At 35.6% G+C, this 57,671-nt stretch carries 45 protein-coding genes and 1 pseudogene (1 of these 46 running past the window's edge); 21 read left to right on the plus strand and 25 right to left on the minus strand.

The window, feature by feature from the left end:
- On the plus strand, positions 1 to 881 hold an 881-nt coding region (locus HNS40_RS08410), incomplete at its 5' end, for a DDE-type integrase/transposase/recombinase (protein WP_216664161.1).
- 308 nt (positions 882 to 1,189) lie between these two features.
- Positions 1,190 to 1,477, plus strand: a complete 288-nt coding sequence (locus HNS40_RS08415; RefSeq protein ID WP_256367530.1) for an AraC family transcriptional regulator — start codon at positions 1,190 to 1,192, stop codon at positions 1,475 to 1,477.
- A gap of 44 nt (positions 1,478 to 1,521) precedes the next feature.
- On the opposite strand, the gene HNS40_RS08420 is transcribed toward HNS40_RS08415, so the two are convergent.
- Both HNS40_RS08420 and HNS40_RS08425 read right to left on the minus strand, forming a co-directional pair.
- On the minus strand, positions 1,522 to 3,198 hold the full coding sequence (locus HNS40_RS08420; protein ID WP_172279661.1) for a pseudouridine synthase: 1,677 nt from the start codon (positions 3,196 to 3,198) through the stop codon (positions 1,522 to 1,524).
- Between the two features lie 52 nt (positions 3,199 to 3,250).
- Positions 3,251 to 3,889, minus strand: coding sequence for a class I SAM-dependent methyltransferase (locus tag HNS40_RS08425; RefSeq protein ID WP_172279663.1), 639 nt, complete (start codon positions 3,887 to 3,889; stop codon positions 3,251 to 3,253).
- 272 nt (positions 3,890 to 4,161) lie between these two features.
- On the opposite strand from HNS40_RS08425, the gene HNS40_RS08430 reads away from it, so the two are divergent.
- Positions 4,162 to 4,710 carry a hypothetical protein gene (locus HNS40_RS08430; RefSeq protein ID WP_172279664.1) on the plus strand — a complete coding sequence of 183 codons (549 nt, stop codon included), beginning with the start codon at positions 4,162 to 4,164 and terminating at the stop codon, positions 4,708 to 4,710.
- Positions 4,711 to 5,001: 291 nt separating this feature from the next.
- On the plus strand, positions 5,002 to 7,392 hold the full coding sequence (locus HNS40_RS08435; protein ID WP_172279665.1) for a TonB-dependent receptor domain-containing protein: 2,391 nt from the start codon (positions 5,002 to 5,004) through the stop codon (positions 7,390 to 7,392).
- A gap of 697 nt (positions 7,393 to 8,089) precedes the next feature.
- Here HNS40_RS08435 and HNS40_RS08440 read toward each other — a convergent pair.
- Positions 8,090 to 9,925 (minus strand): radical SAM protein, encoded by a 1,836-nt coding sequence (locus HNS40_RS08440; RefSeq protein ID WP_172279666.1) that lies wholly within the window; start codon positions 9,923 to 9,925, stop codon positions 8,090 to 8,092.
- Between the two features lie 378 nt (positions 9,926 to 10,303).
- Here HNS40_RS08440 and HNS40_RS08445 point away from each other — a divergent pair, with 378 nt between their 5' ends.
- A complete protein-coding gene (locus tag HNS40_RS08445) occupies positions 10,304 to 11,182 on the plus strand; it encodes a DMT family transporter (protein ID WP_172279667.1) in 879 nt (292 codons plus the stop codon).
- 622 nt (positions 11,183 to 11,804) lie between these two features.
- Positions 11,805 to 12,755 carry a metallophosphoesterase gene (locus HNS40_RS08450; RefSeq protein WP_172279668.1) on the plus strand — a complete coding sequence of 317 codons (951 nt, stop codon included), beginning with the start codon at positions 11,805 to 11,807 and terminating at the stop codon, positions 12,753 to 12,755.
- 645 nt (positions 12,756 to 13,400) lie between these two features.
- On the opposite strand, the gene lpxD is transcribed toward HNS40_RS08450, so the two are convergent.
- From lpxD to HNS40_RS22905, 9 genes are all read right to left on the minus strand, one after another.
- Entirely contained in the window at positions 13,401 to 14,393 is a 993-nt protein-coding gene (lpxD, locus tag HNS40_RS08455) for a UDP-3-O-(3-hydroxymyristoyl)glucosamine N-acyltransferase (protein WP_172279669.1), read from the minus strand.
- A 207-nt stretch (positions 14,394 to 14,600) separates the two neighbouring features.
- The gene (locus HNS40_RS08460; protein ID WP_172279670.1) at positions 14,601 to 15,533 is read right to left on the minus strand and encodes a T9SS type A sorting domain-containing protein; all 933 of its coding nucleotides are present in this window, start codon (positions 15,531 to 15,533) and stop codon (positions 14,601 to 14,603) included.
- Between the two features lie 35 nt (positions 15,534 to 15,568).
- Positions 15,569 to 16,579, minus strand: coding sequence for a T9SS type A sorting domain-containing protein (locus HNS40_RS08465; RefSeq protein WP_172279671.1), 1,011 nt, complete (start codon positions 16,577 to 16,579; stop codon positions 15,569 to 15,571).
- A 258-nt stretch (positions 16,580 to 16,837) separates the two neighbouring features.
- The gene (locus HNS40_RS08470) at positions 16,838 to 18,472 is read right to left on the minus strand and encodes a dipeptidase (RefSeq protein WP_172279672.1); all 1,635 of its coding nucleotides are present in this window, start codon (positions 18,470 to 18,472) and stop codon (positions 16,838 to 16,840) included.
- Positions 18,473 to 18,606: 134 nt separating this feature from the next.
- A complete protein-coding gene (alr, locus tag HNS40_RS08475; RefSeq protein WP_172279673.1) occupies positions 18,607 to 19,800 on the minus strand; it encodes an alanine racemase in 1,194 nt (397 codons plus the stop codon).
- Positions 19,801 to 19,870: 70 nt separating this feature from the next.
- A complete protein-coding gene (locus tag HNS40_RS08480) occupies positions 19,871 to 20,971 on the minus strand; it encodes an alanine racemase (protein WP_172279674.1) in 1,101 nt (366 codons plus the stop codon).
- Positions 20,972 to 20,975: 4 nt separating this feature from the next.
- Positions 20,976 to 21,422 (minus strand): GNAT family N-acetyltransferase, encoded by a 447-nt coding sequence (locus HNS40_RS08485; protein ID WP_172279676.1) that lies wholly within the window; start codon positions 21,420 to 21,422, stop codon positions 20,976 to 20,978.
- Positions 21,409 to 22,032 carry a hypothetical protein gene (locus HNS40_RS22900; RefSeq protein ID WP_216664162.1) on the minus strand — a complete coding sequence of 208 codons (624 nt, stop codon included), beginning with the start codon at positions 22,030 to 22,032 and terminating at the stop codon, positions 21,409 to 21,411. The genes HNS40_RS08485 and HNS40_RS22900 overlap by 14 nt, the downstream gene beginning before the upstream one ends.
- Positions 22,032 to 22,856, minus strand: a complete 825-nt coding sequence (locus HNS40_RS22905) for a sodium:solute symporter (RefSeq protein ID WP_216664163.1) — start codon at positions 22,854 to 22,856, stop codon at positions 22,032 to 22,034. The genes HNS40_RS22900 and HNS40_RS22905 overlap by 1 nt, the downstream gene beginning before the upstream one ends.
- Before the next feature lie 396 nt (positions 22,857 to 23,252).
- On the opposite strand from HNS40_RS22905, the pseudogene HNS40_RS08495 reads away from it, so the two are divergent.
- The 9 genes and pseudogenes from HNS40_RS08495 (at position 23,253) to HNS40_RS08535 (ending at position 35,298) form a co-directional block, all read left to right on the plus strand.
- A pseudogene (locus HNS40_RS08495) lies at positions 23,253 to 24,369 on the plus strand (ISAs1 family transposase).
- A 639-nt stretch (positions 24,370 to 25,008) separates the two neighbouring features.
- Entirely contained in the window at positions 25,009 to 25,299 is a 291-nt protein-coding gene (citD, locus tag HNS40_RS08500; RefSeq protein WP_172279678.1) for a citrate lyase acyl carrier protein, read from the plus strand.
- Between the two features lie 19 nt (positions 25,300 to 25,318).
- Positions 25,319 to 26,197, plus strand: a complete 879-nt coding sequence (locus tag HNS40_RS08505; RefSeq protein ID WP_172279680.1) for a CoA ester lyase — start codon at positions 25,319 to 25,321, stop codon at positions 26,195 to 26,197.
- 10 nt (positions 26,198 to 26,207) lie between these two features.
- On the plus strand, positions 26,208 to 27,767 hold the full coding sequence (gene citF, locus HNS40_RS08510) for a citrate lyase subunit alpha (protein WP_172279682.1): 1,560 nt from the start codon (positions 26,208 to 26,210) through the stop codon (positions 27,765 to 27,767).
- A 14-nt stretch (positions 27,768 to 27,781) separates the two neighbouring features.
- Positions 27,782 to 29,143 carry a triphosphoribosyl-dephospho-CoA synthase gene (locus HNS40_RS08515; protein ID WP_172279684.1) on the plus strand — a complete coding sequence of 454 codons (1,362 nt, stop codon included), beginning with the start codon at positions 27,782 to 27,784 and terminating at the stop codon, positions 29,141 to 29,143.
- Between the two features lie 3 nt (positions 29,144 to 29,146).
- Entirely contained in the window at positions 29,147 to 30,226 is a 1,080-nt protein-coding gene (gene citC / locus HNS40_RS08520; protein ID WP_172279686.1) for a [citrate (pro-3S)-lyase] ligase, read from the plus strand.
- Positions 30,227 to 30,802: 576 nt separating this feature from the next.
- Positions 30,803 to 31,522 (plus strand): T9SS type A sorting domain-containing protein, encoded by a 720-nt coding sequence (locus tag HNS40_RS08525; protein WP_172279688.1) that lies wholly within the window; start codon positions 30,803 to 30,805, stop codon positions 31,520 to 31,522.
- 237 nt (positions 31,523 to 31,759) lie between these two features.
- On the plus strand, positions 31,760 to 33,403 hold the full coding sequence (locus tag HNS40_RS08530) for an AMP-binding protein (protein WP_172279690.1): 1,644 nt from the start codon (positions 31,760 to 31,762) through the stop codon (positions 33,401 to 33,403).
- A gap of 902 nt (positions 33,404 to 34,305) precedes the next feature.
- On the plus strand, positions 34,306 to 35,298 hold the full coding sequence (locus HNS40_RS08535) for a hypothetical protein (RefSeq protein WP_172279692.1): 993 nt from the start codon (positions 34,306 to 34,308) through the stop codon (positions 35,296 to 35,298).
- Positions 35,299 to 35,446: 148 nt separating this feature from the next.
- Here the strand turns inward: HNS40_RS08535 and hutH are convergent, their stop codons facing one another.
- The gene (gene hutH / locus HNS40_RS08540) at positions 35,447 to 36,943 is read right to left on the minus strand and encodes a histidine ammonia-lyase (RefSeq protein WP_172279694.1); all 1,497 of its coding nucleotides are present in this window, start codon (positions 36,941 to 36,943) and stop codon (positions 35,447 to 35,449) included.
- A 613-nt stretch (positions 36,944 to 37,556) separates the two neighbouring features.
- On the opposite strand from hutH, the gene HNS40_RS08545 reads away from it, so the two are divergent.
- Positions 37,557 to 38,420 carry a lysophospholipid acyltransferase family protein gene (locus HNS40_RS08545; RefSeq protein ID WP_256367529.1) on the plus strand — a complete coding sequence of 288 codons (864 nt, stop codon included), beginning with the start codon at positions 37,557 to 37,559 and terminating at the stop codon, positions 38,418 to 38,420.
- A 44-nt stretch (positions 38,421 to 38,464) separates the two neighbouring features.
- On the opposite strand, the gene HNS40_RS08550 is transcribed toward HNS40_RS08545, so the two are convergent.
- The gene (locus tag HNS40_RS08550; RefSeq protein ID WP_305847158.1) at positions 38,465 to 38,665 is read right to left on the minus strand and encodes a twin-arginine translocase TatA/TatE family subunit; all 201 of its coding nucleotides are present in this window, start codon (positions 38,663 to 38,665) and stop codon (positions 38,465 to 38,467) included.
- Between the two features lie 120 nt (positions 38,666 to 38,785).
- Between HNS40_RS08550 and HNS40_RS08555 the strand changes: the two genes are divergently transcribed.
- On the plus strand, positions 38,786 to 40,306 hold the full coding sequence (locus HNS40_RS08555; RefSeq protein WP_172279698.1) for a glycine--tRNA ligase: 1,521 nt from the start codon (positions 38,786 to 38,788) through the stop codon (positions 40,304 to 40,306).
- 77 nt (positions 40,307 to 40,383) lie between these two features.
- Here the strand turns inward: HNS40_RS08555 and HNS40_RS08560 are convergent, their stop codons facing one another.
- The 6 genes from HNS40_RS08560 to HNS40_RS08585 form a co-directional block, all read right to left on the minus strand.
- A complete protein-coding gene (locus tag HNS40_RS08560) occupies positions 40,384 to 40,998 on the minus strand; it encodes a cytochrome b/b6 domain-containing protein (protein WP_172279700.1) in 615 nt (204 codons plus the stop codon).
- Positions 40,988 to 41,968, minus strand: a complete 981-nt coding sequence (locus HNS40_RS08565) for a cytochrome c3 family protein (RefSeq protein WP_172279703.1) — start codon at positions 41,966 to 41,968, stop codon at positions 40,988 to 40,990. The genes HNS40_RS08560 and HNS40_RS08565 overlap by 11 nt, the downstream gene beginning before the upstream one ends.
- 3 nt (positions 41,969 to 41,971) lie before the next feature.
- A complete protein-coding gene (locus HNS40_RS08570) occupies positions 41,972 to 42,397 on the minus strand; it encodes a c-type cytochrome (RefSeq protein WP_172279706.1) in 426 nt (141 codons plus the stop codon).
- A 28-nt stretch (positions 42,398 to 42,425) separates the two neighbouring features.
- Positions 42,426 to 43,322 (minus strand): DUF5777 family beta-barrel protein, encoded by an 897-nt coding sequence (locus tag HNS40_RS08575; protein WP_172279708.1) that lies wholly within the window; start codon positions 43,320 to 43,322, stop codon positions 42,426 to 42,428.
- 23 nt (positions 43,323 to 43,345) lie between these two features.
- On the minus strand, positions 43,346 to 43,732 hold the full coding sequence (locus HNS40_RS08580; protein ID WP_172279711.1) for a hypothetical protein: 387 nt from the start codon (positions 43,730 to 43,732) through the stop codon (positions 43,346 to 43,348).
- A gap of 175 nt (positions 43,733 to 43,907) precedes the next feature.
- On the minus strand, positions 43,908 to 44,942 hold the full coding sequence (locus HNS40_RS08585) for a hypothetical protein (protein ID WP_172279714.1): 1,035 nt from the start codon (positions 44,940 to 44,942) through the stop codon (positions 43,908 to 43,910).
- Between the two features lie 223 nt (positions 44,943 to 45,165).
- Here HNS40_RS08585 and HNS40_RS08590 point away from each other — a divergent pair, with 223 nt between their 5' ends.
- Positions 45,166 to 45,855, plus strand: a complete 690-nt coding sequence (locus tag HNS40_RS08590) for a Crp/Fnr family transcriptional regulator (RefSeq protein WP_172279716.1) — start codon at positions 45,166 to 45,168, stop codon at positions 45,853 to 45,855.
- A 228-nt stretch (positions 45,856 to 46,083) separates the two neighbouring features.
- Here HNS40_RS08590 and aspS read toward each other — a convergent pair whose 3' ends face one another.
- From aspS to HNS40_RS08610, 4 genes are all read right to left on the minus strand, one after another.
- Positions 46,084 to 47,841, minus strand: a complete 1,758-nt coding sequence (gene aspS / locus HNS40_RS08595) for an aspartate--tRNA ligase (RefSeq protein ID WP_172279719.1) — start codon at positions 47,839 to 47,841, stop codon at positions 46,084 to 46,086.
- Positions 47,842 to 47,967: 126 nt separating this feature from the next.
- Positions 47,968 to 49,416, minus strand: coding sequence for a SusD/RagB family nutrient-binding outer membrane lipoprotein (locus HNS40_RS08600; RefSeq protein ID WP_172279722.1), 1,449 nt, complete (start codon positions 49,414 to 49,416; stop codon positions 47,968 to 47,970).
- 11 nt (positions 49,417 to 49,427) lie between these two features.
- On the minus strand, positions 49,428 to 52,739 hold the full coding sequence (locus HNS40_RS08605; RefSeq protein WP_172279724.1) for a SusC/RagA family TonB-linked outer membrane protein: 3,312 nt from the start codon (positions 52,737 to 52,739) through the stop codon (positions 49,428 to 49,430).
- 899 nt (positions 52,740 to 53,638) lie between these two features.
- On the minus strand, positions 53,639 to 54,091 hold the full coding sequence (locus HNS40_RS08610) for a hypothetical protein (protein ID WP_172279726.1): 453 nt from the start codon (positions 54,089 to 54,091) through the stop codon (positions 53,639 to 53,641).
- 64 nt (positions 54,092 to 54,155) lie between these two features.
- On the opposite strand from HNS40_RS08610, the gene HNS40_RS08615 reads away from it, so the two are divergent.
- Complete coding sequence (locus HNS40_RS08615; RefSeq protein ID WP_172279728.1) at positions 54,156 to 54,488, plus strand: thioredoxin family protein; 333 nt, start codon at positions 54,156 to 54,158, stop codon at positions 54,486 to 54,488.
- Between the two features lie 425 nt (positions 54,489 to 54,913).
- Here the strand turns inward: HNS40_RS08615 and HNS40_RS08620 are convergent, their stop codons facing one another.
- On the minus strand, positions 54,914 to 56,146 hold the full coding sequence (locus tag HNS40_RS08620) for a 6-phosphofructokinase (RefSeq protein WP_172279730.1): 1,233 nt from the start codon (positions 56,144 to 56,146) through the stop codon (positions 54,914 to 54,916).
- Positions 56,147 to 56,306: 160 nt separating this feature from the next.
- On the opposite strand from HNS40_RS08620, the gene hflX reads away from it, so the two are divergent.
- Together hflX and folB are read left to right on the plus strand one after the other, a co-directional pair.
- Positions 56,307 to 57,500 (plus strand): GTPase HflX, encoded by a 1,194-nt coding sequence (hflX, locus tag HNS40_RS08625; protein ID WP_172279732.1) that lies wholly within the window; start codon positions 56,307 to 56,309, stop codon positions 57,498 to 57,500.
- Positions 57,501 to 57,506: 6 nt separating this feature from the next.
- Positions 57,507 to 57,671: the 5' end (the start) of a dihydroneopterin aldolase gene (folB, locus tag HNS40_RS08630; RefSeq protein WP_172279734.1), read on the plus strand. The gene runs 192 nt beyond the window's last position; the window shows 165 of its 357 coding nt (coding positions 1-165); it begins with the start codon at positions 57,507 to 57,509; its stop codon lies beyond the right edge, outside the window.

Consider the following 57,671-nt stretch of genomic DNA (forward strand, 5'->3'; position numbering starts at 1 on the left):
AATACGGCTATAGGAAGATGTATTTTGCTTTAATGATGCTAGGATATTATATCAACCACAAAAAAGTTTACCGTTTAATGGAAGAGAATGATTTATTACGAGCAGCAAAAAAAAGGAATGAAAGAACCTATGCTAAATATAGAATAGTTACACCAAAAGGGCCACTGGAGTTATTAGAAATGGACATTAAATATGTTTGGGTAACGCAAGCTAGACGTCATGCCTATATTCTCACTATTATCGATACCTTCACAAGGTATGTGCTTCATTGGCAAGTGGGCTTTACTATGAAAACACATCAAGTCCAACAAGCCTGGGAAGAAATTATTATTGATTATTTACAGCCTGCAGATAAGATGAGGGAAGACATTCATATAGAAGTAAGAAATGATAATGGACCTCAATTTTCATCAAAAAAAATACAATCGTTCTTTGAAGAAAATTATTTACACCAAGTATTCACACACCCATATACTCCACAGGAAAACGGACATATAGAAAGTTTTCATTCCATTTTATCATCATCAATAGACAAGGAAGTTTTTTGGAACCTGACTGAATTGGAAAATAGACTACATCAGTTTTACATAAAATACAATGATGTTAGATTACATGGTTCGATTGCAAACTTGAGTCCAGTAATGTTTTGGAAGTTATGGGAAATGAAAAAAATAACAAGAATAGAATTGGATAATAAAAAACAGAAATTCAAACTCAATATCCCATATCAACAAATACCGGATAATGAGAGCCTGAAGGAAGTTTCTTGCTTAAATCATTTGGCTCTCGATGAGCCAAATGATTTTCTAAAAGAAGCATACGGGCCCGAAATACTTCAACAACCACCGGCAGAAAGGTCACCTTCAGTCGTTTCTTGCTAAAGCAATATTATGAAAATAAGTAATGAAAAACACATATATTTGAACCTAAATTAAAATAGTCCGATTAATAGGGGGCTAGACCAAAATCGCCAGAGATATACAAACTTGATGTAAACCAAATCAATCTAGGCTCAAATAGTAATCCTCACAAACCTGTCAAAGGTAAAGGGAAGCCATTTGTAAATGATGTTATTTCTGAAATAAAAAATAAAAATGTAGTTGAAGAGCTCGAAGATCCTATCATTGAAGAGATAAATACAAACCTCCTTAGTTATTTTGAAAAAGAAAAACCCTATTTAAACCCAGAACTGAGCCTTCAGGAACTTGCTGATGATCTAGATGTAAAACGATATCAATTGTCAAATATTATTAATCAAAAACACCAAAAAAACTTTTATGAGTTTGTAAATCAATTTAGGGTTGAAGAAGTTAAAAAGATGATGATCGACCCTCAAAATAAGCATCTAAAATTGATCAGTTTAGCCTATGATGCAGGATTCAATTCTAAGGCCAGCTTTAACAGAATTTTTAAGCAGACAACCAGCATGACCCCCTCGCAATTTATTATCGACCACCAAACAAACTCTTTAGTATAAATCATTTAAGGATTTCAATAATTTATATAAACTAGTGTAGCTATTTAAAAACCCGCTTCTTTATGAAACATCATTTTTTGTTTAGTGAGGGGATGCGAAAATTCTAATGTATCTGCGTGTAAATACAAACGATTAGATTTTTTTCCATATAAATCATCACCTATAATCGGAATATTCAATCCTAAAACATGAGAAGCATGAACTCGTAATTGATGTGTTCGTCCAGAAATAGGATAGAAATGAATTTTCGTTTTCCCATTTTTCCGTTCTATAACTTCCCACTTTGTTTCTGCTGGTTTTCCATGCTCAAAACAAACCAGTTGCCTGGGTCTATCATCTAAATCACCTCGAAGTGGTAAGCTTATTACTCCGGCATCATCATTTACAATCCCATCTAGTAGCGCAGTATACCTTTTTTCTACGGTTTTACTAATAAATTGACTTTGTAAATCTTTATGTGCTTTTTTGTTCTTTGCCAAAACCAATAATCCAGAAGTAGACATATCTAATCGATGAACGATAATAGGGCCAGAAACATCTTTTACTTGCTGCTTAATTCGGGTATATACCGAATCTTGAATGTGAATTCCAGGAACCGACAAAAACTCCTCAGGCTTGTATACCACTATCAAATGTTCATCTTCAAAAATGGTCTCGAGCTCTTTGCCAATAGCAGGGTTTACTAACATGGGATTGGTATCCATTTCGATTCCATCCAACATATGCTTTAAAATCGGCTTACACTTTCCTTGACAAGCTGGATAAAATTGCTGATGTTTTCGTATTTCTTTACTTGGCGATTTTCCCCACCAAAATTCAGCCATGGCAATAGGTTTTAATTCATTCAAAAAAGCATATTGCAATAATTTTGGAGCAGCACATTCTCCAGAACCCGCAGGAATATTTTGCTCAGCAGTTTCAACAAATAATTCCGATAGGTTCTTGATTTCTTTTTTTGAATTCAAAAACTGATATTGTTCAAATAAGTAATCCTGCAGTGCCGCTGATTTTGCTTTGCGTTGATCTTTTAAAATAGTTATTTGATTGCTGAAAACCGATAGTTTTTCTTGGAGCGCCTTCAAGGTGTGTTCCCAATAACGATTTACATTATTGAAAAAATATTTGGCTTCTAAGCTTTCTTTATTCAAAGCCTCTTCAAAAGTTGCGTATGCTTCTTCTGATAATTCTAATTGTGCTTTTACTCTTCGTAAGTTCCGCTCTTTTTTTTCAAATTTCAGGGCTTCCTTTTTTTCTTGAATATCAATGGCCGCTTTCTTCTTTTCCGCTTTTACCTGAGCTAGCAATTTTTGATATTCAGAGCCCTTCTCCAGATTTTCTAATTCTATATTGATCCTATTTAAAATACCCTCCTCTTGTAGAAAATAGGAATCCTTAGTCAGCATATCATATACTGGTGGAACAAATTTTTTATGCTGATTTTTCTCCGCCAACTTTCCTGAAACAGCGGTTATATATCCAAGTTCATTTTTCTGGTTTTTGACCACTAGGACTCCAAACATTTTTCCAATAACCATTCCTTTTTTAGAAGAATCCATACCAAAATTATGCTCAAAATCACTTTGTGTTTCCAAATAATATTGCACTTCGTTTGCAGCTAGTTTACACAAAGGATGTGGTTCATAATAAAAGGGAAATGTAAACTTGTTGGGAAGTTTAAACTCGTCTACTGGAGTGGAGAAATATTGAAAATGTGTTTGCACAATGCTTAATTAAAATTCTGGGCAAATATACTGTTTTTGATTGCCAATATATTTATGAAAATTTGGTGCCGTCAATCTTTCTCAAAGCAATAAATCGGTCAGTTATCACTTCTATTTCAAGTTTGTACTCATCTGCAATATATTCTATCGTTTCCTTTCTGTAGATGAACACATGAGTGGGGTCCTTTCTATAACTCCAATTTCTAAAGCTAATCTGCTCATGATATAAAATGGTCATAATCAGTAAGCTTCCATTTTCATTTAGTAATGATACCAGCCGGTCTATTTCTTTTTTTGGTTGATAAAAATGCTCAAACACCTCGCAACTGGCAATATAATCGTAGCTATGACTTAACAGGTTTTCTTTAGGAGCAAAGAAGGGATCGTATTGAACAATGTCATAGCCTTTCTTCATAAGTTCGCTCGAGATAACAGGGCCGGTGCCACTTCCAAAATCTAATCCTTTATGTGCTGCTAAGAAATTCTCAAGGATAAAATGAGTAATAGGAGAGGTAAAGTCTTGATATCGAATATCAGTTACATCATTGATGTGAGCTTCGTAGATTGCTTTCTCCTCATCAGCATTTAAATAGTGTGTTTCGTCTAATAGTATTGCTTTACAAATATCACAATCATAATAGTTCGTATCTATTTTATGTATAAGTGTGGAACCGCAGAGTGTACAAATCATTTCTTGAATGGGCTTTGTTTTTTAATGTCTAATCTGCTAAATTAAAATACATTTTTAACATGCGATAATTTTTTATTCTGACATTAGAAAACATGTCGTTAGTACCATTTGTTTCGTTTGTGTATTAGCCTGCAACCTAAACAGCCATTCATTCAAATGTAGGTAAATGAATCCTGAAATACTCTTGCAATCATCCTGCAACCCCTTGTTAATATTGCAATGTACATATTTTTTTAATCTATATTTGCAGCCAAATTTTAGCAAATATTAAATTGAAGAAAGCATTCTCCATATTATTCCTATTTGTCTTTTTATATAACTTGGTGGGTTATTATATCGTATTTAATATGGTTCAATTTCAGGTAAAAGATGAGGTGAAGTATTTAATAAAACATTTTGTTCCTCAGGAAGAGTTGGTGCTTATATCCATTGAAAATAGCAAGAGTTATTTGCTCGCCTGGACAAAACCCAATAAGGAATTCAGATATCAAGGACAAATGTTTGATATAGTTGAAAAACAAATTAAAGACAACAAAATCATATACTCATGTATACACGATTTTAAGGAAAGTAAACTGTTCGAAAATCTGGACATTCATATCAAAAATTATATTTCTCATCATCCAGAGCAGCAAAACAAAACCAAGAACCTTCTCAATATAATGGCAAAACTCTTTTTCTTCCAAAGAAATACCTTGTTATTGGAAAGCCATAGTCGTATTAAAAAAATAAATACTATATATATTCAAAACTATCAATCTATAGTTTTAGATTTACAATATCCCCCTCCTCAGAAAGAGCTTTCTATATTCTTCCTATAATCCAAAATCAACATTTATGTATCCACAAATGAAAGCATTAATTCATTGGGCATCTTAAACAAATATGTATAAATTTGTGCCATAAATGAGCTTGTCGATTAGTCGAAACGGCTCTAGGATTAGTTTAGAATTTTGTGTTCTAAACACCAATGTTTCAAATGGGTTTTGGATATAGTATTCGATTATACCTCTTGTGAGATGAGGTAGAAATGAAGGAAATGGTATTTTGTAAAACCAAGTCATTAAAGTATGATTTCTTTACATTGATCCAATCATTTTTAAATAGATTAAATGAAAAAAATATTAATAATTATCATAATAAATTTCATCGTTTTATATGGTCACAGCCAGATTCTAAAAGTGATCAATGAGAACGATTTACAAGGCATCGAGAATGTTTTTGTTTTCAATAAGAACAATACGCTGATTACAAATAGCAAGGGAGAAGCAGATTTGAGTGCTTTTAACAAAGATGAGAGCCTTAGCTTTCAACATACTTCCTACGAAACCTTAACTATTAGCTTTGAGGAGCTCCAGAAAATCAAATTTATAGTAAAATTGAGCGAAAGTGTTTTAAAACTAAACGAGGTAGTAATCTCGCAAAACAGGTGGGAACAAGACAAACGAGAAGTTCCCAATAAAATCACAAGCATTTCTGCCAAGGAGATCGGATTTTCAAATTCCCAAACCACCGCCGATGTATTAAGTTCTTCAGGAGAGGTGTTTATACAGAAAAGCCAGCTGGGTGGCGGAAGCCCCATGATTAGAGGATTCTCTACCAATCGTATTTTAATAGTAGTAGATGGGGTGAGAATGAATAATGCCATTTATCGCTCTGGGAATTTACAAAATGTGATTTCTCTCGATGCCAATAGCATTGAAAATATGGAAGTGATTTTCGGACCAGGATCTGTTATTTATGGTAGCGATGCCTTGGGTGGAGTCATGGATTTCCATACTCTACAAACTCGTTTATCAGAAAACGATAAGCCAGAATTTAAAGTTAATGCTATGACTCGTTATTCCTCTGCAAATCATGAAAAAACAGGTCATTTCGATTTCAATATCGGTCTTAAAAAATGGAGCTTTCTCACCAGCGTGAGCTATAGCGATTTCGACGATTTAAGAATGGGAAGCCAGGGTAACGAGGAGTATGTGAGACCCGAATATGTGGATCGAATAAATGGACAAGATTCAGTGATTCAGAACTCAAATGAAAATATTCAGCGCTTTTCCAATTATAATCAGCTTAATGTCATGCAAAAAATCAGATTTAAACCCAACGAAAATTGGAATATAAATTATGGTTTTCATTATTCTAAAGTATCTGATGTGCCTCGCTATGATAGATTATTAGAATATAGTGGTGACAGATTAAAATATGCAGAATGGTATTATGGCCCTCAAATTTGGATGATGAACGATTTGAGTATCGAATATTTCAAAAGCAACCCTTTCTTTGATAAAGCCAAATTGGTAATGGCTTATCAAGACTATGAGGAAAGCAGACACGATCGTAAGTTTGGAAAGGAAGAGATTAGAGAGCGTACAGAGAAAGTAAAGGCACTATCTGCCAATCTGGATTTTGACAAGCAGTTGAGTAAAAGAACTTCCTTGTTTTATGGTTTAGAAGCGGTTTATAATCGAGTAAATTCCATAGGTCAAGAGCGCAACATTTATACTGATGAAACCAATCCTTATGCCAGTCGCTATCCTGATGGAAGCCATTATTCTTCCTATGCAGCCTATGTAAACTATAAGAATAATATAAACGAGCTATTTACTTTTGTGGCTGGTTTAAGATATAGTCGCGTAATGATGGATGCTGATTTTGATACCACTTTCTATCAATTTCCTTTCGATAATATCTCCATCAATACTGGAGCTTTAAATGGAAGTTTGGGTTTGGTGTATCGCCCAACCGATACTTGGCAATTTAATTTCAATGCCTCCTCCGGATATAGAGCACCAAATATTGATGATGTAGGTAAGGTATTTGATTCAGAACCAGGAAGCGTTATTGTACCTAACGACCAATTGAATTCGGAATATGCTTACAGTTTCGATGTGAGTATTTTGAAAACCATCAACCATAAGCTGAGTATAGAAGCTTCAGCATTTTATACCTTATTACAAGATGCCATGCTGCGCCGCGATTTCACTTTCATTGGTCAAGATTCCATATATTATGATGGGGAGTTGAGCAAGGTTCAAGCTATTGTTAACGATGGCGAGGCTTATGTCTATGGGTTTAATCTAGGTGTTTATGCCGATTTAATGAAGTATTTGAGCTTTAAATCAGTCATCACTTATACCAAAGGTGAAGATATGGATGGTATTCCTTTGAGACATGTGGCTCCACTATTCGGAAGTACTCATTTTATCTTTAAAGCACATAAGTTTAAAGCCGATGTATATGCCATTTATAATGGAGAACTTTCTTACGAAAACTTATCTCCTGAGGAGCATGGTAAAACCTATATGTATGCTACTGACGATAATGGAAATCCATATTCACCATCTTGGTATACTTTGAATTTGAAGATGAGCTATCAGGTCAATTCTTATTTACAAGTTAACTTGGGAATGGAGAATATCATGGACCAACGTTATCGCCCATATTCTTCAGGGATTGTAGCGCCAGGTAGAAATATTATAGTAGCATTAAGAGCAAGAATATAATTCAATATAATCAGATATATTTTGGTGGAATTTTGTGACCTATAGAGGGAGCTGAAATCCACCTTTTTTTATGTGAAGAATCTGTGTTCAAGGAACGTTTCTGGGTTAGTAAGGTGTATTATTTGTTCAAAAAAAGAGGACCGCTAATAGTCGCGAATTAAATAGATGCTCGCGTTACTCGCAAAAAAAGGATCCACGGATTACCACGGATTTAGCGAATTATCGCGGGTTTGATGGTAAGGTTGATTCAACATGCTTCTCTTATTATGGAAGATTGCTTCGTTATACTTCCTCGCAATGACCCTCCTTCAAAGGAAATACTACTCAGGTGTTTCATAGAAAGCATGGTCATGGCGAGCATAGCGAAGCCATCTCCATAAATCTACTCCTGATTTAAGGAGTGCCATTCCAAGGTCAGGTGCTTATGTGGATACGTGGTTGTGAGAAGAGCGAACCCTGAAGGTCGGAATAATGCTATACGCCATATAAATATAGCGATATTAATAGCATCGTCATTATCCGATGCATCAGCACTTCAATATAAATAAGCATAAGTTTCAACCCATGCTAACAAGTCACACTATCTTTTGGTCAGCCAGAGCATTTATTTGAGATGAGTTTCTAAATGCTGACCGATAACTGAAATCTAATCCTATGGTAAAAAAAGATACGATTCCAATTCAAATCCCACTTAATCTCACCTAATCTCCACCAATGAAACCACATTAGAAAAATCCGAATTCCCATAAATCAAATAGGATTCCTGAAGATTCTCCAGCACCGCTTTAATCTTCTGTTTGGAAACTTTAAAACCATTTTCCTTCAATTCTTCAAACAATTCCACCAAAGAACAAACCTTATAACTAGCCGCTTTTAAAACAAAAGCATAAATAGCTTCTTCAAAAACCAAGCTAGCAATTTCTTCACCATCGCAATACTCCGAATAATAATAGATGCCATTATTTTCAAGCATTTTATAAGTGAAGGTTTGGGACTTATAGTATTCCTCTATCTCTTCCAATTTTTGCCATTCTTGAAAATTAGCAGGTGCATCTTTTTCAAAACGGAATAATCTGAAACGAGTTTCGCTATTCCACATATCTACAGGAAGCATAGAAGCCAAACTATCCACATTATATTTGGCTAATTCCTCCTCAGGCATTAAAGCATAATATTTGGTCATAGATGACAATACCAAATTCACATACATATGAGAGAAATCCACCTGCTTATTATTATAGAAAAATCGGAGGTAATGTAAATTACCTATGCATTCTTGAATATCTTCTTCAGTTTCTCCGGGCACATGTTTAATCACATTCACCACAGGATAAATACCGTTTTTAATGGATTCTTTCACAAAGAATATATTATCGGCAAAACTATTGCTCTTATTCATTTTTTTGAGGAGGGTATCACTCAAACCATCGTATCCTATAAATAAGTTTTTGAAGCCAGCCACAGCCATTTTCTCCATGAGTTTAGCATCAAATTCTGCATTGGGAATCATCTCAGCCCAATACTCAAAATCCTCTTCTTTTTGGTATTTGAGTTCTATAAGTAAGGTTAGTAAATGCTCAAAGTGTTCTTTGTTTCCGAAGGTATCGCTGTCCACAAAAGAGAAGGTAGTGAAGCCATATTCTTTATAGATTTCTGCTATCTCGTTTACCACACATTCTGGACTTCTAGATCTCAATTTATAGCCTTTGTTGAAGTCGCAAAATTGACATTTGCCCCAATGGCAAGCACGAATGGTATTGATAGGAATATTAATGAGATCTTGGTTTTCATACTCCGGAAACTGTGCTACGAAATCGCAATAATTAGGGAAGATATAGTTCTCAAAATCTAAGTAATCACTTTTATTGGTGGTGGATTTTTTAAGTTCATCACTTTCTCTATACCAATGGCGCGGAAGCTGACTAAAATCAGGATTCGTTTTATCTAATTCCTGACTGAGTTCCAAAAGGGGATATTCTCCTTCGCCCCAAGTACAGAAATCGAAATAAGGGCAAAGCTTCATGGCCTCCTCAGCGCTATCCTGACTCCCAAAACCACCCAAAACTATTTTTACTTGTGGGGCTCTCTTTTTTACTTCTTCGGCCAATATCATCCCTGGAATCCACTGGTTATATTTAGCAGAAATACCAAATAACTGGACCTCCTCAAAATTGATTTTATCCAATTCTTGCTCCATAATACTGATGATATCTTGCTTTTTATCTTCTAAGAATTCCTGATAATAATGAGGATTGACGGCTTTATGAGAAGGATCTAATTTTTGAAGCAGAGATAGTATTCTTTTATTTCCATCGGTATTGCTTTGTCTATCGTTGAGTAAAGATAGAAAAGGTAATAGTCTGATTTCAGTGTCTTCGCTATCTGTATATTCCGACATCACCGACCACAAAAAATTCCAATATTTAACCTCGGTTTCTATGCCATGATTCTCCATCATCGTTTTCAAAATAGAAAGCGATATAGAAGGACTATAAATATCGGTTGGAGGAAGGCAGTTGAGAAGGATTTTCATTTCTTGAGTTTAGAAGCGCAAAAGTACACAAAAGCTTCAATAGTATTTAAAGTATGTAAATTACTTAAAGTTGGAGCTTGGTGTTTTCTTAATGAACTCTTCTTCATTTTGGGTTGAATATTAAGTATGAGTAAAAGGGCTTGCGTCTTTAATGTGTCGCCCGGATTCGGAAATACGCGCTAGCTCAGACCAGTATCATCCGTGTTGTCAGAAGTTTGTGCTACATAGGCCGCTGCCCTTTTGCGCACTTTGCGAAAACCTTTGCATTTCCTTTGCGTGAAAACTTATCTGTGATCATCTATAAAATCAACATCATCCCCCGTTCCATCTTTTCAACCGAAAACAATACCTTTGCCTACCAAAAACCAAAGTAGATAAATGAAAAACTTCCTCCTAGTTCTTGTAGCCATAGTATGGGGTTCCACCTTTTTCATTATTAAAGATACCGTAGCATCGGTTCATCCTTTTTATATTGTTTTGGGAAGAATGCTCATGGCCAGTATCCCCATGCTATTGTTTGTCTTCTTTAAAAACAGGAAGAGTCTTTGGAATAAGAAAGCGATAATAAATGGTTCCATTCTAGGCTTGCTATTAACTACCACATATATTTCGCAAACCATCGGCTTACAATATACCAGTAGCGGGCATTCCGCTTTTATTACCGGAATTGCAGTTGTTTTAGTTCCAATTCTCTTAGTTTTAATTTATCGACAAAAAATCAAAAACCCCGAAGTGGTTTCTATTCTGATCGTTATGATTGGCCTATTCTTACTCACCTACGACCTCGATACCCATTTTAATAAAGGCGACCTCATTACTTTAATCACCTCTTTTTCTTTAGCTTTTCATATCATCTTGTCAGGCCGTTTTGTCAAAACAACGGATTCCTTATCGCTCATTACATATCAGTTTGTTTCTGGGAGTGTCATTTGCGCCATTGGTTCTTTTTTCGTGGCTTATCATAGCGGTTTTGAAGGAGTAATAATGAGTTCTGAATCGCTAATGGCCATCATGTATTTAGGAGCCTTTGGAACCTTATTTTGTTATTTCGTTTCAGTTTGGGTTCAGAAATACGAAAGTTCAGTAAAGGTGGCATTGATATTCTCCTTAGAACCTGTTTTTGCTGCACTTTTCGCCTTTATTTTCGTGAATGAAGTTTTGAGTTTTAAGGAAATAATAGGAACTATCTTTATTCTGTTGGGTGTATTGATGTATCAGGTTTTGAAGAGTAGAACAGCAACCAAGATATTTGGATGATATTATGGTTTTTCTCCTTAAAGCTTAAAAGCCTTTAAATGATATATAGCTTCTTTTGTACTGTTGCCGTAGGAAAGTATTTATGGTCAGAATGATTTTTATCGATTCAAATAATATGGCTATCAAGATGTGTAGTTTATTTTCTCATATCCCAAAATCTCTAATCCTTCACGCTTTCATAAGTCATTGGTTTGTATTTACTCTTTGAATTTCAGATCAAGATTTGCGCATCAATTTTACATGTCGGCTTTAAGCGCCATTCTTTCATCCAGCTACTTAGTTGTCTGTTTCTTAAAATTTCTATACAATAGCAAGCCATAGGTTTAAAAATTGTCGCTGGATATTTATATGAATTAGGCTTAGTTCTTTATGAGTTTTCAGGGCAAACACGTACTTTTATTTTTCTAATTATTTTTAACAAAGCTTACGCGGATTTGGTGTGATTTAAATACATTCCTTAATGTTAATATTTTCGCACGGAAAAAATTTCCGCGCTAGCATTATACCTATAGATTAAACTGTTTTCTTCTAAATATAGCTTTTTAACAAAGTATGCGTTCACCCTGTAATAGTTTTATTGAAAATTGTATTTTTTAATTTTTTTGAGTAACTTTATCAATCAATGAAAAAAGCTCATCAATATAAGAAACCATTTGGTAGCCAAGAGAAACGATTGCTTTGGGCCACTACTCGTTCCGTTTTGGAGACCGATCAATTTAAACACAAAAGGCATGGGAAAAAGAGTAAAAGTCATTGGAGTTATTTTAAAAGAATTCTTAACTTTTTAGTTTGGGGTGCAAAAATTTCAGGTTATTATAAAAAGGGATATGAGAATGCCAGGAATATAGAAATTAATCATTATAAATTAAAATTCTCTAATCTGCCTTCTAATTTTGATGGTTTTAGAATCCTCCACCTAACAGATTTACATATCGACTCCACCCCAGAATTATTACACAGTATTTTACATGTGGTAGATCAAGTAGACTTTGATCTGGCTGTATTAACGGGAGACTATCGTTCAGAAAGCAGTGGAAGCTTTATTCAAATATTAAAACCTATAGAGGAGCTTGCTAAATTATTGCAAAAGGAGTTTCCTCCATTGGCTATACTCGGTAACCATGATACTTGGCTCATGACCCAATATGAAGAGGATTTGAAAATTAGTTTTTTAGTGAATGAGACCATTGAGTTGGAAAGAGATGGTCAAAAAATTCTTGTCTCGGGTGCCGACGATCCATTCTCATATTATACAGATACTACCCTCCAGACTTTTAGTGATAAGCCTGGTTTTAAATTGGCATTGGTACATACGAGTGAGTTAGCCGATATAGCTGCTGATCATAATTATAATTTATATCTTTGTGGACATACACATGGTGGACAAGTTTGTTTACCAGGAGGAAAAGCCCTCATCAGTCACCAAAAAGAGGGAGATGAGTTTATCAAAGGCTTTTGGAAAATGGGAAAAATGCAAGGTTTCACTAGTAAAGGTTGTGGTGTTTCTGGAGTTCCGCTTCGTTTTAATTGCCCAGGTGAGATTACTGTTTTTACTTTGCGCAAATCTTTATAAATTTATTCCTACTTGAGAGAGTTATTTTGTTTCAAAGCACTTTTATGATGTAGATAGAAATATTTTGCTAAATTGACCCGTTAATACATATAATATATTTATAATGAATTTTATAATGCGAAAACTACTTCTCCTATCTCTTGCTATTCTTCTATTTATACGTGGTTTCACACAATCTATTAAAAGACAAACTGCTCCATCCTAGGTTCAAGATATTAAAGTTCTAGAACCTGATAGTTTGGTGGAAGAGGATTTACAATACTTCTTATCGATGCCAAAAAAATGTAATAGAGGAATCAATCTATATGCATTATGCAATAAAGTTGTTAAGTTCACAAGGAGTCCAGAATTTTTCTGAGCCTTTTTTTATTCGTTTAGGACGGGATTGGTCTATTAATATAATTTCTCAGTAAGCTTGATAAGAATAAAGCAGTAATATCTCCTATCCCAATCATATGTTTTTCTAGACATAGAATGGCTTAAGTTGCATACAAAAGGTATATAAGTATTTTTGAAAAAGAACGGCATAGATATCCCTAAAAACATAATATTAAATTGAAGAAATAGAAAGTCCTGTTCAGTATAGGAGTGTGAATATAATACTTCAGTGATTTCCAGCAATACCTAAACAGCATGTGTTGAATTCTAGCTCTTTGCCAATCTTCTCAAAGCCACCCATTGTTTCAACATTTCGCGAGCTTCGGTGGCAGGGTAACCTAAAACAGTACCTCCAGCCGGAACATCATTCATTACGCCAGAACCGGCACCGACGGTTGCGCCAGAATGGATGGTAACATGGTCTTTTATGCTTGCCGAACCTCCAATAATGACACCATCGCCAAGAGTTACAGAACCTGCTAATCCACTGCTACCAGCCATAATACAAGAACGCCCCATGATACAATTGTGGGCAATCTGCACCAAGTTGTCAATTTTACAACCGTCACCAATAATGGTTGAGCTGAATTTACCTCTATCTACACAGGAGTTGGCTCCTATTTCAACGGCATTTCCTATGACTACATTTCCAATTTGAGGGATTTTGTGAAGTCCTTGACCATCCTCACGAGGGCGATAACCAAAGCCATCGGCACCAATGCTTACATTGGTATGGAAAATACAATAGGCTCCAATTTCTGTTCTTTCGCGAATTACAGTACCAGACCAAACCACGGTAGCTGGGCCTATGATGGTATCGTCAAGTATGGTCACATTTGGATAAAGAACTACACCATCTCCTAGAACTACATTTTTACCCACATAGCTATTGGCGCCAATCTTACAGCCTTGGCCTATTTTTGCTGTTTCATGAACCACTGCTGAAGGGTGAATATCTTCTTCGAGCTGAGGAGGGCCCGGATCGAAAACTTCTAATATTTTAGCCATGGCCAAATCCGCATTTTTCACTTTGATAAGAGCGCGATTTTCTCCAGCTTCTAATTTCAAATTATCATTAACAATAGCAACACTGGCTTGAGATGCTTCCCAAAGTTTCACATATTTTCTGTTTCCAATAAAGGTGACATGGTTTACTTTGGCCTTTTCCAATTGCTCGGGTCCTTCTATTTTATGACTCGTGCTTCCTACTAATTCTCCTTTTAATATCTCGTTAAGCTCTTCTACAGTGTATTGCTTCATTGATAACCTCCTCTGTTTTGTTCGTTTTAAATTTTGGTAAAGCTATGAAAAAGGTAGAAACCTGAGATCGTTTTTTAGCTACAATATTTCAATTGAACTTATCAAAAGTTTTATTTCTAATGCTTTTCACGCAAAGTAAATGCAAAGATCGCAAAAGGGATTAGTCAACTGCTTGGAATATATGGTTTTGGAATGTGTTTATAAATACTATTTCACAAATTTCCCTGCATGTTTCACTTCATTATCAGTGCTAATCTGATAGAAATATATACCTGGGTTAAATGAAATGTTATTTAAAGGAAAACTGGAAGCATTATTCATTTGTGAGTATACTAGTCTTCCATTCAAATCGAAAATCTCAATATCATAGCTTTTGCCTTGCCATCCTTCAATTTTAAGAACTGAATTTCTGTTTATAGGATTGGGATAGATGGAGCTAGAAATCGTGTTTTCTTTTTCATTTACAGAACTACATTCAAAGGATTGTAATTTGATATCGTCAATCATCCAACCCGCTTTATTGGACGCTATATCATCACTAATGAAGTTGAATCGAATCATTAAGGAATCTGGATAATAATCTTTTACCCCTAGGCAATAAAGCCATTCAAATGATGCGGTTTCCCAGTCATCAGAACGACCACTAAATCCTGCGTTACCATTAAACAAGGTATCATTATCGTCATAAAAATTCTCCGAATAAAAATAATATCCTGGTGACCATTCACAATTAAACATAGTAGTATCATGAATAATACTTAGCCATGTTTCACCGTTATCGTAAGAAACATCAATATATCCTCCATCGGACAATGTATCGGTATCAAACTTATGTTTAAAACTGAGAATGGCTGGAGAGCCTTCAAACCATAACCAATCTTTTACAGAAACAATAAATGAAGAGTGGATATTCTCCCCATAACTTTGAAGCGTATCGGTTAAAATGGCATAGGGGACAGAATAGGCCTCGTCGAAATATTCTTTCTGAGGAGTCCCGATTTGCCAAATATTATTTTCTTGACTATCGTCAATCCAAATCATGGAAGAAGGGCTCTCAAAATTTATGGTTTCATTATACCACTGTGCGTAAATGTTGTTAAAACCAAATAATACAAGCAGTAAAAGGGTGTTTTTTTTCATTTTAAAGGTTGTTATTAGTGTTCATATGAGCAAATCTATATTTTTGAAATTTTATATGTTTTTATATTATTTATACTATTCAATAGAATAAGGTAGATGCCTTTTTTTAGCTCTGAAACGGAAATATTATCATCCCCAATCAAATATCCTTTTTTTATTATTTGGCCATTAATGTTTAAGATTCTATATTCTGTTTTGTTCTCAAATGGAATGCTAAAAGAAACATATTCTTGGGCTGGGTTTGGTGATATAGCCATGTATACTAATTCATCATCTTCCATAATTCCAGTTATATTACAATTCCATGGTTCTCCAATTGGATTGTTTTCATTCCAATTTTTATAGGTTCCTAGATAGCTTACATTTGAATTTCCGTCTATTTTAAATTGCCAGATATGATGAATATAACAACCTGACATACAATCACCCCAAGCTTTGTCAAAGAATAAAAACTTATCAGTCCCAGAAGATTTATAGCTAAACCTATTTCCGTCTCCAAAAGTTATATTAGGATCTGCATAAATAATTCCATCAACTAATTTTAGCAATTTCAAAACGTAATAAACATTAATATCTAATTCCGTTCTTAAGAGAATAAACGGATTCCTAGATTCTTTATCATATGATATAAATCCATATTTAGTTAATATACTATCCAATATAGGGTAACCGGGATCGTGGTTTAGCCAACTAATGATATTTGGGTTATCATAATCAGGAACTAAGATAATTTCTTTAATCAAATGATTTTTAGGATATTGATGAATACAATACATATCAATTACAGAATCTCTCTCAGGCATTTCAAATTCATAGTACACCGCTGAAAGGGCTTGCCAAACACTATCCAGTACAAGTGGTGGGATTTCTGCTGAGCTATAAAAAAGACTGGAATCACTTTCTAACACCCACTGAAGACAAGCATTTTTAACATCTGCATCGTAATGTGTGCGAAGTATAGGGTTTACATCTGTTTTTGAAGAATATTGTGCAAATGAATGACTGAGAACAGCAACAAATAACAAGAGGAAATATAGCTTTTTCATAAGATAAATGGTTTTGATAAGTTTAAGCTGTAAAGCTAAAAATAATAAGCTATGAAAGCAAAGTCTTTTTTTTACTTTATAAATACATATTAATTCTATAAAGCAAGTTTATTATAAATAAAAAGGGATAATTGCCCATGCATGACCATCATCCCTTTTAAAAATAAATACTATCGAAGAATATTTCATCAAGAAAACTCAATGCCCATCACTTTAAATACGCTAAGTACTTTAATGTAATTTAAGTACTTCTTTATCTTAAATCCCCTGTTTATTATTGGTATACTTTGAAATCAATTCATAGCGTAGATCTTTAAAAAGCTGATGGCTTTTGTTCATCCTTTCTATGGTGATTTGAGTGAGGTAATCTTGGGCTATTTTATGGTTTGTCTTGAGTAATTCCAGAGCGTTTTTATCTATTTCGGCTTGTTCACTAAAGAAACTCGCTTCTAGTGGATCGCGTTTTTCGTGGAGGGTTTTCACTGCATCTTGCCAACGTAAATAGAGGAGGTTATCCACAAAATCAACACCCCAACGAAAGGAGTTTTCTTGGAAAGCAGTGGCATCATAAGTTTTATAGCATTCTGCCACATCGGTTACACCAGAATAAATAGGAACATAAGTGGAAGTAAAAGCATTGTCCACATAGAACCAATAAATACCGCCTACCTCATTGGGTAACCATCCCCTTAACTGGGTAATCATGCCGTATTCTCCTCGGGCTCTAGCTACATTTCTTCTTCTGTTTATCTTGAGTACTTTTCTCATTTCTTCTGTTGGAAAGGGTGTGGCAATTGGGCTTTTCACCATAGTACCACTATCGCTCGGATAATACCATGCTGAGGCATTTTCTTTATCATAGATGGTTCCAGAAAAAGTACTTCTTTGAAAAGCCATAATATCTTGAACGGAGATTTTTTTTTCTGGTTTTACGGAGAAAGGATATAAGCTCAATGGCTCTACCCACTGAGTATATTGGTTTTCACCATCCCAAGGTGAATCCGTGAAACGATTTGGCCAATCGACATAGTTTGGAGCGTATGTGGCATAGAATAACCAGAAACGAGAAGTGGCCCATTCGCGAGGAATAGGAGCATAAGCTTCTTGCCAGATAAAGGCCTTTCCAGAATTTGGATCGTACCAACCACGGTCAATGGCTTCTTGCATATAATTGGAGGAGGCTCTATAATTGGCTTTATCCTCCAAGTGAATTTGTTTAATAATACTCCAGTTTGGAATAATCATGGCATGATCGTCTGGGACTCTTTGAGCAGCCCAAATACAACCAGGTTTTCCACTTTCGGGATCCCATTTGTTGCCTACACTAAATACTTCCAAAACCCAAATTTCTTCGGTATCTGCTATGACTAATGATTCGCTTTCTTCCACACAAGAAGGCAAGAATCCATAAGATTCTAATAATTGAGTGATCAAGACCAGTGCTTCTTCTGCAGTTTTACAACGTTGTAATGCAAAAGCTTGAGCTTGTTCTATGGTCATGATTTGCTTGCAAATGGTTCTGTCTAACTTTAACTCTTCTCGTTGACTTAAAGTACTTTCTCCTATAGCTAATTGATAGGAGTTCATTTGAGGATAAGCGGTTTGGAAATAGGAATTAGTCTCCTCTACCTGAGGGATCTCACCTAATACTTCACCATAATCACCTAAATCACGACCCAAGTCCACCATACCCCAATATACAGGAGCAAAGCTTCCTTTTTTAAACTTTTGTCCGGGGACCAAATGGATTCTACAATCGGGTCCAGCATCGGTGTGGGAAACTATAACAGACCCATCGGCTGAGGCTTTTTTTCCTACTGCAATCACGGTGCAGGAAAACATAGGTTGGATGCTCCATAGGAGGAGGGTAATGAGTAAGATCTTGTTTTTCATAAAATATTTTTTACCACAAAGGTTAACAATGTACTGCACGAAGGTAAAAAAGATATTCATGCTGTCACATTGTTTCTAGGCCTATTTGGTAATTCTTTTTGGGTTTGCGAATCTCCTAAAACTGTATTGTAAATCTAAATATAGGTTTCGAGAGCTGTAGAATAGCCTAAATCATCTATGGTGCAAACCCTTTGGATATTCTCTGGTAAACGAGCTAAAATTTCATAGTTTAGTGAGTTATTCATATCAGCAAATGAGGTAAATGAGATTTCCATATTCCCTTGTTGACCAATCAAAACCACTTCGTCGCCAATATTGATTTTCTCTTTTATCATACTGATATCGCAGAGAATCATATTCATATTAACGCCTCCTATGATATGGGCTCTTTGGCCTTTCACCAACACATGGCCATTATTGCTAAGGGAACGACTATATCCATTGCAATATCCTACCGGTACAATCATGATTTTCATATTATTTTGTGCCTGAAAACTTAAACCATAACCTATAAATTCACCTTCAGGAACTGTCTTTGTTTCCATCACTTGAGTACGCCAAATAATCGCTCGTTTTAATGGGTCAGATTTATCTTTTCTTCTATGAATATAATTAATGAAAGTTTCTTTGGTAGGCCAATAACCATAAAGTAATACTCCAGTTCTTACCATATCTAACCTCGTATCTGGATAGGAAATGGTGGCAGCACTGCTTGCAATATGCTGCAGTTTTGGTTTGATACCATTATCGTATAATAGTTTCCGTCTTTTTCTAAAAACCACCAATTGCTTTTTAATCCTAGTATAATTGGCGATGCTTTCGGCACCAGCTAAATGAGAAGTTAAACCTTGAAGCATTAAATGTTCTTTATTCTCATTAATGATTGGAATGACTTTTTTTAATTCCTTTAATAATAACCCGGTTCTGTTCATACCGGTCTCCACATCAATATGGATTCGAGCAGGGATTTTAAGTGCTTTAGAAAAATCAATAGCCTTTATTAAGATTTCTATATTAGAGATATAAAATTCAATATGATGTTGAATGATCCATTTTAAGTCCTCCTCAAAAATAAAGCCCATGATCATGAGGGTGTTTGAGGAATCCATGACCTTAAATGCTTTTCGAGCTTCTGAGGATGAAAAAACAGCAAAATGATTGACTCCAGAATACTCCAAGGCTGGAATGGCTACTTCTACTCCATGACCATAGGCATTGCCTTTGATGACGGCTGAAATAATTACTTTGGGGCCTACCAATTGTCTAGTGAAGTGGACATTTGTTTCAATGGCTTTGCATTTGATTTCGAGTAGTGAAGTACTAAGCATTAAATATAAGGGTTTAATTATTTTAAATGATGATAAAGGTCTGATATTTCATTCTATTCAGATTTTATCACTATTCTATAAAAACCTTTTCCACAAATTTAGAACTTAAAAGGCGAGCTACTGCGAGGTAGCTAGGGTTAAGGCAAAGGTGGTCACCCACATTATACTTCTTAGATTTATCTTTATGTTTATTGTTTCCAATGTCTACAACCGTCATGTCAGAGGTGATTCCTACTAATTTGATAGTTTTGTCATCTGATGTTAGGCCTTCTTGATCTACATCAAGCAGTCCAAAATCTAGGATAGCCTTGTAGCTTTTTCTCGAATTGTCTTCATCTGCAAATTCAGCTGTATGGCCAATATTGGCTTCACTGATCACGCCATCAGGAACAATATCTTTTTCCTCTAATTCAATAATCTGAGTATAAAAATTAAAAGTATCCGTACACAAATCTAGAAATTGGGTATTATCTAAAGGGCTAGTACCAAAAAAAGCAGCTTCTCCAATTCTAAAATGATTAATACCATTAGGAATTGAAGAGGTCTCAACCATAGGAAGAGTGATGGAGCTTCCACCAGAAACTAAAGGTAATTTATCGCCATGTTTTAATTCAGTAAGCTCTTTATATAAAATGAGTTGAAGGAGTTTGTCGTAGGTTGGTTCAATACCGTACATACATCCTAAATTGCTACCAATTCCAACGACTTCAATATGGGAGAGGTTAAATATGTTTTTATAGAACTCAGCAAAGTCTTCTCGGTTCACACCTTCTCGTAACTCACCAAGCTCTATCATTACCAATACCTTGTGTATTTTACCTTGGTTTTTGGCCACTTCGTTTAAGGCTTTTATGGTTTTAAGAGAGGTGTTGGTGGAGATATCTGCATATCTCACCACATCTTCCAAATAAGCCATAGCTGGGGGTTTAATATAGATGGTAACGAGTTCTGGATTTAATTCTTTGAGGTTTTTGAGACTTGAAAGTCTTGAATCGCCCACCGAGTGTAAGTCTTTTACAATATCAGGAGTTAAGACTTTACTCATAAAATCTTTGTCTCCGCTAAACACCTTGGTAATTAAGCTCCAATGTATGTTGTGCTTATTCAGATAGGTGCTAATTTTTCTGATATTGCTTTTTATTTCCGTAATATTGATTTCTAAATAAGCCATATTGTTATTTATTATTTTCGTATCTCATTTCTGCATATTTTGTAGTAAATCCCATTCTTTCATAGAGTCTTTTTGCTGGATTGTCGTATTCCACATGCAACTTGATTCGCCCCTCACAATTATTAAAGGCTTTTGCAATGATTTGTTTACCAAAACCTTTTCCACGATAAGAAGCATCTACTGCTACATAGACTAAAATCCAATCTGGAATATAATCTCCCATTCCAGTTTTATTCATGATAAGTCCACCGACTAGTTTACTCTCATAAAAAGCAGCCAATGCATAACCACCTTCAGATTTTTCATCGCTAAAAGCATAGCTCAAGCATTTTTGAATATCTTTCTTGGGGTCGCCAAATTTGCCTAAATGGAGGAATAAAAAATCTACAAATTCATCTCTTGTAGTTCCTTTAAATTCTTGATTATTATTAATTCTTTTAATTTCTAACATGTGTGTTTTTATTTGATAATTGACTGATTAATAAATATATGATAAGCGAAGCAGAGATTCCGAAAATATTCGCATCTAAACCCAATGGCAGTTTCCATCCGGTTTCTGCTAAAAATATGGTTGTAAAGCCTCCTGTAATCATGGCTGCAAAAGCAGCAGTGGCATTTGGTTTCTTGGTATATAATGCCATCAGAACAGGAATAAACAGTCCGCTCACCATGAATGCATAAGAGTAGAGCATGAGCTCCAGTACATTGGTCATATAATTGGCCAAAATGATGGCTAAAAACCCAATTGTAATGGTAATAATTTGAGAGATTCTCAGATGTTTTTTATTGTTTTGCGAGGAAGGCCAGATTCGTCCCAAGATATCAGTTTGTACATTTCCTGAGGCGGCCATTAAGCAAGAATCTGCTGTGGATAATATAGCAGAGAAATAGGCTGATAACATTAGTCCCATGAGTCCTACGGGTAAAATGGTATTTAAGAGTAAGGGAAGTCCCATTTCTGCATCAAAGGCTGATCCTGTACTAAATCCTTGAGATTCAAACATGTTGTTTTCGAATGCTACACAGCTCATTAACCCTAAAGCCACTCCCATAAAGGCCATTAAAGGCCATTCGAATAAACCAGCAATATACCAGGCTTTTTTAGCAGTTTTAACATCTGGGCAGCATAAATGCGTTGGTATAAGGTCATTCCCACAAACCAAATCGGAACAATGGTAAATAGCCAATTGATGATTTGTTGCCATTTGATATTCGTCAGGCTTAAAAACTCAGGAGCAAGTGTATTTTGTATGGCTTCGTAGCCTCCTACTTTATAATAGCTTATGGGAATACCGATAAAAATGAGACCTGCCATTAATATAATCCATTGAATAGTATCGGTATAAATAACAGCCTTTAATCCTCCAATAGCAGTATACACTACTGCAATGGCTCCCATGATAATCAATGCTGTTTGTAAGTCAATTTCTATGAAGGTTGCCGATGCTAGTTTAGCTCCTGCTAAAAGCTGTGAACTAGTAAAACCAATATATCCTATCGCTGATATAATTCCCGCCAAAAACGCTACTTTTTTGTTATAGAAAAAGCCAAATAATTGGGGGAAAGTATACCATTTTTCTTGATGTGATAACTGATTAACTCTGGGTATTAAAACCACGGCAGTGAGCCATGCTCCTAGTAATCCTGTAAAAAGCATCCAAGAACCGGATATGCCTATTAAGTACCCAAGACCACCCAAACCAATACTGAAACCTCCCCCAACATCAGTAGCGACAACGGATAGACCAATATGCCAGCTCCCTAATTTACGGCCGCCTACATAATAATCTTCTACACTCTTATTTTTATAATAAAAATAGAATCCAACAGAAATCATGGCAATAAAGTAAACCACAAAAATGATTATGTCTACAATATGTAACATAACAGAACAAGTTTTACTTGTGAATAATAAACGAAAACTGCTAAAAAGACTAATTTCCGGGAGGCCGGGCTGTGGAGCTAGAGCGTGATTTAATACGCTGCTTTAATTGGCTTATAATTGAGTTTTTTGAAGTTAATGGAATCAGGTTCCTTAAAATCATAAATCTTGTTTTTTTTGTGCATCGAAAAGTCTCATACTTAAGAATGCAGTATTTCTATTTTTTTAAAAGAGAACACAAAGATAAGGAATTCAAATGAATTAGTCTAATTTTGAGTTGTTTTTGGCAGGGCAAACTCACACTTTTTTAAGAAAATTAATTAAATATAATAATACCATATATTTATATATTATAGAGTAAATCACTCTTTTGCATTGATTATCTATATGTTATAAGGAATGAAAACAACAAATAATCTAATAAGTATTTTCGGTACTATAGACGATCCTAGAAGCCATATAAACCAACTTCACAATATATCCGATATCCTTCTTGTTGGAATAATTTCAGTGATTTGTGGCGCAGAAACATGGAAATAAATGAGAGAGTTTGCTCAATCAAAAGAAGTGTTTTTAAGAAAATTTCTTACTCTATCAAATGGGATACCTTCTGAAGACACCATAAACAGGGTGTTTTCAGCAATTGACAGCAATCAATTCGAAACTTGTTTTATTGAATGGGTAAATTCAATATCGACAATATAAAAAGTACAAGTAATCGCAATAGATGGTAAAACAATAAGAGGAGCAAACTCTAGAGGGAAAAAGTCTCCTGTTCATATGGTTAGCGCCTGGGCAAGTCAAAATAATTTATTTTTTGGGTCAAGTACGGGTAAATGAAAAATCAAACAAAATAACAGCAATTCCCGATTTAATAGAAAAACTGTGTATTTCAGGCAATATTATCACTATTGATGCCATGGGAACTCAAACTGATATCGCCGATAAAATTATAGAAAGTGAAGCAGACTATATTTTAGCTGTTAAAGGAAATCAAGAACAATTATTAGAGCATATAAAAGATGAGTTTCGTTTCGCAAAACAAATTGAAAAAAATGAAAATATTGATATAGGACATGGTAGAATCGAAACAAGAAAATGCAGTGTAATAACAGATTTTCAATTTATAGAGAACGATGATAACAAATGGAATAAATTAACTCAGATAGTTAAATTAGAATCAATTAGAGAGTTTAAGAATAGCGATAAACAAACTAAAAAAGCATCCCGATATTACATTACCAGCAGGAATGATTCGGCTGAGAAGTATCAGGATTATATCCGTTCACATTGGGGAGTTGAGAATAAATTGCATTGGACTTTAGATGTGGCGTTCTCTGAAGATTCCTCGACAAAAAGAAATAATAATACTGCTCAAAATAATTCTATACTTCTTAAAATCGCTTTGAACTTACTGAAAAAAGAGAAATCAGAAAAGCAGGGAATAGCAGATAAAAGACTTAAGGCTGGTTGGAATGAAGAATATTTACTTAGGGTTCTAAATACTAAAGTATGAGTTTGCCCTGTCTTGGTCCCAAGATTAGTCTAATTTTATGGATTATTACTTCCAAGGCTATAAAAGAATGATAGAATCAAAGTGTACAGTTATGATTTTTAACCAATACTGTCCAAAACAAGTTTTATATTCAAAAAGATTCTTCACTCATTGCATTTAGTTCAGAAAGACAACTCACTATTAGGTGATGGGAAGGAAGAAGTGTTTTGCTTTTTGCAATATCAAAAGCAAGCCACTTCTCCTTTACCTTGCCAAAACGCCAGTCATTTCCATGCGTAGCGAGAAATCTTTACTTATTATTAGGACGCAATTGATTCTTAACCTAAAAACCAAGGTGAAAAGTCCATGACTATTTATCAAAACTAAGCATTGTTAATATTTTAACACAAAATTGCCTTAATTGGGCTTTTCACTTATTTACCAACCGCTCAAATAGCTCTAATTTTGCGCATCTTTTTTTTGAAATACAAACTCAAAGAACAGAAATATTATTCTAAATTTTAATATTCAAATCAATGAAACAAGCATGATTAAAATAATAATTAATCACATCTATTTGGCTATCCAGCAAAACGGCACCGATAAACGTTATTATTATCATGCGGTTCCATCTGACCAATGAAAATAAAATATAAACAGATGAAAATAACCAGAAAAGCACAAGCGGGTTCTTTCGAGTCCAGCGATATCCTTATCCTTGCAGCTCCTGTAGAGGAAGGCGAAGGTAGAGATATCCAAATTGAGTCGGGCGTATTTATGCAATACGGCGAAACCATAGAAAAACTGATTCACCAAGTTTTAGATCAGTTTGAAGTAAACGATGTTCAATTACAAATTCATGATAAAGGTGCCATTGAACCAGTTATACTTGCAAGAATGGAAACCGTGATGCAAAGAGCCCTCAATCAGCAAAAAGGTACCATGTATTAAAACTCCCACAATTTTTACCATGAAAAGAAAAAGAAGAACCATGTTATATATTCCGGGCAACAATCCAGCCATGTTGCTTCACGGAAGTGTTTACGGTGCCGATAGTTTGCTTCTCGATTTAGAAGACGCAGTGGCCCTTAACCAAAAAGATGCCGCTAGAAATTTGATTCAACAAATGCTCAAAAATGTGGATTATGGCAATACCGAGGTTTGCGTAAGAGTGAACCATCTAGATACTCCATTTGGAATGGAAGACCTAAAAGCCATTGTTCCATTGCAGCCAGATGCCATTCGTTATCCTAAAACCGAAACGGTGGAAGAGCTTCAAAGACTCATCACTTTGGTGGAGCAAATTGAAGATGAGCATGGATTACCCCATGACCAAATGACCATTCATATCATGATTGAAACAGCTTTGGGTGTTCAGAATGTATTCGATATTGCAAAATATTCTAAACGTGTAGATGCCATCACCATTGGTGGACAAGATTTAACTGCCGATATGAATATTAAAAGCTCTAAGAATAGCTCTGGTATTGACTTAGCTAGAAAAATGATTGTAATGGCCGCTAAAGCCAATAGAATAGATGCCATAGATACCGTCTGGGCTGATATTGACGATGAGGAAGGCTTGAAACAAGAAACTGAATTCATACGTCAGATTGGATTCTCAGGAAAAGCAGTCATTAATCCTCGACAAATAGACCCAATCCATGAAATATACACCCCTTCCGACGAAGAAATCCGTAAGGCTTATAGGGTAGTGAAAGAGTTCAACAAGAACGATGCAAAAGGTATTGGCGTTTTTGCCATAGATGGAAAAATGGTGGATGCACCCGTAGTCACAAGAGCCAGATACGTTCTGGAATTGGCAGGTGTAGATCATGCGAACATTTAATTTATTAGCGATGAATAAGAATAGTATAGGAAGAGAAATTCCAAAAAAGATAGAAGGCATTGGAGAACTAGAACCATATAGCGGTGCCTGGACCAAATTAAAAAAAGGTTGGATGGATGAGTTAACAAGCCCTCCACCAAATAAAGCCAAAATGCCTCATGCCGTTAAGCTTTGCGAAACGCTGGAAGAGGCCATTAAGAAATCAAATCCTAAAGATGGAATGACGGTTTCTTTCCATCACCATATGCGTAATGGAGAGAATATCTTGGTGAGATCTATCGATATTTTAGCCCAAATGGGAATTAAAGACATCACCTTGGCTTCTTCCTCTTTAAATGAGAGCCACAATTCCATCATCAAATATTTAGAGGATGGTACCATTACTCGCATTTGGACTTCCGGAATTAGGGGCAAATTAGGACAAGCTATTTCATCTGGTATTATGGATACACCCATCACTATCCACTCTCATGGTGGTAGAGTAAGAGCCATTCACACAGGTAAAATCTCCATTGACTTAGCCATTATTGCAGCTTCTGCAGCCGATGAAGAAGGAAATGCAACAGGTTCTATTGGCAAATCTGCTTTTGGTTCCTTGGGATATGCCCATATCGATTCACAATATGCCAAACAGGTAATGGTGGTGACTGATGACTTGGTAGACTATCCTTGCTATCCGCTTTCTATTAAGCAGATTTATGTTGATTTTGTAGTGAAAGTTGATTCTATTGGCGACTCCTCTAAAATTGCCTCCGGAACGACTCGCATCACGAAATCTCCAATGGATTTGAGAATTGCCAAATTAGGTGCCGATGTGATTGAGCATTCTGGTTTCTTCAACGAAGGCTTCTCTTTCCAAGTGGGTGCTGGTGGTGCTTCTTTGGCCGTGGCTAAGTTTATCCGTGAAAAAATGAAGCGCAAAAACCTCAAAGGTAGTTTCCTTTTGGGTGGTGTGACTTCCTATGGAGTAGATATGCTCAACGAAGGATTATTCAAGACCATTTTCGATGTGCAATCTTTTGATGCAGCAGTGAGTACCTCCCTTTATAATAACAAAAATCATATTGAAATTTCTGCTGGATACTATGCCAGCCCTTTCAACTGCGGTTGTGTAACCAATAAATTAGATATTGTGGTTTTAGGGGCTTTAGAGATTGATTTAGACTTTAATGTAAATGTGATTACGGGAGCCAATGGTGAAGTGAGAGGCGCTTCTGGAGGACATAGCGATACTGCTTCTGGAGCCCAATTAACCGTAGTGGTTTGTCCTTCGTTTAGAGGAAGAATTTCCACCATTAATAAGCGGGTACAAACCGTAGTTACTCCTGGAGAAACAGTAGATGTTTTGGTGACAGAGCGTGGAATTTGTGTGAATCCCATGAAACCAGAATTGGAAGAAAATCTCAAAAAAGCAGGACTGAATATCAAGAAAATTGAAGACCTTCAGCAAGAGGTTGAAAAGATAGTGGGAAAAGCCAAAGAGGTAAAATATTCCGATAAAATAGTGGGATTGGTGGAATACAGAGACGGGACCATAGTTGATGTGATTCGTCAAGTCATAGAAGAATAGCAAAGGCAAAATAAATGAGTTCCGAACTCCATAAAATACTTCAAGCTCGGGAAGAGAGAGCCCAGAAACGCAGCGAAATTTTAGCTGGTTCTATAGCTTCTGTGAGCCTGAGCTTGAATATTCCTTCTTATCCAAAACACAATGCGCTTTGCCGCCAAGTGTTTCCATGGATAGTGGAGGAATTGAAAATACATCTATTGGCCCATCGGGTGGATTTGGGAATGGAGGAAATGATTACAGATAAAGCTGGATTACTCTATTTGGTGGCTATAGAGAAGTCTGATGATTTAAAATCGCTCAAGAATATCACCGAAAGCTTCGAAAGCAATCACTCTGTTTCTAGAATACTAGATGTGGATGTGTATGACGAGCAGGCCAAGCCAGTGAGTTCTGGAAAGAAAAAGCCTTGTATCATTTGCAAAGACTGTTCTGCCGTAGAATGTATGCGCGAGCAGAGGCATGACTACGAAGAATTGAGAGTGAAAATGTTCAGCATGTTAGAAGGATATCAAGTCCGACACAGAGCTATGGAGGTCTCCGAGAAACTGAGTGAGCTTTGTAGCCGTGCCCTTTTATACGAAGTAAGCTTGTCGCCAAAGCCTGGACTCGTAGACTATTATGACTCTGGTTCGCATAAAGACATGAACTATTATAGCTTCCTCAACTCAACAGCAGCATTGGCTCCTCTTTGGAAGGACTTTGCTTTAGCTGCTTGGAAAGAGAAGACTAACTTATCTACCGCTTTGACTCAAATTAGAGTATTGGGATTAAAAGCCGAGCAAAGAATGTTTAGCGCTACCCGACAAGTAAATACCCAAAAAGGATTGATTTTCTTATTGGGAATAGGGGTGTTTTCGGTTTCTTACTTGATAAAAAACAATCAAGAACTAAATGACTTAAACATCCGAAATTGCATTAGAGAAATCTGTCAAGATTTGGTGAATACTGAATTGACAGCCTCCTCAAAAAAACAAGCTTCTCATGGTGAAAAAACCTTCCTGAAATATGGAATAAAAGGAGCTGGAGCCAGATATGAAGCCCAAGAAGGATTTCCTGTAGTTTTTGAAAACGCACTTCCGTTTCTAGAGCAGCATCAGGAGAAATTGGATTTTCAAGATAAAGAAGCCATGGGAGAAGTCTTATCTCAAACGCTTTTAAATATCATTTCTAATACCAACGACTCCAATGTATTATACCGAAAAGGTTCTGAAATAGCTGAAAAACTTAAGAAATTGGCTTCAGAGGCTATCGATAAAAAAGATAATTATAATAAATTAGCCACCTTTTGTCGTGAACAGCAAATTTCGCCCGGCGGTAGTGCCGACATGTTAGCTGTCACACTGTTTTTCTATGATGTGAAACAAGAAATAGATTGAAAAATGAATTTTGAAGATACTGATTTTAGATACGAATATTTAGACGTAGAAAATCCTTACGATGTAAAGTTAGTCGCCAAATTCTTAAAAGAAAGAGGTTACGATTATCTTTCTGAAGCCATAGATTCTACGGTGATTCTTTATAATTTAAATGATGAATTGATAGGCACAGGTTCTTATAAAAACCAGACCCTAAAGTATGTGGTTGTGGCTGATAAATTTCGCGAAACGACCGCTTTTCCATTAATCGTATCCTATCTTTCCGATAAAATTTTAGCAGAGAATAAACGCTGCTTTGTCTTCACCAAACCTGAAACTTCGGTACTATTCGAAGGCTTAGGATTTAAAGAAATCGCCAGAGCGGAACCACTATTCTCCGTTTTAGAATTCGGATACGAATCTATCAAAACCTACAAGAAGAATCTTTTAACATTCAAACAAGAAACCAAGAGCGACGATATAGCTACCATTGTAGTCAATTGTAATCCTTTTACCTTGGGCCATCAATACTTAATTGAAAAAGCCGCAGCTGAAAATGAGGTGGTTTATCTATTTGTGGTGGAGGAAGATTTATCTGCTTTCCCTTATGAGGCGAGAAAAAAAATGATTGAACAAGGCATTGCTCATCTCGATAATGTAGTGATCATAGGAACAGGTCCTTATATTGTTTCTGGTGCCATCTTCCCCAATTATTTCTTGAAATTAGAATCTTGGAACTTGATTTCGGAGAAGCAAGCCGAAGTAGATGTGAAGATCTTCGCCCAATATATAATACCTACCCTAGGCATTAAAAAACGTTATGTGGGAACCGAGCATTATTGCCGTACCACTAGAGCCTATAATGAAGCCATGAAAAAAATACTTCCAACAGTGGGATGCGAAGTTCATGAGGTGGATAGAAAAACCATAGGCATGGTTACTGAAGGCGAAAATAAAAACTGTATCAGCGCTTCCAAGGTTCGTTTGGCCATGAAAGAAGGCCGCTATGAGGAAATCCAAGACTTTATACCAGAGGTCACCAAGAAATTTCTAGAATCCCCTGAATCTGATGAGATTTGGGAAAAGTTGAAGTTTGTGGATTAGGATTTTCAAGTTTCTATTCATTCTCTTTGTGTTTTTCTTATTGTTGAAGATGAAACTGTATTCTAATTCTTTACTTATCAAGATTAGCTAACCATCTATTAGCATATCCTTATGGTAGGATATATCCAGCAGGGTTTTACAAATCAGGCGTTTAATGGAATTATAGTTTAAAACATGATCTGCCATCGGAAAACATTTCCGATGAAGCAGCTTGTCCAAACCAAGAAAACCTTAAGGTTATTAATCTTCCACATCTAAAGCATAGCAAATATCAATACTTTTCTGTATTTCATGACCTGTAACAATGCTCATTTGTTCAATTTTTATGATATATATATATATATATATATATCTGATTTACTATCATTTACAAACTTGTATAGTTGTTTAATATTATTTACTTTTGAATTTATTATATATACTGTAAATGTACTAGTCGCTATTTTATATGGGCAGCAGCTGTTATTTACTTAATGATTATTGCGGTTTGATTAGCATTAATGCCATAATTGGCTACAGTAAGGATAGAATAATGGTTTTTATATAGAATCTATAAATAGCACAAAAAAATATGTCATGAGAAAATTTATCCTATTTACATTAATCTTTAGCGGACTTATTGCAAATGCGCAACAAGACGAGCTCATTAATCATCTCTGGTATTTGCAAAAACTCATTATCAATGATGTGGAATATGTGACTCCCATCAACGAAGAAGTAAGTGAGGTGAGTGCTCAGTTTGGTGATAATTATCTAATGACCGGTGTTTGCAATGGCTTTGGTGGAGAAGTGGAGTTTGATGACACGGGAATGGGATTTACTTTATCCGATGTTTCTGTAACATTAATGGATTGCGCCATGAGTGAAAATTCTGAATTTGAATCTCAATACTTTTGGCAGTTCTTCTATGTGGGGACTGAATTAGCACAGCCTTATAGTTACTACATAGTTGATGAAAATGATTACCTCATGCTAACAATTAATAACTCACTCGGTCGCCAAGCTATTTATCATTCTCAGAACACGGTATCTGTAAGCCCAATAAATCAGGCCAATTTTGAATTTAGCATTTATCCCAATCCTGCTAATAGCAAGATATTTATAAAGGATTCTGAAAACAGGAATACACTATCAGTAAATTTTACGAATATACTTGGTCTACAAATCATGAGTAAATCGCTCATTAATAACCATACAGAATTAGATGTTTCACACCTCAATGCAGGAGTTTATCTGGTTCAAATTTATGAAGAGAATGAGTCCCTTCTTCATTCAGAAAAAATTATAATAGAATAGGTTTGCATCATAAATAGAACTCCAAACGGCGATTATCCATAAAGCTTACGTGTAGTTTTTTCTTTGGCTTGAGGGAATACAATTTGGATGACGCTTATCAGTTAGTATTACAAAGTATTGTAATTCAGACCAAAAATAATAACGAATAGCACGGGCGTTGTGCAAAACAAAGGTAATTTCAAATGAAAATACTGGAATATTTATTTATTGTACTTTTGCCGACACATTAAAAACAATATGCACGAGCTTCCAGTTTTAACATTACCAGCATTACTGCAGCAATCAGTTAAAAGATTTACTGATCGTCCGGCACTTGCTTTTGTTGGTAAAGATCCAATAAGCTATAGGCAGTTCGATAAAAAAAGACTTGCTGTTAATTCCTTGCTTGAAAAGTTAAAAATACAAGCTGGTGACCGCGTGGCTTTACTAAGTACAAATATGCCAAATTGGGGAATCACTTATTTTGCTATTGCTTCTATGGGTGCTGTTGTAGTCCCAATTCTTCCAGATTTTAGCGAATACGAAATAGATAATATTTTGACCCACTCTGAAGCAAAAGCCATATTTGTTTCAAATGGTTTAAAAGCCAAAATCAAAAACTTCCAAAAGGAAACATTATTACACCGTATACTGATTGAGGATTATTCAATACTGGAATCTGATCGGCCAAAGGTTCGCTTTAAGGAGGCTTCCATCCCCAAAAGGAAACACACAATAGTTGAGGAGGATCTGGCAGTCATTATATACACATCGGGAACAACCGGGAAATCAAAAGGCGTCATGCTCACCCATAAGAACATTGTTTCCAATGCCGTTTCCAGTGGTGGGATTCAGGAAATTAATCCCTTCGATCGTTTTTTATCTGTCCTTCCCCTTTCTCATACTTACGAAAACACCATCGGCTTTATTCTTCCGATTCTCAGGGGTGCCTGTGTTTATTATATAACCAGACCACCAACCCCAGCAGTATTACTTCCGGCACTCAAAGAGGTACGACCAACCTTAATGCTTACTGTGCCCTTAATCATCGAAAAGGTTTACAAGAGCAAAGTTCTACCCTCTTTCAATAAAAACAAGCTAACGAGAGCATTATATGCTATGCCTTTCTCACGAAAGAAGATGAACCTATTGGCCGGTAAAAAACTGATGCAAACCTTTGGTGGCGAACTGAAGTTTTTTGGAATTGGAGGCGCTAAACTCGATAAAACAGTAGAGATCTTTTTACGAGAAGCCAAATTCCCTTATGCCATTGGTTATGGACTTACTGAAACAGCTCCATTGCTGGCTGGTGCGAACCCAAAACATACAAAGCTGCAGTCTACAGGACCCAAACTCGAAGGAGTAAGCCTCAAAATCAATAATCCGGGGAAACTCACCGGCGAAGGAGAGATTTGGGCAAAAGGTCCTAATGTTATGAAAGGCTATTATAAAGAACCAGAATTGACCAAGGAAGTTCTGAGTGAAGATGGCTGGTTTAAAACAGGTGATTTAGGTATCATTGATAAAACCAACCACCTCTATATTCGTGGACGTAGCAAAAATGTGATTATTGGACCTGGAGGTGAAAACATATTTCCTGAAGACATCGAGTCTATTATCAATAATTTCAAACATGTAGCCGAATCGCTTGTCATTCAGCAAAAAGGTAAATTGGTCGCCATGGTACATTTCAACCGAGAGGAAATTGAAGAAAAGTACAAAAATGTGAGAGAAGAAATTGAAGCCAAGTTTGAAGACTTGAGCAAAGAATTGCAAGAGTACGTCAATGCTAGGGTAAATAAGTTTTCTAAAATCCAAATCGTTGAGCCTCACAAAGAGGAATTTACAAAAACGGCCACCCAAAAGATCAAAAGATTTTTATACCAAAGAGTACCAGTATAAGATCTGTATTACGATTTGTAAGAGATACAGCTTTACCAGTCCATTTAATATCATTTCCGCGTAAATCATATAGAATGATAATGGATTGCTGAATTCCATCATAAAACATTTCCTTTGGAGTAGAAGTCCATAAAACCTCATCAAATAAATGACAAGGTTTTTAAATATCTTGTTTGCCCAGAGTTCTATATTGTTCTGCTCAGACCGAATTGTATTCCGGCTTTTAACTTATGCTTTGAGATTAGAGTAGAGGTCGGCAAGAAGAATAGATTACTCATAAGATACTCTGGCCGACTTAAAAATAAGCGGATTCATCACCACGGGCTTTGCTAGTGCATATTCATGTTGAATGACGTATCGGTATAGTATCGTTCGAGCCCTCAGCCTTTTTTAAAATTCCTTTAGCAAACCAGGGCCTCAATCCTTTCACTTTGTTCAAGGCTTTGATCCCTTTGACCTGCAGAATAGCACTTCCCTGCTCCGGATTTTAATGACCTCAGCTGGCGAGCCAAAAAACAATCTGGAGCTTTCGTTAAAAAATGCTTCTGTTTGAGATGTTTATTGTGAAATAAGCATTGAGTTTGAAGCATTTTAGAAAATCTAGCGTAGCTTTTTTGAGGGAAGCAGCTGCAGTCTTGACTTTTTTTGCTTCGTTTTATGTGTTAAGACAAAAAATGATGATCTAAAGTTCATTTCTTTGTATGCAAATACTTCGGTACCGCTCATACAGATATCCTCAACTAAAACCTACGTATATAAAACCATCCTCCACTAATATAAACACAGCACACCCGTTTGTAAGCATTCTATGTACTTTAGGCATAATTGATTACCCTGTTTTATCTTGATATCGCATATATATGATATAGCACATTAATAAATTAATTTAGGAGGATCAAATAATGACAGATGAAGCCACCAATGCAGATGATTTTAGGGACACCACATGGTTTAAAGAGATTGAAGAGATTTATCAAAGCTTTTCATTAATCATTGATGATAGGTATAAACCTGGAACAAAAAAAGAGATAGACCATGCCAAAATTAAAGTTGAAGAACTTAAAAAAAAGCATAAAGGAAACAAGGATTTTAATAAGGAAATAAAATATTTGGATGACCTTTTGGTTGACTCAGGAAAAAGAAGATTCAATGGTTCAAAGTTCACCATTATCGGAGTATTCCTGGGTATTTTAGTCATGTTCTACATGAGCAATAGGGTGGAAGAAAAATCTGGTGATTTAAGCATAGATAAAGCCGAATCTATACAGCTAGATAAAATTGTTAAATTGGAAAGAAAAATTAAATCGGCTAAAGATGAGATTGAATATTCCATGACTTATACTATTCCATTGAAAAAGGAAATAGAAGATTTAAAAAAGCAAGAGCAAAGCAATCAAATTATTGAACGCATAGCTGCAAAAGAAAAAAATCTAGCCAGTTCAGAGGAAAATAACAGAATCAGGGAAACCACTATCAGCGAATCAAAAAAACAAATCGAATTTCTGAAATCTATGTCAGCAGAGGAGTATCGTGATTATAAAATAGGAAATGATCAAGAGGCAGCAGACTCTGTAAGTGGATATGCTTGGAAAACAATATTGTGGTTTTTACTTTATTTATCCGCTATGTTCCCCTTTGTGTTCACCATCGATAAAAGAGGTAAAAAAGACAAATCAAAATGGCTCAAAATCATTGGTGCCATATTAGGGAGTGCTCAAACAGTTAGATATAGAAGGTCTGATGGTTCAACTTATGATGACAATTCCTCATATATTGGAGCTTTTGCAACAGCTATTGCTTTGCCTGTCGCTGCCATTGCACTTACAATTGTGCTTCTCCCCTATATTGCCACCATAGCCTTTGTTCGTAATATTATTGTTCCTTATTTTTACTAGAGAAAAGCATTTATCAGTTATCAATTTTTGAAATAAGTTTGAGCTTGCTATCCATCGGAAACTTTACCGATGGAGCTGCACGCCCAAAACCAAAAAAACCTCATCAAATAAATGACAAGGTTTTTAAATATGCTAAAATTCTTAAAGGCTATTCGTCTTCAACATCCAAAGCATCTAAGAAATCTACACTCTTCTGAATCTCATCGTGCATCACCTTATCTACTTCTATAAATGCTACTTTTGTTCTGTATGCAGCAATAAAGTCTTCGATGACCTCACTTGATTTTGCAGGGCGACGGAATTCTAAAGCTTGTGCAGCATTGAATAACTCAATGGCTAAAACTCTCATGGTATTCTCCGTGATTTTATAGGTTTTAGTAGCAGCATTAGCACCCATACTCACGTGATCTTCTTGTCCTTGAGACGAAGAAATAGAATCGGAGGAGGCTGGCATGGTATATTGCTTACTCTGAGAAACAATGGAAGCAGCAGTATATTGAGGAATCATAAAGCCGGAATTGAGTCCTGGCTTGGCTACCAAAAATGATGGCAACTCCCTTTGTCCTGCCACTAATTTATAAGTTCTTCTTTCGGAGATATTTCCAAGCTCGGCCAAGGCCAAACCTAGTGTATCGAGTGCAATAGCCAAAGGTTGTCCGTGGAAGTTTCCTGCTGAGATGATTAAATCATCCTCTGGGAAAATATTTGGATTATCAGTAGCACTGTTGATTTCTGTCTCTACCACTTTCGTCACATAGCTAATGGCATCTTTGCTGGCACCATGAACCTGAGGCATACAACGAAAGCTATATGGGTCTTGAACATGAACTTTATCTCTAGTGATAATTTCACTACCTTCTAATATCTCACGGATGTTTTTGGCCGTTTCTATTTGCCCATCATGAGGCCTTATCTCGTGTACTTTTGGGTGGAAAGGCTCAATTCTACCATCATAAGCATCCAATGAAATGGCGCCAATAAAGTCGGCTAAGAAGCTGATTTTTTGGGTCTCAATCAACTCGTAAACCGCATAGGCTCCCATAAACTGAGTTCCATTCAGTAAAGCTAAACCTTCTTTTGATTGCAATTCTATAGGCTTCCACTTGAATTCTTTATTGATGGCCTCCCCTGTTTTTACTTCTCCATTATGAAAGGCTTTTCCTAAACCAATTAATGGAAGTGCTAAATGAGCCAAAGGAGATAAGTCACCACTAGCTCCTAAGGAACCTTGCTGAAAAACCATTGGATATATACCATTATTATAGAAATCAACCAAACGCTGAACTGTAGCCAATTGTACTCCCGAATTTCCATAGGAAAGAGATTGGATCTTTAGGAAAATCATGATTTTCACAATCTCCATTGGAACCAAGTCACCAGTACCACAAGCGTGAGACATCACTAAGTTCTTCTGTAAAGTTCCGAGGTCTTCTTTTGAAATGGAATGCTTGTATAAGGAACCAAATCCTGTATTGATACCGTAGATTGGGCCTTCGTGAGTTTTCATTTTCTCATCTAGGTAAGTGCGGCATTTCTCTATGTTTTCGATAGATTCGTCCGATAAGGCGATTTTATAATCACCAAAAACAATACTCTTTACAATATTAATATCTAATCTATTACTTGAAATATAATGTGTATTCATTTTGTTCTATTTTAAAACCATTGCGGTATCCTTCAACTCTGTCAGGTCAAGCAGCGGTTAATGTTGTTGAATTATTTTTTGAAAATATTTTCTAAAATTCAATTAAACACAGAGTGCAGAACGATTTACACAGATTTTAAATTTCAATTGCCAAGTCATTATTTATTGTTTTTTGATGACAAAATAGTCATCATTATCCTTAAACGGCAAAAATAGCCTCAATATCCTTTCAAAATACAGAAATTATCTCAGTTTTACACTTAATTTGACTTATTCTGACTTATTAAACCATTGGAATCAATACTGTCAAATACATATTCCATTTTAAAAAAGATTCTTCACTTCATTACATTAGGTTCTGAAAGACAAAGTATTAGAATATGATAGGAAGTAAGAAGGCCTTTGCTTTTGGCATTGAAAAAAGCAAAGGCCTTTTTCCTATTCTTTGCCATAAAACCAGTCATTCCGAAGCGTAACGAGGAATCTTTAATAATTATTAGGGCACTATTGATCTGGAACATTCATTAAACCAGGGCATCTACATTGCTCAAACTTATCAAATAAGCACCACAAGCCAATCCTAAAAAACACATATCTTTGTCAAAAAAATACTTTGGGCTCATTATTATATTATTTTCTAAAAATGCTATCCTATTTACCATTCTGGTTTTTGCATGGTATAGCTGACTTTTTATGGGTGTTGAATCATTATATCATTGGCTACAGAAAGAAGGTAGTGATGGATAATTTGATTATCGCCTTTCCTGAGAAAACAGAGAAGGAGAGGATTAGCATCTCTAAGAAATTCTATCACAATTTCTTCGACTTTATTGTTGAAAGCATTAAAGCTTTTAGTATGAGTGCTTCTTCCTTTGAGAAACGATATGTTATCGAAAACTATAATGAAGTGATTTCCTTTGTGCAGAAAAATAAACAAGGTGCTGTTTTAACAGCTGCTCATGCCTTTAGTTGGGAGTGGATGATTTTTGCTGGGCATATCTTACCGGATAATATAAACGCCTATATATCCTATACTCCACTTAGCAACAAATCGCTGGACAAGCTGATAAGAAAGAATAGAGAGCGTTTTGGATTAGAGCTAAACAGAGCCAGTAAATTTGCTGAAAAATTAAAAAAACATGACGAAGATAAATTTAGTCTTTGTGGATTAATTGCCGACCAATCTCCTAAACAACAATATAAATTTAGAGGAAACTTTTTTGGTGTGGATGTGCCTATTTACACGGGTCCTGAGCGCTTAGCTAAGGAAATGGATCAGAGTATCTGGTTTATGTATATCGAAAGAACAAAGAGAAGTCATTATAAACTACATTTCGAATTGATTACCGACAAACCCAAGGAATTTGAGACTGGAGAGATTACTATGATCTATATAGAAAAAGTGGAAAATATGATTCGTAAGAATCCGGATAATTATCTTTGGACGCATCGCAGATTCAAGCACAGGGCTAAATAGTCCTTGTCGAGCATAAAAAAAGCGGTATCAATACCGCTTCCTCTTTATTTTTTGTCTTCAATTTCTTTAGGAGTATCATCATCGTTGTCTTCCCCAACTCCTTTTTTAAACTCCTTAATACCGCTACCCAATCCTTTCATTAATTCTGGGATTTTCTTCCCTCCAAAAATCAATAATACTACTACAGCTATCAAAGCTAGTGACCAAACGCTGGGCATTCCGTATAATAAAATATGTGTTGTCATAGTTTCAAGTATTTACGTAGTGCAAATATATAAAATTGATCACTAGCAGCAATATTTATTGTTTATTGTTTTTTCTTCTCAAAATTAGGCTCTATTCAATCAATCTACTATTTTTGCAAAATGCAAAATAACGAAGATAAATTTAAGAAGGTTGTAGCACATGCCAAAGAGTATGGTTTTGTCTTTCAATCCAGTGAGATATATGATGGTTTAGCAGCCGTTTATGATTATGCACAGAATGGTGCCGAACTAAAGAAAAACATCAAAGAATATTGGTGGAAAGCCATGGTTCAAATGCATGAGAACATTGTGGGAATCGATTCTGCAATCTTTATGCACCCTACCACTTGGAAAGCTTCTGGTCACGTAGATGCTTTTAGCGATCCCATGATCGACAATAAAGATTCCAATAAACGATATCGTGCAGATGTTTTGGTGGAAGATTATTTAGCGAAAATTGAAGGCAAGATAGAAAAAGAAGTCACAAAAGCTGAAAAGCGTTTTGGCGAGGCATTCGATAAGGAAGAATTCTTAAAAACCAATCCAAGAGTTTTAGCCAATCAAGAGAAAATAGCCAGCATCACAAAGCGTTTCTTTGGTGCTTTAGAAGCTGACGATTTAGACGAGGTTAAGAAAGTGATTGAAGATTTAGGAATTGCTTGTCCCATCTCTGGCTCTAAGAACTGGACCGATGTTCGTCAGTTTAACTTGATGTTCTCCACTCATATTGGCGCTGCAGCTGATGGTGCCAGCGAAATTTATCTCCGTCCTGAAACCGCACAAGGTATTTTTGTAAACTACCTCAATGTTCAGAAAACAGGCCGCATGAAAATCCCTTTTGGTATTGCCCAGATTGGAAAAGCCTTCAGAAATGAGATTGTAGCTCGTCAGTTTATCTTCCGTATGCGTGAGTTTGAACAAATGGAAATGCAATTCTTTGTACGTCCAGGTGAAGAACTTAAATGGTATGAGTATTGGAAAGAAAAGAGAATGGCTTGGCATGAGTCATTGGGAATGGGAAAAGAAAATTATCGTTTCCACGACCATGAGAAACTAGCTCATTATGCCAATGCTGCTGCTGATATAGAATTTCGTTTCCCATTTGGATTTAAAGAATTAGAAGGTATTCATAGCCGTACCGATTTCGATTTAAATGCTCACGAAGAGCATAGTGGTAAAAAGTTAAGATATTTCGATCCTGAAATCAACGAAAGCTATGTGCCTTATGTTGTAGAGACTTCTATTGGTTTAGATAGAATGTTCCTTACCGTATTGGCTCATTCTTATAATGAAGAAAAATTAGAGGATGGCTCCGAAAGAACAGTCTTGAATATTCCTCCTGTTTTAGCTCCCTATAAAGCCGCTATTCTTCCATTAATGAAGAAAGATGGTTTACCCGAAAAAGCAAGGGCTATCATTGACGAGTTGAAAATGGACTTTATGTGTCAGTATGATGAGAAAGATGCTATTGGTAAGCGTTACCGTCGCCAAGATGCCATTGGTACTCCATATTGTATCACCGTAGATCATCAAACACTCGAAGACAATACCGTCACTATTCGTGAAAGAGATACTATGCAACAAGAAAGAGTAGCTATTAGTGAATTAAGCGCTATAATTGCCAAGAAAATTAAAGGCTGAAAAAGCATTTTGCTCTCAATAAAAAAGGATGTCATCGCTCTAAGCGATGACATCCTTTTTTTGATTTCTAAAGCATTCTAATGCTCATGCCATCCTGTAATCATGGATTTAAAGTTGGCAAACTTCTTTTTGCTCAAACTTGCAAAATACAAGTGAATAAGTAAGAATAGTGTCAAAAAGAAACCCATCATCATATGCAATAATGCAGTAAGCATGGTTCCGTTTAATCCCCATATTTTATGTATGATCAATTCTGGATATAATAAAGCGATACCCGTAATCATAAGTACAGGAAGAAGAATATAAATTACACCTACATAGCTTAGCTTTTGTAGGGGGTTAAATTTTTCATCTTCTGTTACTGGAAACGGAGTAGATTCACCTTTAAACATGCCATAGGCATAATACCGGCTTTGTTTCATCAATCGGTCCATTAAGCCTTTTTTCTTCATTACATAGAACTTTTTATTAGGTGAGAAAAAATTAGTCACCATAAAAAAGACGTATGCAATAACAATCAATATTCCGGCTACATTGTGCACAGCTATTGCAGTTTGAAACTCGATAAGAGGGTTTTCAACAGGAGAATATTGCATACTCAATCCTGTGACTATCAGGGCTAAAAATAGAATTGCATTTATCATATGCCAAATTCTTAACCAAATGGGATATAAATAAAGTCTATTTGCCATGATTTTTCTTTTTTGAGATTCTGAGAAGGATTGCATGCGTAAGGATAGCCAAAATACTCAAAGCAAAAATTACGATAGTAAAAACATTCAAGAAATAATTCTTAGATGCTCCTATTACATAAGATTCATTGAGGAGGCTGGCGTTATAAAAACCATACTTCTTTCTGTTTTCTTGTGATTGATACCTATAAAGACTAGCCATTAACAAGGAGTTCTTGGAATGACACTCTTTACAGTTTTTTACACTCTCTTCAGCAGGAAGTATTTTATGTGCTACCAATGCTTCACCGTTTAAATCACCATGACACTCAATACAACGAACCTTATTATAATGGGCTCTCTGATTGGGTAAAAAATCGTGACTGGTAGCCAAATCTTTAAAAGGCTCATCCGTATGCAAACGCATATGACTTTCCTGATTATGGCAGTTCATACAAGCATCATTATTCTTGCTGATAGTAGCAATAAGGTCTTCTGTATTGCGATAGTCCAGTTTATAACTATGTGGGTCGTGACAACTCCAACAGCTAAAATTAGGAAGTGTTTCGGGACTATGCACACTGGCATTAAAATCCGCTTCTATTTCTTCAAATTTAAAATGCTCCCAATCTTCGTCTCCACCATGACAGTCGATACATGTATTGAGAAACTCCATACGAAGTCCGCCATCATGGGGAAAGGTTCCGTACTCATCGGTATGACAATCGGTACATTTGAAATTCCAATGGCTGGCAGAATAAAACATGACCGTATCCACATAAAATTCTTGTGGCATGATCTTTCTTACATCTAATTCTGTCCAATCGTTATAAAAAGTATAAAAGGACTGCCCGTGGCATTTTAAACAATGATGGTTTTCTCCTGCATTTTCATAATCCTTAATCTCTTCTTGCGCCACAATTGCATTAGAGAAAAGAAACGCAAAACTCAGGAGAAAAGCCAAGCTATATTTATGTGATAGCTCTACCATCTATTATTTCTTAAAGGTAGCTCGCATATAATTGATCACTGCCCAACGATCTTCTACATCTGGAATTTTGCCTTCATAATTAGGCATTTCATCACGACCTATGATAGATTTGTAAAACATTTCACCGTCGCTCATGGCATGAAATTCAGCACTTGAAAAATCGCCAGGAAAAGTATCTAATTTAGCTGCCTTTGGGCCATCACCTAAACCATTATTACCATGGCAAGATTTACAATGCTTACTATACATCATTTTACCTACTTTTATTAGGCTAGCATCATCGGCATAAGGATTAGTCATGCTTTGGTATTCCGCAGGGGTTTCCCAAGGACCTCCTTTTTTCTGATCTTGAGGTAGTACGAATGCCATCAAAGAGAAGGCAAAAGCCACTGTAGCTATTGCAAATACTGATTTTTTTATTGAATTCATTTTAAAAGTTTTTTAGTTAAAGATTCATTTAAAAATTCCATAAACGAGTGATATTGAAACCAAAACGGAATTCCGTTTCAGATAAATCAGCTTCGTTATACATATAAATATCTTGAGGTACAATTCCATCTGCTGTAGAAATAAATATTTGGAAAGCATGAGTGCTAGTAGCTACCTCATAAGCAATACCAAAATTCGATTTCCAAGCATTCATCACATTTGTATTCTCGTGCATGCTTTGAATATTAAGAGGAGTAGTATACATGATTAAAATGGACGACTGTGGTGAGAATTTAAATCTCATATGTCCACCCAAGCCAATCACATCATGTTCGTAACCTGTGATGTTCGCCTCTGTTGATATTACAGAATTAAAATGAGTAAAACTCGCATTTAATTCCAATGAAAACCACTCGTTAAACTTTCTACCAGCAATAAACTGGCCAAAATAACTCATTCTATCTGCAAAGGCATAATCATCACCAAATACGTCATCACTTTGCCCATTTATAGCCATGTTTCCATATACGGTAAGGGTAATAGGAATGGTGTTTTTACGAGTTTGTTTTAAGAAAGTCCACTTGGCTTGAAACTCATTATACATATTCTTACGTGTGATACCATAACCCAGCATAATATCATCGGTAATAGAATAGTTTAATCCCATACGGGTATTTGCCGATGGTGCATAAATGCCCCAAAGGTCAGATGCTCCACTGCTTTTAATCAAACCAAAACGATGTTGAATATGCATTTCCAAAGTTTTCTTACTTGGAACTACCGTGGTTTGATTATCAATTAAAATTCCACTTTCAAAAGGGGCACGGATTGGACGATCTTTTGGTTTCTCAGTTTCTGTATCCTGAGCAAAAGCCATTCCAAAACTCATATAAAGCCCCAATATAATAAATACTATCTTTTTCATTTTCTCAAATTTTAAAATTCATACTAATTATTCAAGGCGCCTTGTTCTATCCACTGTAGGATAATTGCCGCTTCTGAGCTTGTATACTTCTTCCAAATATGTGTTTCAGTATCAGGATGAGTGAAGGTATAGATGGAACTTTCTTCTGGCTGAACTGTATTTACATAAGCTGGAACTACAGCAGCATAGGCATTGTCGGTAGTTAAATCAGGAGCCGTACTTCCTGTTTTATGACAAGAGGTACATTTGTCATTGGTATTCCAAATAGGAGCTATATCCTGGGAAAAATATATAGTATCCATAGGATCTGGTGCTGGAACTATGGGTTCAATATTAAATTTGTATTGACAAGAGGAAAAAAATCCCACTAGGCCAAATACCAATAAAGTATATTTTAATAATTTATTCATGATTTTGATTTATTTTAATGAATAATAAAGTACAAGATACAAAATTTCATTGTTATGGTTTGTAAGCTTAAAACCAACTTAATCATCGTTTAGGAATTAGTAATTAGTGTAAGCTGTAAAAAGGCTCCAAACAAATTGAAGCCTTTTTTTATACTGATTAAATAATTCCAAATTCTTATTGCATGACAGCTATGGAATTGATCAATAGTGTTTTCACATACTCGTAGTTGTGAACACCTTGCGATCTATCTTCTACCACAGTAGCATAATTATAAAAAGCACCTGCTTGATTTATTGTGTATGTACCAGGAACAACATGTCCATCTGCATCTAATACACCTTGAGCCATCAATAATACTTTTAATTCTTCCGTTAAACCAGCAATTTCAGTTTGCTTTCCATTAATATCTAAATCTGTAGCATCAGGGTGACAAGTGGTACAAGCACCAACACCAGCAGAGAATTTATGTCCTCCATAATCAGCACCTGGGGTATATTTCACGTGACAATCTAAACAAGAGCTTTGTTGACGGTGAACATCAGAACCTGGCTCAGGATATCCTGCTCCAACTTCAAAACCACCTATACCTTCTAAAACTGTTGATTGAGGTCCATGGTGAGGTCCATAATGAGAACTTGTAATAGCAAAATTACCATCTTCATCGGCTACAGGAGCTGGACGACGCGGTTGGTGACAACTAGCACATAAATTAGAATGACCCATGTCCATTGTTGTTGTATGGTCATCCATAATAAGAGTAAATGGCGCAGTAGCGTTTAATGGGGTTAAATCACCATCTTCAGGATCGAAGCTAACGTGACTACCATGACATGTTTTACAAGAAAAAGCAGTAGGAATAGCAATACTTGTAGCTGTAGTATCCATACCTGTTCTAAGAGTTTCTGTAAAACCTTCGTGAGAGTGACATTTTGCACAATCATTTCTTCCACCTGCATAACCCACGAAATCTCCAGTTGCATGTTGTGACATTTCATAAGAATGGCCAATACCTTCCATTTTAGCTAAAGTATGGCATTCCAAACATAAAGCATTTCCGTCAACACCATCAGTACCATCAGTACCGTTTACACCATTGGTACCATCAGCACCAGCAGGACCAGCAGGCCCCTCTTTTGTACAGTTAGAAAATACCAGCGTCATACCAGCTAATATTGCTAACATAAAATAAAAGCTAAAATTCTTTTTCATAATAATTATGTTTTAATAAGTTTTGTTTTTCTCCAAAGCAAATCTAAGAATTAAGAATTTATTAACAGTTATTAACACCATGATACTAAACGCATGGAAAATGTTTATAATTACTATAATATTGATTTAGATCAATATTTTTACGATATTTGTCAATACAAAACCTGAATTCTGTATTATTTTTTCTTTTTTTATTAAAAAATATCAATTAACTAAACCTATTATGAAAAACATTGCTTCTTGTTTAAGCTGCGATATTAAGCTAAATATGTTCTGTCACATGACTGATAATCAGCTTAATAATGTGAATGACCACCGCAAAGAAGTTCGTTATAAAGCAGGGGAAACCATATTTAAGACTGGGGGGCCTTTAACTCATATGATTTGCCTAACCAAGGGTATGGTAAAAGTCTATTTAGAAGACCCATACACAGATAAACGAATATTACTATCAATTTTAAAACCTGTTGAGTTGGTCTTAGGACCGGGTTTTTTGGTTGACAACAGCCACCATTTAACTGCAGTGGCCATGGAAGAAACCACTGCTTGTTTCATTAATATAGAGGAACAAAAAAGTATAATGGAGAGCAACACAAAATACACCATGGCCATTTTAGAACATGTTAATAAAAAAGTAATCAAGCAATTTGAGAAAATGCAGTGTTTGACTCATAAACACACCCATGGGAAAATGGCTGATGCCTTATTATATTTAGCAAATGCTGTTTATGAAAATGATGTGTTTGATACCTTATTAAGTCGTCAAGACTTAGCAGACTTATCGGCCATGACCAAAGAAACCACCATACGATTGCTTAAAGAGTTTTCTGATGAGGGCATTATTAAATGTGAACAAAATCACTTTGAAATTTTAAACAAAGAAAAATTGGAGAAGATTAGTATTTCGGGATAGTAATTGAGTGGTTGCGATGGTTACGTAGTTACGATGATTGCGTGGGTAAAATGGTTGGGGTGGTTACGTGGTTGCGATAAATAGATTTCTCCTTCGTGGAGCTCAGTCGATGACGCAATATGTGAAGAGGAAAGAGAAAAAGATTAACGGAAATAAAAAAAGCAAGGACAAAATTGTTTGCCCTTGCTTTTTAAATTCGCGTAAACCGGTGTAATTCGCGAATATCTATTATGATTTATTTTTTTTCACAGTCTGTAGGAATAACTCGTCCAACTGAGCTTGTGCAACTTCTGAAGGTGAATCGATCATCACATCACGGCCTGTATTGTTCTTAGGGAAGGCAATATAATCTCTAATAGAATCAGAACCTCCGAACATAGCGGCAAGTCTATCAAAACCTAAAGCAATTCCACCATGAGGAGGAGCGCCAAACTCAAAAGCATCCATTAGAAAACCAAATTGTTCTTGTGCTTCTTCGTCTGTAAAACCTAAATGTTTAAACATGAGTTTTTGTAAATCACGATCATGGATTCTGATAGAACCTCCTCCAATTTCAACACCATTAATCACCATATCGTAGGCATTGGCTCTTACTTTTCCTGGCTCTTTATCTAATAAATGAAGATCTTCTGCCTTAGGAGAAGTGAAGGGATGGTGCATGGCATGATAACGCTCTGTTTTCTCGTCCCACTCTAATAATGGAAAGTCTATCACCCATAGAGGTGCAAATACATTTGGGTCTCTTAAACCAAGTCTTTCACCCATTTCTAGGCGAAGCTCGTTCATGGCTTTTTGAGTTTTCTCAGTATCACCCGACATGACTAAAACTAAATCTCCTGCTTCTGCATTCATCATTTCTGCCCAAGCTTTCAAGTCTTCTTGACTATAAAATTTATCAACTGATGATTTAAAACTACCATCCTCATTACATTTTACATAAACTAATCCTTTGGCACCAATTTGTGGCTTCTTTACAAAGTCTATCAATTTATCTAATTGCTTTCTGGTATAAGTTGCACAAGTTTTCGCATTGATTCCTAAAACAATTTCTGAGTCATCAAAAACTTTGAATCCTTTGTTTTGAGTGACTTCATTAAGCTCCACAAACTTCATATCGAAGCGAATATCGGGCTTATCAGAACCATAGTATTTCATGGCATCTGAATACTCCATTCTTGGGAACTCATTAATTTCTACTCCTTTTACTTCTTTAAAAAGGTATTTAGCCATTCCTTCGAAAGTGCTTAAAATATCTTCTTGCTCCACAAAGGCCATTTCGCAGTCAATCTGTGTAAATTCAGGCTGACGGTCGGCTCTTAAATCCTCATCGCGGAAACATTTTACAATTTGATAATAACGGTCGTAACCAGCTACCATCAATAATTGCTTAAAGGTTTGAGGAGATTGTGGCAAGGCATAAAATTCATTAGGATTCATTCTACTAGGTACTACGAAATCTCTAGCACCTTCTGGAGTAGATTTAATAAGATAAGGAGTTTCTATTTCAAAGAAACTTTGCTTGTCTAAGTAGTTACGAGTAGCTATAGATAATCTATGACGTAACTCTAAATTTTTTCTGAGAGGAGCTCTTCGCAAATCTAAGTAGCGGTATTTCATTCTAATTTCTTCGCCACCATCAGTATCATCCTCTATAGTAAATGGAGGTAATTTAGCTTTATTGAGTATAACGAGTTCTTCGGCAATGATTTCCACATCACCTGTTGCCATTTTCGCATTTTTATTGCTTCTTTCTGCCACTTTTCCTTTTAGGCTAATCACAAATTCTCGACCTAATTTACGAGCTTGCTCACAAAGTGCAGCATTGTCTTCCATATTGAAAACCACCTGAGTAATCCCATAGCGATCTCTCATATCTACGAAGGTCATTCCGCCTAAGTCTCTTGATTTCTGTACCCAACCACTTAAGGTAATGGATTCGTTAACATTTTCTATTCTAAGTTCCCCGCAGGTGTGTGATCTTAACATATATGATTAGCTTAGTATTATCGATAAAAATTGAATTTGCAAAAATACTAAAATTGTAGAAAAATATGGTATAAAAAAAGCCCCACTCAAATGAGCAGGGCTTTGTATTAAATATTATAACTGAAATTAGAATTTATCCCAGAATAATTTAGTTTCCATAAGGTCACCACCAACAGCATCTGCAGCTTTATAATAATTATCAGCATTCAATGTTTGTTCGTTTACAGGGAATGTAAAACGTCTAGGAACTCCACCATCAGTAGTAATAGCACCTTCAGGTACATTCATTGTAGGCCAGTCTAATCTTCTATAAGTAGTCCAACCTTCGAAACCTCTTTGGTAATAACCTAAATAGGCTTGCATACCAATAGCTTTTTTCCAATCAGTTGTACCATCCCAAGCTACGCCTTCAGAAGCGATATAATCAGCAGCGCCTTCAATACCCCACTCAGCAAAAGAAGCAGTAATAGCAGCCTCATAATGCTCAAGAGCAGTTCCACCAACAGACCATCCACGAGCAGCAGCTTCTGCTTTATAGAATTCCATCTCAGTAAAAGAAAGAAGTTGGATTGGGAAAGTAGCATCTAAAATCATAGTACCTACGTGAGAATAATTACCCCAAGCATTAGAAGAACCATAAATTCCACCTACATATTCACCTTCGTTTACTTCGTTTAAATCAAAATAAGCAGCACGACGTGGGTCATTTAATCCGTTCATAAAATCAACAATTGTATTAGCAGGAATAAAATCCTTACGCCCACTAGCTACCAAATCTTGATAAATAGGATTTGTATTGTCTAAAGGAGCAGCTTCATAAACAAGCTTAGCATCTTGAGCACTACTAGAGAATGTATGTGCAGCAGCAGCTTCACCCCAGGCTTGTGCAGTTGCATTATCTGCATCGGCAATAGTAATAGCTAATCTGAATTTTAAGGATTGAGCAAATGTAATCCAAGATTGAACATCTCCACCATAATAAATATCAGCAGAACCAAAACTTCCACCATTAGCATCTAATGTATTAATAACTTTATCTAATCTCACAACAAGATCCTTATAAATCATCATTCCATCATCATATGCTGGATTTAAAGTAGCATCAATATTTAAGGCTTCAGAATAAGGTACATTTCCAAAAATATCTACTAACCTTTGGTAGGAATACACCTCTAATACATCAATAATGATTAATCTATTTGTTTTTGCAATCTGAGCTTCAGGAGTTGTGGTTGCATCACCAGACATAATTGATCTAGCTTCTTGCAAATCCTTTAAAATATCACGATAAATAACTCTAAATACATTATCAGGGATATTTCTGTTGATTAAATCATAATTCGCCTCATCGGTATAAGTTGTTTCCGTCCAATGCTGAGCATATAATTTATGATTATTTAGGTTCACATTACTACTAGCTACTTGATCTGCTAGAGCTTTTTGTGCGTGGGTGAAAAGCATTTCACCTGGCACCACGGCAGGATGCTTCTCATCCTTCTGCCAGTCTTCGAAGTTCTTAGTACATGATACAGAGATCGCGACTAGAACGATTAATATTAAATATATTCTTTTCATAATACTCCGTTTTAAAATTGTAATTTAATACTGAATCCAATAGTTCTTAAAGAAGGCATCACACCAGATTGCCATCCTTGAATGTTACCAGCACCTTGAGATGCTTCAGGATCTGCATGAGGAAGATCTTTAGAGATAATCCATAGATTACCACCAACTAAGCTAAATGAAGCACCATGAATAAATGTCTTATCCATAATTTTTCTTGGCATATTATAAGTAATTACTGCTTCTCTTAACTTGATATAAGTAGCATCATAAATGAAAGCTGCATTAGGGTTTCTACTATAACCAAATACTTTATAGTTACCACCTTCTACACGTGTTGTGTTTGTAACGTATGATCCATCTTCTTGTTCAACAACACCATCTAATACTAAACCTCCAGAACTTGCATCGTAAGATCCGTCATCGTTTTGAACCACAGGGCTACGTACAGGATTACCTAAGTCATTAGTATAATCTGTTTCTTCATAAAGACCAGTTGCTCTACCATAATATTGGTCAAGAGAGAATAAACTTCCACCTTGCTGCCAATCGATTAAGAAACTAAAAGAAACATTCTTATAAGAGAAAGCATTATTTAATCCCATATTGAAATCAGGATTGATATCACCTAAAATATTATCAGAAGTTGGGGATTTCAAATAATAACCACTAGAGTTAATTACTTTTTGTCCATCAGGAGCATATACGTAATCTTGTCCTTGAATGACACCATAAGGCTCTCCAACTTTAGCATTAATAGTAACACCACCTTGTAAAGAACCTAATTGAAGGTTATCTACTTTTTGTCCGTCTTTATCAAATAAAGAAAGTACTTCAGAATTATTCTTAGCAAAGTTTAAGTTGACATCCCAACGGAAATCATTAGTTTTCATTGCTGTACCTCTAAGAGCTAATTCAATACCAGAGTTTTGAATTTCACCAGCATTAAAATACTTACGAGAATAACCTGTGGCTGTAGAAACAGCAACTGGCATAATCTGATCTTGAGTATTTGTCTTATAATAAGCAAAGTCAATTCCTAAACGATTGTTTAACATGGTCATTTCGAAACCAGCCTCTAACGAATGTGTTGTTTCAGGCTTAAGGTTAGAATTATTTGTAGTACTAGGTACAGATACAACTGCATTACCATTAAAACTTGGGAATTGGTCATAAGTATCGTATAATGATAAGTAAGGAGCATCATTACCTACTTGAGCGTAGTTTACTCTAACTTTACCTAATTGCATCCAATCAGCTTCCACCATTTCGGAGAATAACCAGCTACCAGACAATGAATAATATCCATAAGCCCAATCCGTTTTCGGAAGTGTAGATGAGATATCATAACGATAAGTCGCATCTAAATATAACATGCTTTTATAAGCAAGTGAAGCTGCAATATAATAACCATTAACACCTTTTTTATAAACATTCTCATCAGCACTAATAGCTGCTGCATTTCTAAGAGCATATACATTAGGAACTAATAAACCACCATTTGTAGAAGCCATGGCTTCATTAATATTATTACGACGAATATTGATACCAGCAAAAGCATTTAAATTCCAGTCTTCACCTAAATCTTTATGATAATCTAATTTAACATCATAATTGGCTTCCATAAATCTACGGTCCATTCTAAAGTAACCAGAAGTTTGATCAACTTTTACTCCTCCAATTGCAACACCAAATTGATTAGCGATAGAACCTATGGCTTTTCTCTCTTCTTGAAGCTCGTCATAAGTATCCACAGAAGCTCTTCCCATCAAACTAAAATAGTCATTAATTTTCCAATCGGCTTGGAAATAACCTACGATACGGTTTCTCTCATCTGTTTGATAAGATTCATATCTTTGGAAATATGGATTGTCCCAATAAATTGGAGAACCATCATTCCATGCACTTCTATTCCAAGTTACGTTTTTGTTTTCTGCTTCATAGGCTCTTAACTGCTCTTTTAAATCTACATTGGTTTGCCACCACTGTCGCATACCAGCCAAAAGATTCTCACTATAACCAGTATGGTTACGACCTTTCCCATTTGTCTTATAATAATTAGCTGCAGCAGAAACTTTTACATTCTTAAGAACATCGTAAGAAGCACTAATATTAAAAGTATTCTTATCTAACTGAGAGTTAGGTAGAATTCCCTTTTGATGCATATTGGTATAACCTACACGGAAAGTAGATACATCTGTTCCACCATTAACATCAATACTATTCTTTAAAGTTAATTGGTCATTAAAGAAAGTTTCAGCACCATTAGGAGAGTTAATATAAGGGTGCATTTTTTGATAGTTTGGAGAAGTTGGGTCAAAATAATCCCAATGTACTACATCTAAGTTTGGATCAAATTGTTGTCCCATTGAAGCATCTTCAGTAAAAGGGACTACTAATTCGTCAACACCATCACCGTTTACATCAATTTCTTCTAAACCTGGATAATCTCCACCACTATAATAAGGGCCATAACCAGAACCATAATTAGTTTGGTATTTAGGGAAAGTTGATTTGTCAACAAAACCCACAGTTACATTAGAATGGATGTTTACACCAATTCTTTTTGAACCTTCACGAGCTTTGCTGCCTTTTTTGGTTGTAATCATGATGACACCATTGGCAGCACGAGAACCATAAAGAGCAGATGCAGCAGCACCTTTCAGTACGTTCATACTTTCAATATCTTCTGGGTTGATATCTGATGCAGCAGAACCGTAGTCAAATCCACTACGCCCATTGGCTTGGTTTATACCATTTGTATTAGAATTGTCAACCGGAACCCCATCAATAACAAATAAAGCCTGGTTGTTTTGTGTTAAAGAGGAGTTACCACGAATAATAATATTCGAAGAACCACCCATATTGGTGTTATTCTTAATTTGAACACCCGCTACTTTACCAGAAATAGAATTGATAAAGTTATCCTTAGATACTTTGTTCAAATCATCACCAGTTACTTCTTGAGTAGCGTATCCCAGAGATTTTTTCTCACGGGAAACACCTAAGGCAGTAACAACCACCTCATCTAGTTTTAAAGCACTGGCTTGCATGGCTACATCTATTGTAGTCTGACCAGTGTAAGCAATCTCTTGTGGTTCCATTCCAACGAACGAATACTGAAGAGCTGCAGCATCCTCAGGAACTTGTAAGCTATACTTACCATCCATATCGGTAACCGTTCCGATACTGGTTCCCTTCACCAATACAGATACGCCGGGAAGAGTTCCCCCATTGTCTGCATCAGTTACAGTACCAGTTACAGAAGTTTGCGCAAATACTCCTTGAACGCCTAAAAAGCCGATCAATGCGAGTAATAGAGTTAATTTTCTCATAACTTCAAAAAATTAGTTAATAATTGAATTGATTTAAAATTGATTTATTGTTTATTGCTTCCCCCATAGAAACAAATGATTTATGATTGCTAATTTACAATGAATTTGCCATTTCACAATGAATATTTAACGAAAACTTGTTGTTAATTTATTATCAATGTTGCATTTAGCGTTTTTGAATTTTAAAATATAGTGGTTTGAAAAGCTTTTATGTCCCAATATTGGTTGGAATCTTTCTAAATAGGCGCAAGAAGTACACCAATAAAAATCCAAGCTTATTTACAACCTATTCAGGACATTAGGAAAAAGGGCATGGTTTTTTAGGCTTTATTAACAATTGTCAATAATTAAAATTGACAAAAACTAACCTCACAGAAGAGTAGAACAAAATATTCTTCTTGCTTTTTGAACTTTAAATTGAAAAAAAACGTTCAAAACCGAGCATGTTTTGCTAAAAAAAAGGCATTTATCAACTAATTAATCCTCATTTATTGGCATTTCTTGCTGCATTTTTGCCTTTTTAAAGGCAGAAAATTGCCAAAATATAAATAGACAGATCAAGATAATGAGGCCCATATTTAGGAAATGAATGGGTGGATTTACAAGTAAAACAAGAAGTAAAAATATGTTTAAGCCATAGAAAATATAGTAGGCATATGTTTTAGCTAAAATCATCATGACAAGAGAAGCTATATAAATCACTATAAATAAGAGAGGGGTGTATAATTGTGACAATAAGCTTAATTCAAAACTTTTGGAGCTATAGGCTTTAAGCAAATATTCGAACTGATCTTGATGCAAGGCCAAAGATATAAAGACAATGAATATTACTGTAGATAAAACCAAAAGACTATAAAGAAGAATGCTCAACAAGAATGGAAGCTTTGTTTTTGGACTCATCAATACATGATTTTTAGAAATCGTGAGTATAATAAAATAAATAAGACTGTAAAAAGTAAACTTGGCAAAGCAGACAACTCAGTGCTGATAAAAATCAAAGGAATAATTAATAGAGCTATTTGAGCCATAGCATAAAAGTGAATCCCTGTTTTTCTCAATTTCCACATGAAATAAACCCCTATGATGGATACTAAATAGAGGAAAGCTGCTATAAGAAAATAACTTCGACCGGCTGAAGTGAGGAATTCTAATAATAGTTCTGGTTCCAAATTTGGCATCTGAATAAATTCATCACTTTCCATTATTTCTGGAATACTAGGGAATATGAAAAACACCATAAAATTGGAGAGGAAAGCCAATCCTGAGCCTATAAAACTTAAGACACAGAGAAGGGTTAAACCATCAGGTCTTTTAGCCATTTCGTTACTGGGAATATTTTTTGGGTCTATCATTGATGTATCTTTGCTGCAAAATTAATAATTTTATTAGTTTTGCCGCCTTAAAATATTATTTGCCATGGACAAAGAATTACAGCAATTAACTCAACTTCAAGAAGCTATTACGAATGATGAAGCATTATTAGTATATTTTTATAGTAATAATTGTGCACCTTGTAAGAGTTTAAGACCAAAAGTGGAAGAATTATTGACAAATGATTATCCCAAAATGCAATTATACTTTGTGAATTCGGAGCATCATCCAGATATGACCGCTGAGTTTGGAGTCTTTTCGATGCCAACCTTATTGGTCTTTTTTGATCGAAAGGAATACATTAGAAAAAGTAAATATGTATCTATTCCAGAATTAAAAGATGGTATCGATCGTTATTATCAAATGATGTTTGGATAAAAAATTGAGGTGTTCAAATAACTACTTAGTCTTTGCAAGAAAACACCAAATACTTCGTTACTCTTGCGTTGAAAACAGTCATTTACGAAAGTAAACTCCTTGGTTTTCCACACATCGCAATCCTCGTCTTTGACGTTTTTTGCTAAAGACTACAAAATGCGGGAGTTTTCTTGCCAGCATTACTTAAATTAAATCTAAAGTATTAATTATAACATCTTGTGAATTAGTTCTTTTTGTTTGCCCCAAACCCTAAAGGGAGCAAAAAGACTAATCCAAATCAATTTAATCGTTTTGAATCCCACTAATCGATGATTAACCAAATGGTTATCAAAACAATATGGTAAGTAAAAAATTCAACACCTCAATAAAAAAAAGCCTGCCCCAAAAGTATCATTGGACAAGCTTTATTATGTTTCTGGTTTAGACTAAATTTCGTCTTCTTCCCAGTTCAATATTTTAAAGAAATCGTAATTCTCTGGCTTCTCTAAATAGTAGTGTGCTGTGTCATAATCATCTTCTACCAAGTATTGTTGATTATCCTCATAAACCATTTTAAATTTTTCAGAGTAGATGTTTACAAGTCTAGGTCTGATTTTGCCTTCTTCATCTTCCACATCTTTCAAATATAGAGGATAAATATCGCCTTTATGATCAGCGGTGACCATGGCTCCAGTAATACCCAAATCAAATAGTTTCTTCACACCCATTCCTAGGTTAGCACAATAAACCAAATCGAAAGCAACAGGCTGTACACATCTGATTTCGTAACCTATTTCTACTGGTCGGCTCTTAATTTTTAATTCAATTTTCTTTAGTTCTTGCTGCAATAATACATTGAAGATATGTGCCTTACTCAAGTTCCCAAGTTCTGGGTGGCCATGTTCGTCATAGGTGAAGTTAATTCCAGATTTTTCAATCTCCTCATCACCCATACTATGGAACACCCCTTCGCTAACTATAACCACCCCATAGTTGATACCTAGAAGCTTACGTTTCAGAATAGAAGAAATAATTAAACGAATAATCTTATCCAAAGTGATGGTTGTTTTATTAAACATCTCAGGAATAATAATCATAGGATAATGACAGGCAGCCCCAATTCCAAATGCCAAGTGACCAGCCTCACGACCCATGGCACTTACAATAAACCAATTTCCACTGGTTCTGGCATCTTCATAAATGGTGGTGGCAATTCTAACCCCTTCGCTTTTTGCTGAATGATATCCAAATGTTGGAACACCTTCTGGTAAAGGTAGATCGTTATCAATGGTTTTAGGAACGTGTATGTTTTGAATTCTAATGTTTTTATCAGCAAGGTATTTGGCAATTCTATTGGCAGTAGAGGCAGTATCATCCCCCCCAATAGTTACCAAAAGTTTCACATTATGTTTGATAAATATATCAGCACGAAACTCATTGTCTTTGGGCTTATACCTACTCATTTGTATAGCCGAACCTCCTTCTTTATGAATTCTATCAGCCAAAGAGAAATCGAAATCGGTAATATTCGGGGCCTCAGCAAAAAGGGCTTTGAACCCTCCATTTAAGCCAAGTACTTTAAAACCTGCTTTTAAAAACACTTTGGCTACCGTAGCAATAACGGTGTTGATACCAGGGGCTGGACCACCACCGGCCAACAAAACAATAGATTTTTGCATTTGTATTATATTAAATTTATTATTTAAATGGTTTAATTGAAGCGCAAATTTAGGATTATTTTTGACATTCAAAAAGTGCTTATGAGCTGATTTAAAGGTGATTTATTATTTTATATAGTTTTGGGTCATTTTGCGTATTTTTGCACTCCAAAATTTGAATATGTCCAATTATAATACCAAAGAAGATAAAATAGAAAGAGCCATATTAATAGGTTTAATCACCCAAGATCAGAATGCAGAGAAAAGTCAGGAATATCTTGATGAGCTGGCCTTTTTGGTCACTACTGCTGGCGCCCTAGAAGTAAAGCGCTTTGTACAAAAGCTATCTCGTCCTGATCAGAAAACATTTGTGGGCTCAGGAAAGCTAAACGAAATTGCTGCCTATATTAAAGCTGAGAATATCGATCTAGCTGTTTTTGATGATGAATTGGGCGCCTCTCAAATCAGAAATTTAGAGAAGGTTTTGGAGATTAAAATTATGGATAGAACCAATTTAATCCTCGATATCTTTGCCCAGAGAGCTCAAACGGCTCATGCTAAAGTCCAGGTAGAATTGGCTCAATACCAATATTTACTACCTCGTTTAACTCGCATGTGGACTCACTTGGAGCGACAAAGAGGAGGGATCGGAATGAGAGGACCCGGTGAGACAGAAATTGAAACCGATAGAAGGATTATCCGCGATAGAATTTCCTTATTAAAAACGAGATTAAAAGAGATAGACAAGCAAATGTCTACCCAAAGGCAGAATAGAGGAAGCTTGGTTAGAGCTGCTTTAGTGGGTTACACTAACGTTGGAAAAAGCACTTTAATGACCCTATTGAGTAAGACCGAAGTTTTTGCCGAAAACAAGTTGTTTGCCACCCTTGATACCACAGTAAGAAAAGTGGTGGTTGACAATCTTCCTTTTTTATTATCAGATACGGTTGGATTTATCAGAAAACTCCCACACGGTTTGGTAGAAAGTTTTAAATCTACATTGGACGAGGTTAGAGAATCGGACCTATTGATTCATTTGGTAGATATTTCTCACCCTGAATTTGAAGACCAAATTAAAGTGGTCAATCAAACATTAAGCGAAATTGGAGCCGGTGATAAGCCTGTTATCATGCTTTTTAATAAAATTGATGCCTATACCTATGAGCAAAAAGAAGAAGATGATTTAACACCTGTTTCCAAAAAGAACTACGATTTAAATTATTGGAAAGAGACTTGGATGAGCAAGGAAAATATGCCCGCTTTGTTTATTTCTGCAAAAGATAAAACCAATATTCCCGAGCTTCGAGAAATGCTATATGCCGAAGTAAAACGAATTCATGCCGTTAGATATCCTTATAATAACTTTTTATACTAGAACAATATGTCGATGATTGCCATAGAGGAAATGGAATTCTACTCCTACCACGGATGCTTTAAAGAAGAAAAAGAAATTGGAACGCATTTTACTGTTGATTTCTACTTTGTGAATGATACCAGTAGAGCAGAGGCTAGTGATAATATAGAGGATACTATAAGTTATCTAGAT

It is taken from the genome of Lentimicrobium sp. S6 (genome assembly GCF_013166635.1).
GTDB lineage: Bacteria > Bacteroidota > Bacteroidia > Bacteroidales > UBA12170 > UBA12170.

Excerpts from the sequence above, each read along its gene's own strand:
- HNS40_RS08425 (WP_172279663.1), bottom strand. The coding sequence starts at position 3,889 with ATGATTTGTACACTCTGCGGTTCCACACTTATACATAAAATAGATACG.
- HNS40_RS08435 (WP_172279665.1), top strand. The coding sequence starts at position 5,002 with ATGAAAAAAATATTAATAATTATCATAATAAATTTCATCGTTTTATAT.
- HNS40_RS08440 (WP_172279666.1), bottom strand. The coding sequence starts at position 9,925 with ATGAAAATCCTTCTCAACTGCCTTCCTCCAACCGATATTTATAGTCCT.
- HNS40_RS08445 (WP_172279667.1), top strand. The coding sequence starts at position 10,304 with ATGAAAAACTTCCTCCTAGTTCTTGTAGCCATAGTATGGGGTTCCACC.
- HNS40_RS08450 (WP_172279668.1), top strand. The coding sequence starts at position 11,805 with ATGAAAAAAGCTCATCAATATAAGAAACCATTTGGTAGCCAAGAGAAA.
- lpxD (WP_172279669.1), bottom strand. The coding sequence starts at position 14,393 with ATGAAGCAATACACTGTAGAAGAGCTTAACGAGATATTAAAAGGAGAA.
- HNS40_RS08460 (WP_172279670.1), bottom strand. The coding sequence starts at position 15,533 with ATGAAAAAAAACACCCTTTTACTGCTTGTATTATTTGGTTTTAACAAC.
- HNS40_RS08465 (WP_172279671.1), bottom strand. The coding sequence starts at position 16,579 with ATGAAAAAGCTATATTTCCTCTTGTTATTTGTTGCTGTTCTCAGTCAT.
- HNS40_RS08470 (WP_172279672.1), bottom strand. The coding sequence starts at position 18,472 with ATGAAAAACAAGATCTTACTCATTACCCTCCTCCTATGGAGCATCCAA.
- alr (WP_172279673.1), bottom strand. The coding sequence starts at position 19,800 with ATGCTTAGTACTTCACTACTCGAAATCAAATGCAAAGCCATTGAAACA.
- HNS40_RS08480 (WP_172279674.1), bottom strand. The coding sequence starts at position 20,971 with ATGGCTTATTTAGAAATCAATATTACGGAAATAAAAAGCAATATCAGA.
- HNS40_RS08485 (WP_172279676.1), bottom strand. The coding sequence starts at position 21,422 with ATGTTAGAAATTAAAAGAATTAATAATAATCAAGAATTTAAAGGAACT.
- HNS40_RS22900 (WP_216664162.1), bottom strand. The coding sequence starts at position 22,032 with ATGGCCTTTATGGGAGTGGCTTTAGGGTTAATGAGCTGTGTAGCATTC.
- HNS40_RS22905 (WP_216664163.1), bottom strand. The coding sequence starts at position 22,856 with ATGTTACATATTGTAGACATAATCATTTTTGTGGTTTACTTTATTGCC.
- citD (WP_172279678.1), top strand. The coding sequence starts at position 25,009 with ATGAAAATAACCAGAAAAGCACAAGCGGGTTCTTTCGAGTCCAGCGAT.
- HNS40_RS08505 (WP_172279680.1), top strand. The coding sequence starts at position 25,319 with ATGAAAAGAAAAAGAAGAACCATGTTATATATTCCGGGCAACAATCCA.
- citF (WP_172279682.1), top strand. The coding sequence starts at position 26,208 with ATGAATAAGAATAGTATAGGAAGAGAAATTCCAAAAAAGATAGAAGGC.
- HNS40_RS08515 (WP_172279684.1), top strand. The coding sequence starts at position 27,782 with ATGAGTTCCGAACTCCATAAAATACTTCAAGCTCGGGAAGAGAGAGCC.
- citC (WP_172279686.1), top strand. The coding sequence starts at position 29,147 with ATGAATTTTGAAGATACTGATTTTAGATACGAATATTTAGACGTAGAA.
- HNS40_RS08525 (WP_172279688.1), top strand. The coding sequence starts at position 30,803 with ATGAGAAAATTTATCCTATTTACATTAATCTTTAGCGGACTTATTGCA.
- HNS40_RS08530 (WP_172279690.1), top strand. The coding sequence starts at position 31,760 with ATGCACGAGCTTCCAGTTTTAACATTACCAGCATTACTGCAGCAATCA.
- HNS40_RS08535 (WP_172279692.1), top strand. The coding sequence starts at position 34,306 with ATGACAGATGAAGCCACCAATGCAGATGATTTTAGGGACACCACATGG.
- hutH (WP_172279694.1), bottom strand. The coding sequence starts at position 36,943 with ATGAATACACATTATATTTCAAGTAATAGATTAGATATTAATATTGTA.
- HNS40_RS08550 (WP_305847158.1), bottom strand. The coding sequence starts at position 38,665 with ATGACAACACATATTTTATTATACGGAATGCCCAGCGTTTGGTCACTA.
- HNS40_RS08555 (WP_172279698.1), top strand. The coding sequence starts at position 38,786 with ATGCAAAATAACGAAGATAAATTTAAGAAGGTTGTAGCACATGCCAAA.
- HNS40_RS08560 (WP_172279700.1), bottom strand. The coding sequence starts at position 40,998 with ATGGCAAATAGACTTTATTTATATCCCATTTGGTTAAGAATTTGGCAT.
- HNS40_RS08565 (WP_172279703.1), bottom strand. The coding sequence starts at position 41,968 with ATGGTAGAGCTATCACATAAATATAGCTTGGCTTTTCTCCTGAGTTTT.
- HNS40_RS08570 (WP_172279706.1), bottom strand. The coding sequence starts at position 42,397 with ATGAATTCAATAAAAAAATCAGTATTTGCAATAGCTACAGTGGCTTTT.
- HNS40_RS08575 (WP_172279708.1), bottom strand. The coding sequence starts at position 43,322 with ATGAAAAAGATAGTATTTATTATATTGGGGCTTTATATGAGTTTTGGA.
- HNS40_RS08580 (WP_172279711.1), bottom strand. The coding sequence starts at position 43,732 with ATGAATAAATTATTAAAATATACTTTATTGGTATTTGGCCTAGTGGGA.
- HNS40_RS08585 (WP_172279714.1), bottom strand. The coding sequence starts at position 44,942 with ATGAAAAAGAATTTTAGCTTTTATTTTATGTTAGCAATATTAGCTGGT.
- HNS40_RS08590 (WP_172279716.1), top strand. The coding sequence starts at position 45,166 with ATGAAAAACATTGCTTCTTGTTTAAGCTGCGATATTAAGCTAAATATG.
- aspS (WP_172279719.1), bottom strand. The coding sequence starts at position 47,841 with ATGTTAAGATCACACACCTGCGGGGAACTTAGAATAGAAAATGTTAAC.
- HNS40_RS08600 (WP_172279722.1), bottom strand. The coding sequence starts at position 49,416 with ATGAAAAGAATATATTTAATATTAATCGTTCTAGTCGCGATCTCTGTA.
- HNS40_RS08605 (WP_172279724.1), bottom strand. The coding sequence starts at position 52,739 with ATGAGAAAATTAACTCTATTACTCGCATTGATCGGCTTTTTAGGCGTT.
- HNS40_RS08610 (WP_172279726.1), bottom strand. The coding sequence starts at position 54,091 with ATGATAGACCCAAAAAATATTCCCAGTAACGAAATGGCTAAAAGACCT.
- HNS40_RS08615 (WP_172279728.1), top strand. The coding sequence starts at position 54,156 with ATGGACAAAGAATTACAGCAATTAACTCAACTTCAAGAAGCTATTACG.
- HNS40_RS08620 (WP_172279730.1), bottom strand. The coding sequence starts at position 56,146 with ATGCAAAAATCTATTGTTTTGTTGGCCGGTGGTGGTCCAGCCCCTGGT.
- hflX (WP_172279732.1), top strand. The coding sequence starts at position 56,307 with ATGTCCAATTATAATACCAAAGAAGATAAAATAGAAAGAGCCATATTA.